Here is a 56,416-nt window from a genome sequence, read left to right on the forward strand (position 1 = left end):
GTTGCATAGCTGCACGACAGCGCCCCCGGACCGCCGGCGCGACAGGCGGCCGGCTCCGCGACGCCCATGCGTCGATGGATCTCGCGCAGCGTTTCCGGGACCGGCCCATCGCCGAGCGCGAGCTCCGGCCCGTCGGGCGTACGAAGCCAGGCGATCTCTTGGAGCACCAGCACCTCACGCCCGGCGACCCAGTCATCGGGTAGCCGACAGTTGGGCGTGCGAACCGGTAGCCAGATCGACAAGCGGTCGGACAGGACCAGCTCGACGGTCCGGGCCGCCGCGCCCCGGGCGTGGAGTCTGAACTCGTCGGCACCTGCAACCAGCTCGCGCAGGAGCCCGAGCTGGTTGGAGGACTCGGGTCGTAGCCGGATCATGAGCTCGCCGCGCCCATCGCCATCGACATCGACGCCCAGCGTCAATACACCATCTTCGACCGCATCGAACACCGCACCCGGGACGACCGAATCCTTCGCCGGACGCAGATCCGGCACGCAGGCCTCGTCGGCCGTGACCGAAAAGTTCTCGGCCGAAATCCCGGCAGTCGCCAGCAGGCAAATCGCCACGCAGAACAATCGCATCTTCGATCGCATCTTCGATGACCCCATCCAACACCAGCATCGAGAGTAGCGAGCGAATCGATCGACTTCAAGCGGGGTTCTCGTCAGGCCTTCGGCCAAAAGCCCCGCCTGCAGGAGCGAGCTTGCGAGCGAACCCCCGACCCGCCTCCTTCGGCCACAAGGCCCCCTCCTGTGGGAGCGAGCTTGCGAGCGAACGCCTGACGAAACGAAAGCCTCACCGCGCGAGGCGAACGGCCTCGCCAGCCAGGCGCTTGATGCGGTCGAAATAGCCGCCACGCGAGGGTGGGTCGGGGTCGGAGGTCATGACGAAGGTCATTCCCACGGAGGGCACGACGATCAAGGCCTGGCCGCCGTAGCCGCGGCCGTAGTAGGCGGCCTCGCCGGCAAGCTCGGTGATGAACCAGCCGTAGCCGTAGTCGTCGTTGCTCCACGGCGAGGTGCCGTAGGCCGTCCAGCTGGCGCGAACCCAGTCCTCGGCAAGGACCTGGCGCCCCGCGTATCGCCCCCCGTTGCGGTACATCTCGCCGAAGCGGGCCAGCGCGCGCGGCGAGAGCTGCATCTGGTTGCCGCCGAAGTGGATGCCCTGGGGATCGGTCATCCAGTCCGGCACCGTGATGCCCAGCGGCGCGCCCAGCCACCGGCGGGCCAGCGCGTGGACGTCCGACTCGCCGCTGGCGGCCAGGGCCGCGGCGACCAGGTGGGTCGATCCGGTGGAATAGATCATCCGTCCGCCGGGCCGATCGGCCATCGGGCGGGTCAGCACGTGATCGACCCAGTTCGCGCTCTGGACCCAGGCCCCGTAGTAGCGGCCCGACGTGCTGCGAAGCCCGGTCCGCAGGGAAAGCGCATGGGCCAGCGTGATGTCCGCCGCGGCGGGGTCCGCTCCGGCCGGCAAGGGACCGAGCAGGTCGACCAGCGGCACGTCGACCGCCTCGATGCGTCCCTGCTCGATGGCGATGCCGGCCAGCGCCGACAGCACGGTCTTGGACAGGGACTTCAGCGCCGCAGGCCGGTCCAGCCCGGGCCCGCGTCGGACGTGCTCGACCACGGGCCGGCCGTCGTCCAGGACCAGCAGGGCGTGCAGGCGCGGCAGCTGGCGATCGGCGCGATCGACCAGCGCATTCCAGTCGGCGCCGACGGGTGCCCCCGCGCACAGGAGGAGAATCGGTAGAACGCATCGAAGTCGCATGGCTCGACGATGCTCGCCGGCCGTCACTGTCACGTCAACGATGCGCCTCGCGCACAATGTCCGCCTATTCCTGACGAGCGGCATGTGCATGCGGATCGCACTGGTCAACGACGAGCGCTGGATCGAACCGATCGATCCGAGTGCCTACGTCCGGAACATTCTCGACGAAGATGCCGAACTGGAACGCGCCTTCGAAGCGGCAGGCGCCGCGACCCGGCGCGTGGCCTGGTCCGATCCCGCCGTCGACTGGACCGCGTTCGACGCGCTGCTGATCCGTCAGACCTGGGACTATTTCGAGCGCTACGGCGAATTCACGGCCTGGCTCGACCGGATCGACGGTGCGGCGCGGGTGATCAACCCGGTCGACGTGATCCGCTGGAACGCCGACAAGCGCTACCTGGTCGAACTGGCCGACGCGGGCGTGGCGACGGTGCCGACCCGGGTGGTCGCGCGCGGCGAAACGGCCGCCTCGCTGGCCGACCGGATGGACGCGAAAGGCTGGGACGAGGTCGTGATCAAGCCGGCGGTGTCCGGGGCCGGGCGCGAAACCTACCGGATCGCCCGGGCGCAGGCCGGCGATCGCGAGGCGCTGTGGCAGCGCCTGGTCGCCGCCGAGGACATGCTTCTCCAGCCGTTCGCGCCGGCGATCCTGGCGTCCGGCGAAGTGTCGCTGGTCGTCATCGACGGCGAGGCCACGCACGCGGTGCGCAAGATCGCGGCACCCGGCGAGTTCCGCGTCCAGGACGACCACGGCGGAACCGTGCATCCGCACGTGCCGACCGATGACGAACGGCTGCTCGCAGAGCGCGCGATCCGGCGCGCCGCCGAGACGACCGGCGCCGATATCGCCTATGCTCGGGTCGATCTCGTCGACGCACCCGGAGGTCCGCAGGTGATGGAACTGGAACTGATCGAACCCGAGCTGTTCTTCCGCCACCATCCGCCGGCGGCCGACGCGCTGGCCTCGGCCGTGCTGCGCCGTGACTGACCGGCGCCCGGTCCCGCCCCGCGAAGAGGGCCTGAACCGGGGCATCGGCACCACCGGTGTCGGAATGATCGCGCTCAACGGCATCATCGGCGCCGGGATCTTCGGCGTGCCGGCCGGCGCCGCGGCGCTGGCCGGCGCCTGGAGTCCGCTCGTGTTCGTCGCCTGCGCGCTGTTGCTGGCCGCGATCATGCTGTGCTTCGCCGAGATCTCGTCGCGCTTCACCCGCACCGGCGGACCGATCGTCTACGTCGGCGAGGCCTTCGGTCACTTCGCCGGCTTCCAGACCGGCTGGGCCTTTTTCATCGCCCGGGTCACGTCGTTCGCCGCGAACATCTCGCTGCTGCTCGCCTCGCTGGCCTGGTTCTGGCCGGCCGCCGACCGCGGGCCGACCCGGGTCGCGCTGCTGGCGATCTTCATCGGCGGCCTGACCTGGATCAACGTGGTCGGGGTCAAGGGTGCGGTCCGCCTGCTCGGCGGTCTGACCGTTCTGAAGCTGCTCCCGCTGCTGGCGCTGATCGTGTTCGGCCTGGGCTGGATCGACGACAGTGTCGCGGCCTGGAGCGACGCGTCGGCGCCGGGCCTGGCCGACTTCGGCACGGCGGCGCTGCTCGTGGTCTATGCATTCGTCGGCTGGGAGTCGGCGCTGATCCCGGCCGGCGAGACCCGTGACCCGGGCCGGGCGATGCCGCGCGCGTTGCTCGGGGCCCTGGCCGTCGCCACGGTGCTGTACGTGACGATCCAGATGATCAGCGTCGCGGCGCTGCCTGGGCTGGCCGAATCGGACAGCGCGCTGGTCGACGTGGCCGACGTGTTGATGGGCCCGACCGGCGCCATCCTGCTGACCGCCGGCGTGGTGATCTCGGTGACCGGCAACCTGGCCGCGTCGATGATCTCTTCGCCGCGCATGACCTTCGCGATGGCCCGCGACGGCGACCTGCCGGCCTGGCTGGGCCGGGTTCATCCAAGGCACCGCACGCCGGCCAACGCGATCCTGGCGACCTCGGCGATCGTGTTCCTGCTGTCGGTGTTCGGGTCGTTTCTCTGGCTGGCGGCGATGAGCGCGCTGGTCCGGGTGCTGATCTACATGGGCTGCATCGCGGCCATGCCGCGCCTGCGGCGCAAGGCGGCCGAGCTCGATGCGCCCGGGTTCCAACTCCGCGGCGGCTGGACGATCCCCGTTCTTGCCCTGCTGGCCAGCGGCCTCCTGCTGATCCAGCTCTCCTGGCAGTCGCTGGCCGCAACCGGCGCCGTGGTGGCGGCCGGCAGCATGATCTACGGGCTGATGCGCCGTCAGGCGCGCGATTCGGCGGGCCGGTAACCGAGCAGGCGGGCCGGAAGGAACAGCACGGCCTTGAGCAGCGCGAACACGGCATCGACGGCGATGCCCAGCGCCCGGAACGGCAGCGACAGCAGCCAGATCAGCGGCCACAGCAGCAGCACCAGCAGGGCCAACGGCCAGGCCAGGACGAACAGCAGGCACCATCCGATGGCAACGAGCAGGGTCTTCATCACCGGTCTCCTCGATCGGGAGACTCCACGCTAGCGCGGACCGGGGCGGACCCGCAAGCGTCGGAAGTCATGGCCGCGGTCGGGCTCTCCGCTGCGGGCCACGCGTCGATCGGCACACGCCGGTCGGCTCCAGCCCATCAGCGAGGCGGGCGACTCAGCTCGATCATTCCGCCCTGTTCGATCCGGATGTCGCGGCCGAAGCCGACCGGGTCCAGGCGGGCCTCGAGCGAATACTCGAAGCGGTCCCGGGGCCGCTGGTTCATCAGGTCGGCGAGCAGGCGGACGCCGCCGAGCACGTCGACTGCGGCGTTCAACACCACCGTGCCCTCGCCGTAGCCCTCGATCTGCGGCAATTCGTTGGCCACGCCCTCGACCAGCCGGCGGCCGTCGAGACGGACCGAGTACACGGCACCGCGCAGGCGAAGCGGTTCCGGGTTGGGGTTGAGCACTCGCAGCACGATCTCGAAGGCCGGCAGGCCCGCGCCGCTGCCGTTCGGCACGGCCTGGAACGATTGCAGGAACACCGACGGCGGCTCGCGGCCGACGCCCAGTCCGGCACAACCGGTGACGAGAAGAAGTGCGGCGAGTACGGCAGGGATTCGAAATCGCATCGTGTCGGGCTCCCGTTCGGTGACTGCATCCAAGCATACGTGGAACGCGGCGAGGTGACATTCGTCATGTCGGAGGCCTGAGGCTTCGCACTACCGGCCGGCGCCTTCCTTCGCGACACTGGCTCCACCCCGAACGAGGAGCCGATCGATGTCCCGCACGCCCACCGCCCCCGTCGCCGAACTAGCCGGCGTGTCGCACGCCTACGGCGCGACCCGCGCCCTCGACGGCGTCGATCTTCGCCTGGAGGCCGGCGAGGTCACCGCCCTGCTCGGCCCGAACGGCGCCGGAAAATCCACCCTGATCCACCTGTTGCTGGGGCTGAAGAGCGTCCAGTCCGGCTCGGTCCGGCTGTTCGGGGCGCATCGCCCGGACGATCGCGCGTGCAGAACCCGGATCGGCACCATGCTGCAGGCCTCGGGCGTGCAGGACAACCTGACCGTGATCGAACTGATCCGACTGTTCGCGAGCTTCTACCCGAAGCACGCGGCCTTCGATGCGCTGGTCGACGAGGCCGGCCTGGCGGGCCTCGAGCATCGGCGCTTCGGCCAGCTGTCAGGCGGCCAGCAGCAACGCGCGCTGTTCGCGCTGGCGGCGGTCGGTGAGCCCGACTGGCTGATCCTCGACGAGCCGACCACGGGGCTCGACCCGGCGGCGCGCCGGCGCCTCTGGCAGGCCATCGAGACGCGGCGCGAGGCCGGTGCATCGATCCTGCTGTGCACCCACTACATGGACGAGGCGCAGCGCCTCGCCGACCGGGTCGTGGTCCTGGACCGCGGCCGGGTGCTGCACCAGGGCACGCCCGACGCGATCCGCCGGCGCGTGCCCCAGGACCGGGTGCGCGTGCGCACCGGGCTGGACCAGGCGACCCTGGCCGCGTTGCCGGCCGTGCAGCAGGCCGAACGGACCGAGGGCGGCGCCGAGCTGCTCTCCTCACGCGGCGTGGAAACGGTCCGCGCGCTGCTGGCCGCCGACCCCGACGCCGAGGACCTGGAGGTCACCGGCGCCGACCTCGAAACCGCGTTCCTGGCGCTGACCGGCGCCGGACCATCGACCGTGTCCACCCCACCGAACCACACCGAAGAGGAGGCCGCATGAACGCCGCCAACCCATCGCTGACCGCATCGCTGCAGCTGGTCCAGGCCCAGTGGCTGAACCTGGTCCGCACCCCGGCCTATACGCTGCCGACGCTGCTGTTCCCGATCATGTTCTACGGCTTCTTCGGCCTGGTGATGATCCGCGCCCAGTCGCTATGGCTCCTGTGCACCTTCGCCACCTTCGGCGTGATGGGTGCGGCGCTGTTCTCGTTCGGCGTCGGCATCGCCACGGAGCGCGCCCAGGGCTGGCTGATGCTGCTGCGCGCCTCGCCGGCGCCGGTCGGCGCCGTGATCGCCGGGAAAGCCTTCGGTGCGGTGCTGTTCGGCCTGGTCATCGTGGTCGCGATGAGCACCATGGCCGCCGTGTTCGGCAACGTGCGCCTGGAGACGGGTCAGTGGCTGGGCCTGGCCGCGGTGCTGGTCGCCGGCAGCCTGCCGTTCTGCCTGATGGGGCTGGCGCTGGGCCTGTGGCTGAAACCGAACGCGGCGCCGGCGGTGCTCAACCTGATCTACCTGCCGCTCGGCTTCCTGTCGGGCCTGTGGATTCCGGCCATGCAGTTCCCGGCCTTCCTGCAGGCAATCGCCGAGTGGCTGCCGCCGTACCACCTGGCCGCGCTGGCGCTGGACGTTACCGGCGCGAAGGCTGCCGCCTGGGGCCCGTCGCTGGTCAACCTGGGTGCTTTCACGCTACTGTTCGCGGTGCTGACCGTGCTGGGCTGGAAGCGGCTCGACGGCACCCGCGGCTGAACGACGACCCGGATCCGCCGACGCGGACCGCATTGCAAGGAGAACCGAAATGAAGAACCTCTGGATCGTACTGGGCGTCGTCGCTGCGCTGCTGGCCGTGCTGCTGTTCCTGCCCGAGCCGCTCGACGACTCGACGGCCGATGACCCAACGACGGCCGTGGCAGCGATGGACGGCGAAGGCGAGGCTGACCGCTCGGATGCCCCCGGAACGAACGCCACGGCCATCGTCGGCGTCCGGCTGTTCGACGGCGAACGGGTCATCGAGGACGCCACGGTCCTGCTGACCGACGGACGGGTCGCCCAGGCCGGACCGAGGGTCTCGGTGATCGTGCCCGACCACGCGACGACCGTGGACGGGGCCGGCCGGACCGCCCTGCCCGGCCTGATCGACGCTCACGTCCACGCCTTCGGACGGGCCCAGGTCGATGCGGCGCGCTTCGGCGTGACCACGCTGCTCGACATGTTCCGCACGCCGGACGACTTCGACCGGCAGCACGCCCAGCGCGAAGGCCGGGAGCCGGTCGGGCAGGCGGACCTGTACTCGGCCGGCTACCTGGCCACGGCCGAAGGCGGCCACGGCACCCAGTACGGCATCGACGTGCCGCTGCCCGAGAGCCCGGAAGGCGCCGCGGCGTGGGTCGACGACCGCCTGGCCGAGGGCTCGGACTGGATCAAGATCGTGGTCGAGGGCGGCGAAGGCTGGGGCGGCGACATCCCCAGCCTCGATGCGGACACGGTGGCGGCCGTGGTCGACGCCGCCCACGCGCGCGGCGTGCTGGCCCTGGCCCACGTCGGCAGCCTGGCGGAGGCCGAGCTGGCGGTCGCCGCCGGCGTCGACGGCCTGGTCCACCTGTTCGGCGACCGTGAAGTCGACGCCGCGACCGCGGCCGCCTGGGCCAAGCGCGGCCTGTTCGTGATCCCGACCACGCCGGTGCTGGCCGGCGCCTACGGCCAGCCCGGCCTGGATCGCCTCGACCGCTTCGAGGCGATCGAGGACCAGCTCTCGGCCGAGCAGCGGCGCAGCCTGGCCGGGTCGTTTCCGAACAGCCAGAACCGGACCGCGATGTGGCCGCGCGTCGAGGCCTCGATCCGGACGCTGCACGCCGCAGGCGTGCCGCTGCTGGCCGGTTCCGACGCGCCGAACCCGGGCACCGCCCACGGCATCAGCCTGCTCGATGCGGTGATCCGGCTCCACCAGGCCGGCCTGTCGCCGATCGAAGCGATGAAGTCGGCGACATCCACGACCGCGTCCGTGTTCACGATGCTGGCCGACGACGACCCGCGCGGCTGCCTCCGGCCCGGCTGCCGTGCGGACCTGCTGCTGGTCTACGGCAATCCGCTCGACGACCCCACCGACCTCCTGCGGATCGCGGAGGTCTGGAAGAACGGTGCGATCGTCGAGCGGGCGCTGCCGGCAGCCGCAGCGCCCGCCGAATCGTCCGGGCCGGCCGCAGCGGCGGACCTGCTGGCCGACCTCACGCACTGGATGCCGGCGGCCGACGACTACATGGGCGGCGCATCGAACGCGTCGATCGAACTGGTCGATGGTGCGTTGCGGGTCGACGGCACCCTGCGCCCGGGCTTCGCCTTCCCGTACGCCGGCGGCATGTGGAGCGCGGCCGACATTCCGATGCAGGCGGTCGATCGTCGCGGCTGGACGTCGTTGACGCTGTCGGTTTCCGGCGAGGTCGACCTGCTGCGCGTGATGTTCTTCTCCGGCAACAGCCCGCAGCCGGTCTGGCGGGACGTCGGGCCGGGCGAAGACATCCGGATCGAGCTCGACGAGCTCGACGGCGTCGACCTGTCCGCCTTCCAGGCCCTGGGCGTGTTCGCCGCCGGCGAGCCCGGTGACTTCGACTTCACGATCGAGCGCGCGCGATTCGAATGAGCGCTCTCGAGCGCTTCCACCGCTGGCTGGTTCCGCCCGCCTCCGAGCAGGGCTGGACCGCCTACCTGTGGCTGGTCTACCTCTCGTTCTTCTTCATCGAGTGGTTCTTCCGGCCCGTCCCGGCCGTGGAGTTCGCGCTCTCGCTGGTCACCGTGGCCGCATTCCTCGCGCTGTACTTCAGCGCCTACCGGCGCCGCGGCCCGGCCGCGCTCGCCCACGTGGCGGCGATCGCCGCCCTGGGCGTGGCCTGGGCCCCGTTCAATTCGGGCAGCAGCGTGCTGTTCATCTACGCGGCCAGCTTCGCCCACCAGGCCGGACGCCCGCGGCAGACCGTCTGGATCGTGATCGGCATCGCCGCCCTGGCCGGGCTGACCGCGCTGTGGGCCCAGCCGGTGCTGTTCTACTGGCTGCCGGGGGTGTTCATCAGCCTGGTCATCGGCTCGGCCAACATCTTCTTCGGCGAGCAGCAGCGGCGGAACGCGGCGCTTCGGCTCAGCCAGGCCGAGGTCCGACGGCTGGCGCGAGTGGCCGAACGCGAGCGGATCGCGCGCGACCTGCACGACGTGCTCGGCCACACGCTCTCGCTGATCGCGGTCAAGAGCGAACTGGCCGGCCGGCTGCTGGATCGGGACCCCGACCGGGCCCGCGAAGAGATCGAATCGCTCGGGGCCACGGCGCGCGAGGCCCTGGCCGAGGTGCGCGAAGCCATCCAGGGGGTCCGCGAACAGGACCTCTGCGAGGCGCTGGAGCAGGCCCGCCTGAGCCTGCGCTCCGCCGACGTCGAACTGGAGCTGGACACGGCCGAGGCGCCCGAACTGCCGGCGCGCACCCAGGCCATGCTGGCGCTGATCGTGCGCGAGGCAGTGACCAACATCCTGCGCCACGCCGACGCACGGCGCTGCACGATCCGCCTCGCACCGAACGGGCGCGGCGGCAGCGTGCTGGAGATCCACGACGACGGCCGCGGCACGATCCGGCCCGACGGCAGCGGGGTCGCCGGGATGCGCGCCCGGGTCGAGTCCCTGGGCGGCGAACTGGAGCTCGGCGCCGGCCGGCTCCGGGCCAGCATCCCGGAGACGGCGCGATGATCCGGCTGCTCCTCGCCGAAGACCAGGCGCTGCTGCTCGGCGCGCTGGGCTCGCTGTTGGACCTCGAAGACGACCTCGAGGTGGTGGCGCGGGCCGCCGACGGCGACCAGGCCCGGGCGGCGGTCGAGACGCATCGACCCGATCTCGTCGTCACCGACATCGAGATGCCCGGCACCACCGGCCTGGAACTGGCCGAATGGCTGCGCGATTCGCATCCGGACTGCGCGGTGGTGATCCTGACCACCTTCGCCCGGCCGGGCTACCTGCGCCGGGCGCTGGATGCCGGCGTCCGCGGCTACCTGCTGAAGGAGACCCCGGTCGAACAGCTGGCCGATGCCCTGCGCCGCATCCACGCCGGGCAGCGGGTCATCGACCCCGAGCTGGCGTTGACGGCCTTCGACGGCAAGGATCCGCTGACCGAGCGCGAGCGCCAGGTCCTCCGGCTGGCCGGCGAAGGTCGGTCGAACGCCGAGATCGGCAGGCGACTGCACCTGGCCGACGGCACGGTGCGCAACTACCTGTCCGAAGCGATCGGAAAACTCGGCGCGGAGAATCGCATCGAGGCCTACCGGATCGCCCGCGACCAGGGCTGGCTATGACGCACCGGGCCCGACTTCCCGTTGCGGCGGCGGCATACTTGCAAGCGAACTTGCCCGCATTCCTGCCAACCGTCTTGCCAACATAATCGCGCCATGCCTCCGTCAACCCTGTTCCGAGTCCTGCTCCTCGCGGCCGCCGTCGGCCTCGCCGGTTGTGCCGGCCTGCCGTCGACGAGCGACCCCAAGTCCGCCGCCGAAGCCTACCTCGACCCGCAACCGCCGCCCGACGCGGTGATCGTCTGGGGGCCGTACCAGCGCCAGTTCGGCGAACTGCGCATGCCCGAGGGCGCGGGTCCGCACCCGGTTGTGGTGATGCTGCACGGCGGCTGCTGGCTGGCCGACTACGACCAGGGCTACATGGCCGGCCTGGCCGACGCCGTGCGCGACGAGGGCTTCGCGGTCTGGACCGTGGGCTTCCGGCGGATCGGCGAACCGGGCGGCGGCTGGCCCAATACCCTGTTCGACGTCGCCGAGGGCACCGACCACGTGCGCGAACTCGCCGCCGAGTACCCGGTCGACCCCGAGCGCGTGGTCGCGGTCGGCCATTCGGCCGGCGGCCAGCTGGCGCTGTGGCTGGCCAGCCGCCGCTCCCAGCCCGACGACAGCCCGTTCCGCGACGAGACCGCGCTCGAGATCGACGGCGTGCTCGCACTGGCCGCGGCCGCCGACCTGGCCGGCCTTTCGGACCGCCGGACCTGCTCCGATGCCGCGACCCGGCTGATCGGCGGCAGCCCGGAGCTGCACCCGGACCGCTACGCGCTGGCCTCGCCGGTCGAACGCGTGCCGCTGGGCGTGAAGCAGATCCTGGTCAACGGCGACCTCGACGCGACCTGGTCGGCGCCGGCCGACGCCTACTACGAGGCCGCGCTCGAGGCCGGCGACCCCGTCGAGCGGCGGGTGGTGACCGGGGCCGGGCACTTCGAACTGGTCGATCCGCGATCGTCGGCCTGGCCGGTGGTGCGCGACGCCCTGCGGGAACTGGTCGACGGCGAGACGCCCTCGCCGGCGGCCGACATCGCACCATGAGCGCCCGGGCCGCGGTCGACGGGGTCAAGCTCGGGCCGGACGGCCATCCTCGTCGCGGCGCACAGATGACCCGGCTGGAAACCTTCACCGACGCCGCCTTCGCGTTCGCCGCGGCGCTTCTGGCCATCTCGATCGACGAGATTCCCGGCAACTACCAGGAACTGATCGAGGCCATGAAGGGGGCGCCCGCCTTCATCGCCAGCTTTGCGATCCTGTTCCTGTTCTGGCGCGCCCACCAGGTCTGGAGCGACAAGTTCGGCCTCGAGGACCTTCGTTCGACGCTGCTGACCGCGGCCCTGGTCGTGGTCATCATGATCTACGTGTACCCGCTGAAGATCCTGTTCAGCGCCGGCCTGAGCACCGCCACGGGCGGCTGGCTGCCGAGCGAATTCCAGCTCGACAGCCTGCACCACTTCCGGGTCATGGTGTCCGTCTACGGCATCGGCTTCGCGGCTGTCGCCGGCATCGTCGCCGGCCTGTACCTGAACGCCGCATCGTTCGCCGACGACCTGGCGATGAGCGCCAAGGAGCTCTACGACACGCGGTCCGAGGCGCTGGCGTGGTTCATCGTCGGCCTGTTCGGCGTCGCCTCGTTCGCTCTGGCCTGGCTGCTCGACGGGCCCTGGGTCTCGGTGTCGGCGTGGATGTACAACCTGCTGATCGTCTACGGCCCGCTGTTCACCTGGCTGCAGAAGAGAACCTGGCAGAAACGGGTGCAGCGGGGCGAGGTGTGAGCTCGCCGTGTCCGACATCGGCCTGACCCCCTTCGCTCGCAAGCTCACTCCCACAGGCGGGATTGCGGGATGACTTCCGGGCTGCTCGGTCCCTTGTAGGAGTGAGCTTGCAAGCGAATCCCTGACCTGACTCGTCCAGGAACAAGGCTTCCTCCCTGCCTCCTGAGGGAGTGAGCTTGCGAGCGAATGCCCTGCTCTGACCCTTCCAAGGACAAGGCCTCCTCCTGGCTCCTGTGGGAGTGAGCTCGCGAGCGAATGCCCTGCTCTGACCCTTCCAAGGACAAGGCTTTTTCTCTGGCTCCTGTGGGAGTGAGCTTGCGAGCGAATGCCCTGCTATCACCCTTCCAAGGACAAGGCTTTCTCCCTGGCTCCTGTGGGAGTGAGCTCGCGAGCGAATCGGCCGAATCAGATGTTCGCTCGCAAGCTCACTCCCACAGATGGAGCATTCAGATGGAGCTTCGGTTGGATTCGAGGGTCGAGCCGCGAGGAAGCGCCGGACGCAACCCCTCAACGAACCCGGAATCCAGAAGGCCGATGGATCGTCGTCGCTGCTGGTGATGACGAGCGGAGAGAACTCCGGAGCGCCCGCTGATCTTTCTAGGAGAGGACCGATGGATTTCGTTCCCTGCGTGCGATGAGGCGCTCGTTTCGACCGCAGCGTACGAGCGATACGTGAGGATCGAAACGAGCAACGAAGCGCGCGCAGGGGGCGAAAGACGCGGTCCTGGCGACGAGACGCGGCCCCGGCAAGCGCCGCACGCAGTCCATCAGCCTCTCACCGAACCCGAAATCCAGAAGGCCGATGGATCGTCGTCGCTGCGGGTGATGACGAGCGGAGAGAACTCTGGAGCGCACTCAAGAGTGCGTGAGGAAGTCGAACCGCGAGGAAGCGCCGGCAGCGACGACGAGACGCGGCCCGGGCTACAAGGCCTGGTCGTTTTCCTCGCCGGTCCGTATCCGCACCACCCGCTCGATCGAGGTCACGAAGATCTTGCCGTCGCCGATCCGTCCGGACGATGCGGTTTCCTGGATGACTTCGACGACGCGTTCGACCTGGTCGTCGCCGACGGCGATCTCGAGCTTGAGTTTCGGCAGGAAGTCGACGACGTATTCGGCGCCCCGGTACAACTCCGTATGGCCCTTCTGGCGGCCGAAGCCCTTGACCTCGCTGACGGTCATGCCGGCCACCCCGGCTTCGCCCAGGGCGTCGCGGACATCGTCGAGCTTGAACGGCTTGATGATCGCGGTGATCAGTTTCACGGTCGGGCCTCCACCGGCGTTGCGTACAATCCGATGAGTGTACTGAACCGAGCAACGAACCACATGCGCCCCGACCTGAAGACCCTCGACGAACTGACCCGCCGCCTGGTCGACGCCATGCCGGGCGAGCTGAAGAACGCCCGCGACGACCTGCGTCAGCGCTTCCGACAGGTGCTGGAATCCCAGCTGGCGCGGATGGACCTGGTCACGCGCGAGGAGTTCGAGATCCAGAAGCGCGTGCTGGAGCGTTCGCGCGAGACCCTGGAACAACTGAAGGAACGGCTGGACAAGTTCGAGAAGTAAGCTCGCCGCGGGCCTTGCGACTCGCCGACCCTTCGCGAGCAAGGCTCGCTCCTACAGGCCTGCGTGCCCGAGCGCATGGATCGTCCTCGTGTTGGAGAGCGCTTGCGCGCGACCGGGCTCATCCAGCCTTCGCTCGCAAGCTCGCTCCCACAGGAGTACCCTCGAGCGGCCCGCGAGCCGAACCGAACTCCCGACCGGGGGAGCGAGCTTGCGAGCAAAGGCCTGAATCTTTTTATCGACTCCGAGAGCGCCTCGGTGCAGATCGAGCCGATTTCCTACACGTCTGTCGGAGTCTGACCGACGCGCGCGATGTCCCGGCCGGGGCACGGTAGGCGCTGTTCCGAACCGTAGCGCTGCGATGTCGCTTGCCGTTGTCCACACGCGCGCCCAGCTGGGCGTGACCGCGCCGCCGGTCCGGGTCGAGGTGCACCTGGCCAACGGGCTGCCGGCGTTCAATATCGTCGGCCTGCCCGAGACCGCCGTGCGCGAGTCCCGCGACCGAGTGCGCGCGGCGATCGCCAACTCGGGCTTCCAGCCGCCGGCGACCCGCGTGACCGTTTCGCTGGCGCCGGCCGACCTGCCGAAGGACGGCGGGCGCTTCGACCTGCCCATCGCGCTCGGCGTGCTGGTGGCCTCTAAACAGCTCCGGACCGACCGACTCGACGCGTTCGAGTTTCTCGGCGAGCTGGCGCTCGGCGGCGAGGTCCGCGGCGTGGTCGGCGCGCTGCCGGCGCTGATCCGGGCCCGCGACGCGGGACGCACGCTGGTGCTGCCGGCCGACAACGCCGCCGAGGCCGGGCTGGTCCGCGCCGAGGCCGGCCCGCCGCCATGCCGGCTCGCCGGGCACCTGACCGAGGTGGCGTCGGCGCTCCGCGGCCAGGCGGAGTTGGCCGTCCCCCGGCCGACCGGTGCCGTCGCCGAACCCGACCCCGCCGACCTGGCCGACGTGCGCGGGCAGAACCGGGCGCGCCGCGCGCTCGAAGTCGCCGCGGCCGGCGGCCACAACCTGCTGTTCATCGGTCCGCCGGGCACGGGCAAGACCCTGCTGGCCTCGCGCCTGCCGGGCATCCTGCCCCCGATGGCCGAGACCGAAGCGCTGGAGGCAGCCGCGATCGCGTCGGTCTGCGGCGAGCCGCTGGACCCGGCCCGCTGGCGCCAGCGGCCCTTCCGTGCGCCGCACCATACGGCCAGCGGCGTCGCGCTGGTCGGCGGAGGCACTCGGCCGCGTCCCGGCGAGGTCTCGCGGGCCCACCACGGCGTGCTGTTCCTCGACGAGCTGCCGGAGTTCGACCGACGGGTGCTCGACGTGCTGCGCGAACCGCTGGAATCGGGCCGCATCGTCATCTCGCGCGCCGCGCTGCAAGCGGAGTTTCCGGCCGAGGTGCAGCTGGTCGCGGCGATGAACCCGTGCCCCTGCGGCTACGCCGGGGACCCGTCCGGCCGCTGCCGCTGCACCCCCGACCAGGTGGCCCGCTATCAGTCGCGGGTCTCCGGACCGCTGCTCGACCGGATCGACCTGCACGTCGAAGTCCCGCGCCAGCGCCTCGGCGAGTACCCGCCCGGCGAGCCCAGCTCCGCGGTGCGCGAACGGGTCGACGCGGCCCGTCGCCGCCAGGCCGAGCGCGGCGTGATCAACGCCCGCCTGTCGCCGGCCCAGACCGCTCGCCATGCCGCGCTCGACCGGGCCGGCGAACAGCTGCTCGAACGCGCCTGCGATCGACTCGGTCTGTCAGCGCGGGCCCACCAACGGATCCTGCGCGTCGCCCGCACCCTCGCCGACCTCGACGACGCCCGATCGATCGGCCGCACCCACCTGGCCGAAGCCATCGGCTTTCGCCAGCTCGACCGCTCGACGCCAATCGGCCCGTGAGCACGACGGTCGGATTATCCGGCTTGTGGGAGCGAGCTTGCGGGCGAACGCCGAGCCATTCACCTTCGCGAGCAAGCTCCCTCCAACAGGCCCCGGCTTCGGTGCAAGCAGAACGCCCCGACCTGTTGGAGGCCGCTCGCGCGCGAACCGCCCGTCGCAAACGCTTCCCGAGCAAGCTCGCTCCAACAGACCCCGCCCCGGTTCCTGGCGCGCGTTGAACGCGTCCCCGGTTCACCCCGCCCTCCTCGGCGTTATCTCATCCCCAGTCCCTCGCCCCTTTTCCCTTCCCCCTACTAGCCCCGAGTCCCTTTCCCCGAGTCCCTCCCCCTAACAAACCCTTTACCAAAGTCAGCCGGCAGGCAAGGTAGAGTCTTGGCAATGCATCCACGTCTTCCAATCCACGCGCGACGGATCGCGGCTCTCCTGCTGCTGATCGGTATCGTGTCCGCGCACGCCGCGACGGTCCGCACCGAGGTCTCCGGCCTGGACGGCGAGACGCTGGCCAACGTGCGCGCTTCGCTGTCGCTGGTGCAGGCCGAATCGCTCGACGACGTTTCGGTCTGGCGCTTGCGCCAGATGGCCGACGATGCTGCCGAGGAAGTCCGCCTGGCGCTGCAGCCCTTCGGCCTCTACAACCCGCGCGTCGCGGTGCGCCTGCTCGAGCCCGACGGACCGGAGGCGCCGTGGACCGCCCGGGTCCAGGTGGTGCCCGGCGACCCGGTGCGCATCGAGCGCGCGCAGATCCGGATCGACGGGCCGGCGGCGGAGCTGGCCGAGTTCGACCGCTGGCGAACGGACTGGCCGCTGCCCGAGGGCAGCGTCCTGCGCCACCTCGCCTGGCGGCAGCACCTGGACCGCCTGGACGGCCTGGCCGACGATCTGGGCTTCTTCGAGGCGCGCTACCTGGACCGCCGGATCGAAGTCGAGCCATTCCGCAACGAGGCGACCATCGATCTCCACTACGACGGCGGACCGCGCTATGCCTTCGGCGAAGTGGACTTCGGCGAGGTCGCCTTCGACGCGGACCTGATGCGGCGCCTGACCGTGATCGACGGCGGACAAGCCTACGTGGCCGGCGAACTGGACCGCCAGCGCGAAGTGCTGGCTCGCAGCGGCTACTTCGAGAGCGTGATCGTCGAGACCCGGCGCGATCCTGAGCGCGACGCCGTCGACCTGCGCTACGAACTCGAGCGGCGGCCGCCGAACACCTATCGCGCCCTGGCCGGCTTCGGCACCGATACGGGCGCCCGGATCCAGCTCGGCTGGCAGCGTCACTACGTCGGCGACGGCGGCGATCGCTTCGACATGCGCTTCGGGGCCCAGCAGGCCGACCAGGAATTCATCTACCGGCTGGACTACCAACGTCCCTTCGGCAGCCTGCCGGCCAATTTCCTGACCGGCGGCCTGCTGCTCAAGCGCGAGCGCGACCGCTTCCGCTTCGAGGACGAGAACGATATCGAGCCGGTCTTCGAATCCTTCGGCGGCAACCGTAACCAGGCCCAGGTCACCTTCGGCCGGCTGCGCGAACGATTGATCCTGGACGACTACAGCCCGCTCGAAGAGCGACTCTTCGTGACCGTGCTGAAGGAACAGTTCGATGCGTTCTCGGCCGAGTCCCTGAGCGAGGAACAGAGCGCGCTGCTGGCGAACTACCCCGATCTGCGGCGCTTCCTCGACACGGACACGCAGACCCTGGCCGCCGGCGCCGAGTGGACCCTGTTCCGGCTTCGCGGCGAAGGCTTCGGCCAGGAAGGCCAGTACGCCCAGGTCCGCTTCCTCGGCTCGAGCGAGGCGGCCGGCTCGGACGTCAGCTTCGCCCAGGCCTACGGCACCGCGCGCTGGCACTGGCAGTTCCTGCCGCGGCACAAGCTCCTGCTGCGCGGCGAGGTCGGCTACACGGAGGCCGACACCACGACCTTCGACCTGCAGCTGCCGGACGACCCGCGCCGGCTGGAGCTCGAAATCACCGAGCTGCCCGAGCTGTTCCGGTTCAAGACCGGCGGCGATCGCACCGTGCGCGGCTACGCCTTCGAGGACCTGAGCACCAACCGCAACGGCGCCAACCACCTGCTGGTCGGCTCGGCCGAATACGAGTTCAACTTCTACGGCGACTTTTCCGTGGCCGCGTTCTACGATGTCGGCAATGCGTTCAACGACTGGAAGGAACCGGAGCTGAAGGCCGGCGCCGGCGTGGGCGTTCGCTGGTACACGCTGATCGGACCGGTGCAGCTGGACTTCGCCCGCGCGTTCGCCGACGACAGCCTGCGCATTCACTTCACCATCGGGACCAAGCTGCTGTGAAGAAGCGAACCCTCGTCCGCCTGGGGCTGGCACTGGCCGTTCTCGTCGGCGTTCTGTTGCTCGCGGCGATGATCGCCTGGTGGTGGCTGACCGCCACCCGGAGCGGCGCGGAGTTCTTACTCGGCCAGGCCCAGTCGAGGACCGAGCGGCTCGAGTGGTCGCGCGCCGAAGGCAGCCTGAGCGACGGCCTGGTGCTCGACGACCTCGAGTTCGCGCAGGCCGGACTCGAGGTCTCGGCCGGCCGCATCGACCTCGCGGTGGGCCTCACGCCGTTCCCCCCGTTCGACGTACAGATCGAACGCCTTGCGCTGACCGACGTGACCGTCACGCTGCCGCCGGCCGACCCCGACGCGCAGGCCGAACCGTTCCGGCCCGGCAACTACGCGCTGCCGATCCCGGTGGGGGTGGACCGGCTCCGGCTCGACGGCCTGACGGTCAACGACGCCGACGGCGCGGAACTGCTGCGAATCGAGCGCGCCGCCCTGTCCGGCTCGGCCTTCGCCGCACTGCATCTCGAGCGCCTCGAGGTCGAGTCGCCGCAGGGCACGCTGCGCCTGCAGGGTCGGGCCGGCCTGGCCGAGCCGTGGACGATGGACCTCGACGCGGAGCTCCGCCCCGTGCTCGACGACCTCGACCTGGCCGCCGACGTCGCGCTGGACGGCCCGCTGGACCGCCTGTCCATCGGCGCGGACCTGCGCGGCGCCGTGCGCGGGCAGCTGGAGGCCGAGCTGCGCGGCCTGCCCGACCCGGGCGCCTTGAGCGGTCGCCTGGACTGGACCGGCGCGATCGTGAACTGGCCCGGCCTGGACGGGCGGATCGACGAGATGGAAATCCATATCGAAGGCCGGGCCGGCGACTGGCAGGCGGACGCCGAGTCGCGGGTCGCCCTCGCCCGGGCGCCGGAGACGGACGTGTCGCTGGAGGCCCGGGGCGGAGCGGACGCGATCGAGCAGGCCACGCTGGTCGCGCGCCTGCTCGACGGCGAGCTTCGGGCCACCGGGCAGGCGAACTGGGCCGAGGCCCCGACCGGGTCGGCCACGATCGAACTGTCCGGCCTGGACTTTACCTCGCTGTACCCGGAATGGCCCAGCCAGGCGCGTCTCGCCGGCACGGTCGAGGCGCGGGTGACCCCCGAAGCGGTGGTGGTCGAAGGCTTCGCCCTGCAGGCGCCGCCGGCCGAACTGCGCGTCGATGGCCAGGGCCGCTACCGGTTCGAGGACCGGCACGCGTCGGTTGCCCTGGACTGGACCGAACTGGTCTGGCCGCCGGTGCTCGACGACAGCGAGCCGCTGTTTTCCAGCGCCGCCGGGCGCTTCGAGGGCCGCGGCACGCTGGAGGAATGGCAGGCCGAGCTCGGCGCGTGGCTGCAGCTGCCCGACCAGCCCCGGACCCGGGTCGAGATCGACGCCGAAGGCGATCGGACGCAGGCCCGGATCGAGCGCGGGATGATCCGGCCCGACGATGCCGGACAGCTTCGCTTTTCCGGCCGCGCCGGCCTCGGCGAGGTGCCGACGGCCGACCTGGACCTCGCGCTGGAACGCTTCGATCCGGGCGTTTTCGTCCCGCAGCTGCCGGGCCGGGTCGACGGACAGGCCCGGCTGGACCTGGCCGGCGAGGACCTGGCACTGGAAATCCGCTCGCTGGGCGGCCAGATCCGCGGCCAGCCGCTGGCCGGCGACGGCGAGCTGCGCATCGCCGGCACCCGCGTGGAACGCGCGTCGGTGGAGCTGGCGCTCGGCGAGAACCGCGCCGTGATCGACCGCCCGGGCCCAACGGCATGGACCGTGTCGATCGACGCGGACCGGCTCGACCAGGTCTGGCCGACGCTTGCCGGAGAGCTGACCGCCGATACCGTGGTCCGGACCGACGAACGCCGGCTCGAGTGGGAGCTCGCCAGTCCCGGGGTGATCGTCGGCGCGCGGCGCGCCGGCGCGCTCCAATCGCGCGGGGTGGTCGAGTGGGGCGAGCAACCCTCGGCCACGGCGCGCATCACGGCCGAGGACATCGACCTGAACCCCTGGGAGCGGCTCGACCGGGTCGAACTGACGCTGGTCGGCGATTGCCGGCAGCACCGGCTCAACGCTTACGCCAGCGGGACCCGCGCCACGCTGGACCTGGCCGCGGGCGGAATGTTGGCGGATTGCGCGAACCCGGCCGAGGCGTGGCAGGGACAGATCGACCGCCTGGTGATCGCCGAAACCCCGCTCGGCCTGTGGCGCCTCGACCGGCCGCTGGAGATCGCCTACGGGGCGGATCGCATCACGGCCGGCCCCGCCTGCCTGTGGACCACGGGCCACGACGGCCGACTGTGCCTGAACGAACTCGATGCGGCCGTCGGCCCGTCGGCGAGCGAAGGCCGGGCCGCGGTGGCATTCAATGCGGTGCCGACCGACCTGGTGCTGTTGCCGCTGGACCCGGCCTTCTCGATCGGCACGGAGTTGCGCGGCCTGGCCCGGGTCGCCTGGGACGGCGCCGGCCTCACCGGCGTCGACGGCCGCCTGCTGATGGATTCGGGACCGGTGCAGCTGCTGGGCACCGATGGCGAACTGCTGACCATCGAGGGCGCCGACCTGGCGCTGGCCTCGCCCGAACCGCGATCGGTGCAGGCCGACCTGGACCTGCGTCTCGAAGGCGCCAGCACTATCGTGGGCCGGGTCGCCATCCCGAACGTCAACGATCCGTCGACCACGAGCATCGACGGTCGCCTGTCCCTGAACCTGCCGCGCTTGTCCGCCTTCAATCGCCTGGTCCCGCAGCTGGATCGGCTGCAGGGCCGCCTCGACGCCGAACTTACGGTCGCAGGCCCGTTGCTCGCCCCCGAGTTCGACGGCGAGGCCCGGCTCCGCGAAGGCCGGATCGTGCACGCCCCCTACGGCATGGACCTGACCGCGATCGATCTCACGCTCGACGCGGACCAGACCGGCGGCCGATTGACGGGCGCCTTCCAAGCCGGGGACGGCCGGGCCCGGATCGACGGCCGCATGGCCAGGGAGACCGGCGCCTGGCGCGGGCGGGTCGCCGTCGACGGAGAGGGCCTGCAGCTGTTCGATGCGGAGTGGCTGCGGATGACGATCAGCCCCGACCTCGCGGCTCGCTTCGAGGCCGACGGCCTCGAGCTCGACGGAACCCTGGTCGTGGACTCGGCCCTGCTCGGCCTGCCCCCGGGCTCCGAATCCCGGATCCAGCCCTCGGACGACGTGGTCATCGTCGGCGCCGAACCCGAGGACGAGGACGCTGCTGCCGAAACCGCGCCGATTCGCCCGATCGTCGGGACCGTCGGGCTGCGCCTGGGCGACGACGTGAGGATGGAAGCCGCCGGCATGACCACCCGGCTGGCCGGCGAACTGGACATCACCTGGAACGGCGACGGAATGATGCCCACGGCCGACGGCCGCATCCAGCTGGTCGACGGGGCCTATCGTTCCTACGGCCAGAACCTGGAAGTGCGCAGCGGCGACGTGATCTTCTCCAACCGGCCGATCGACAATCCGCGCCTGGACATCGAGGCGGTCCGCGAGATCTTCGGCGACCCGTCGGTCGAATACGCGGGGGTCCAGATCCGGGGCCCGGCCCAGGACCCGGAGATCGAGCTGTTCACCACGCCGCCGTCGAGCCGGGCGAAGGCGCTGGCCTACGTGCTCACCGGGGCCGAGTTCGATCACGCGGCCGGCCAGGGCGCGTTCAACGTCGGGTTCTGGGTGCTGCCGCGGCTGTTCGTCAGCTACGGCCTGGGCCTGTTCGACACCGGCAACGTGCTGGCGGCCCGCTTCGAACTGTCGCGCCGGTGGGGCCTGCGGGCCACGTCGGGCGAAAGCGACACCGGCGCCGACGTGAGCTTTATGATAGATCGCTGAACCCACACGGTCCGTACCCGGGAGTTCGCCATGCGTCAGAACCTGTCTGCTGTTCGCCTCACCCTGTTCCTCTCCGCCCTTCTGCTGGCCCTGCCCCTGGCCGCCCAGCAATCCGAGCCGGCGGACGACAACCCGAACATCTACCCCCGGATGGCCGCGCGGTTGGTCGAACTGGGCGTGCCGGTGCTCGATGTCCGCTCCGAGGAGGAAGTCGCCGAGACCGGCATGGTCGAGGGCGCGACCCGGATCTCGCACGACCGGCTCGACGAGATCGAACGCTTCCTCGACGAGGAGTTCGGCGACGACGACAACGCCGCCGTCGTGCTCTACTGCGGCTCGGGCCGGCGGGCCAGTCGGGTGATCGAGGCGATGCGCGAGCGCGGCTATGGCGGCCTGGTCAATGCCGGCGGTTACGAGGACCTGGTCCAGGCGCTGGACAGCGCGGGCGACGAGGGTTGAGCGATCGGACGCCCGCCAACCGCGTGATATCCTGATCGGCTTGGATCGAATCGAACGAGCATCATGACCGAAGTCAACGAACAGCAGAAGCAGCAGCTCGAAGCGCACAACCGAGCGACCACCGCCTTCATCGACCTGGCCAACAAGCTGTCGAAGGAAAGCGGCCAGGACGTCAAGATCGTCTCTGCCGCACTGATGGCCGCGTCGGGCATCTACGCGACCTTCATCGCCGCCGGAAACGAGGGCTACCTCGGGCCGGGTGGCGTCGACAAGGTCGCGCAGCTGTACAAGAACAACCTGGGCTACATCCAGGAGCGCAAGAAGGCCGAGCTGAAGATGCAGGGCAAGGACGCCAAGCCGCTCGGCGGTTCCGACACCATGGTCACGGCGCCGAACGCCGAGGCGCTGGCCAGGGAAAACGAAGGCGGCGCGAAGAGCGACTGATGCCGCTGCGGCAGGACGGGCACCGCGCGTCCCGCCTCCCTTCCATCCACCGGTTCGCGGGCCCTTAGCTCAGCTGGTTAGAGCAGCCGACTCATAATCGGTAGGTCGCAGGTTCAAGTCCTGCAGGGCCCACCACTCCGGCCGACCGTGGGTTGGTCACCTGAATCGGATGGCCACGACGCCGGGGCCGGTTCAATCGTCTGTTTCGTCCCGGTCGACGTCCTTTTCCCGGTCGTAGTCGTGATCGACTTCTTCCTTGAGGTCGAACAGCACGCTGAGCGCCAGCCAGCTGACGACGCTGAGTGCGATCGCGACGCCCCACTGCTCGAAGGCAACCGCCGTGCCCATGGCGCCCAGGCCCCAGATCGTGGCTGCGGTCGCGGTGCCGCGAACTCGATTGTCGCCTTTCAGGATGGCACCGCCGCCAATGAAGCCGATGCCGGTCAGGATGCCCTGCATGATGCGGGCGGTCGCGTCGCTATCGGACGGATCCAGCACGCCCAGGGCGACCACGGCGTAGGCGCAGGCACCCATGGACACGAGCGGAAACGTCCGCAGGCCCATGATCTGGCTGTAGCGCTCGCGGTTGATGGCCGCCGGCATGGCCAGCACGAACGCGAACAGAAGCTTCAGCAGCGGTTCCAGGAATTCCAGCATTTCGTGGTTACCTTTCCGGCAGGGGCCGGCTCTGCCCGGCTGCGTGACGATCAGAGCTGCGCCTCGAAGATCGAGGCCCACCGCTCGCGCAGGCGATGGACGAACCCACGGTGAGGCCATTGCTCCGGATCGATCACGCGACATCGTTCACAGTCTCCGTCGAAGTCCTTCAACAGGAGATCGGCCAGGTCGCGATCGAGGGCCAGGACGGCGATTTCGTCGTCAAGACACATCGAGCGCTGGTTCATGTTCGGCGAGCCGATGCACACGGCCCTCCGGTCGACGACGATCGCCTTGGCGTGCTGCAGCGTACCGTCGTACTCGAGGATTTCGACGCCCGCATCGAGCAGCTGCTGGTAGTAGCGGTGTCCGGCCCAGCGGGGCAGGCGATGATCGGTCTGACGCCCGCTGACCATGACCCGAACCTGCACGCCGCGCCGCGCGGCCGCGCAGAGATCGTCGCAGAGCGCGGGCCCGGGCACGAAGTAGGGGGTGACGATGTCCAGCGTCGACTGCGCGCCCATGACCAGCAGCTGGAACATCAGCGCGATCTCGGAACATTCCTCGGCGCTGGTCGCGGCCAGGACGCCGCACCGCACATCGCTCACGCGCTCGCCGTCGGCGACGCGGTCGCGACCCGACAGGTCACGGTCGCCAGCGGCGGTGTCCAGCGGCACGTCCAGCGGATCGGGCAGCCGGCCACCGGCGGCGGCCCAGTTGGCGTGGAACGCGGCGCGCAATTCTGCGACCGCCGGCCCCGTCAAGGCGAACTGCGTATCCCGGAAACGATCCGGTCGGTCGGCCCGGCCGGTCCACTCCTCGGCGATGCCGACCCCGCCCGTGAAGCCGAGTTCGCCGTCGGTCACGAGGATCTTGCGGTGCGTGCGCGAGGCCGTGCCCCAGAATTTCCAGTGCGGGATCGGGTGGAAGACGCGCAGTTCGACCGGGCTGTCTTCGAGCTTTCGGCGGATCGAACGAGGCATTGGCGCGCTTCCGACCCCGTCGAGGAGCACCCGGACACGGACCCCGGCTTCTGCCCGTGCCACCAGCGCATCGCAGAACTGCCGGGCCACGTCGCCGCCCCAGTACACGAAGAACAGGAACTCGATGCTGCGCTGGGCGCTCTCGATGGCGCGCAGCATCGGCGGGAAGATTTCTGCCCCGTTTCGATAGCATTCGACGGAATGCCCGGGCCGGAGCGTGACCCCGAGCGCATGTTCGAACAACAGGTGCCAGTGAGTGTCGCTCAGGGAATCCGGTTCGCGACCGGTGCGGGAAAGCGAGGGGGCGCCGCCCAGGGCGGCGTACAGCTTCAGGTTGAACTCCCATTCGGCCCGGCGCGGCAAGCGGGGATGACGAACCTCGCCCAGGCCGGCCGCTCCGCTGACGGCCTGAAACCCGAATACGACGAAGTCGGTCATGGAGACGTTCTCCAGTTCGGAATGAGATTGCCCGGTGCTCGAGGCGCCGGATCAGGCGCGAATCATGGACACCTCGCCCGTTCCGTTAGAAAACCGCATCGTTCGCGAAGAGTGTCCAGAGGCCGGACCGTATCGCGCGATCGTCAAGTCGAGGTCGATGTCATCGGCCGGCCGCACACGGCCCGCGCCGGAAACGAATGCCCACCTGTCCGAACTGCGCCTGCCGGCCGGGAAGGCCCGACCGGCATCCGCAGCACGAACGATTCAGCCGTCGATTTCGTCTTCGACGTCGTCGGCAGCGTCTTCGACGCTGTCCTCGACATTTTCAGCGGCCTCGTCGATTTCCTCGCCGGCCTCTTCCATCGGACCATCGTTGTCGCAGCCGGTCAGCGCGAACGATGCGGCCATCAGTGCGGCGATCAGGAGCTTGGTCAGGTCGGTGAACTTCATGAGGTTCTCCTCGGGTACATGGGTGGGTTTTCCGCTACAGCTTCGACGCACGACAGGACCGACGATGACGAATCGGCCAATTGATTCTCGATCGATAGATTTCTGATCAAGAGGGTCGATGCGTCAGGGAACTGCAGTGCGGCTGCGCTTCATATTGTGCAGAAATCGTAATCGGCGTGGGATGCGCGCGCATTGACCGGGGTTAATCGATGCGTTGATCTGGGTTAAGGCGGGGCGCCGAAGCGACGCATACCGTATCGACAGCGTCATCACGACGCACTCTCAACTCACAGCGAGGAAACGACATGTTGTCTTGGGCACTGATCTTTCTGATTGTGGCGCTGATTGCCGGTGTACTCGGCTTCAGCGGAATCGCGGGCGCCGCGGCCAACATCGCGTGGATCCTGTTCGTGGTCGGCCTGGTGGTCGCACTGGTGCTGTTCCTGATGGGCCGACGTCCACGCTGACGTCCTTTCCCGGTGAGGGCGAGCACGCAGGCGCCTGACGCTTCCGTCGATCGCATCGCCCGCACAAGCGCTGGACATGTAACACGCCGGATCGGCCGCCGATCCGGCGTTTTCTGTTTTCGGCGAGCACCGAGGAGCGGTCCGGAGATTTCGCTGCGTGCTCGCAGCCCGGTACGAATCGACCGCGCCCGCGTGCGGAGCGATGAACGTTGGTTGGGTCAGTTGGTTGGGCCAGGGGTCGATCCGGCGCGACAAGGTCGTGCGTCGCCATCCCGCCCTGCTCGGCCAATGCTACGGGTCGAGCCGCATGCGTCGGCGATCGTAGTCGGAAAAGTCTTCGCAGCGCGTTCGATCGAGAATGCGCACCCGATTCCGGTCGACTTCGAGCAGCCCGTCCGAGGCAAGTTGCTTCAGGGTCCGGCTGACGTGGACCGGCGTGATGCCAACGATGTTCCCGAGTTGCTCCTGGTTCAACGGCAGGTCGAAGCCGTCGTCGGTGCCATTTCCGGAAGGTTTCGCCGACGCGCTTCCCCCCGCGGACGCCGAAAGCCGGTCCTCGAGCTCCAGCATGAGGTGCGCCAGGCACTGGGCCGCGTCGCGCTGGCCGAGCATCGTGATCCGCTCCAGCAGCCACGCCTCCTCCCGGGCAATGGCCCGGAACACCTGCTCCCGGATCGGCGCACAGTGCTCGATCAGATCCTGCATTTCGCACTTGCGGATGATCTGGACATCGAGATCGGTCAGCGCGCGGTACGAGGAGATCGCGTCGGGGCTGGTGATCTCGCGCAAGCCGATGATCTGGCCGGCAAGGAACAGGTCGAGGATCTGCATGGACCCATCGGCCAGGTCGCGCACCGCCGCCGCCCAGCCCCGCTCGACGAAGAACAGCAGCGGCGCGTCGTCGTCCTCGAACACCAGGACCTGGCCGGCTTCGAAGCTTCGCCCACGCGTCGAGATCGACTCCAGTCGGCGTCGATCGTCACGCTCGAGCGACAAGCCGCCCGACCATCGGTCGATCCAGGATCCTGACATCCGCGTCCCTCCAGTCCAACGGACGATTATCGGTCGCAATTGCCCGCGCGTCCAGTTGCCGGCCGGTCGCGATCGGAGCGTTTCCCCACGCCGGCGGCGGAATCGGGCACCATCGAGCTTCGACCGTTGCGGGGGATGCACGCTCCCGGCGGCGGGCGGCGAGGAAGAAACGATGGACCCTGCCGGGGTCGCAGGTATGCAATGGAGGTCCATTGCGGCCGAATCGACCGCGGCCGCCGGCCCACCCACCCCGGCCAGGAGCGCCGACGCATCGACATCGAGGAGTACATCGACATCGAGGATGAAAACCCGCCCATGAGCATCGACCTGTTCGCGACCGCGCCGCAAGGCCTCGAGGACCTGCTGGCCCGGGAGCTGGCCGGCCTGGGCTTCGACGACGCCCGGCCCGGGCGCGGCGGGGTCGAGCTGCGGACCGACCTGGCCGGGACCTACCGCGCCTGCCTGTGGTCACGCGTCGCGGGCCGGGTACTGATGCCCATCGCCGCCTTCGAGGCCGACGATGCCGATGCACTCTACCGCCACGCCCTGGAAGTCGACTGGTCTGCGCACATGCGGCCCGAGGGCTCGCTGGCGGTCGATTTCACCGGGGTACGCCCGGCCGTCGGCCACGCCCGCTATGCCCAGCAGCGCACCAAGGATGCCGTCGTCGATCGATTCCGGGACGCGCACGGCATTCGACCCGATGTCGACCCGCAGTCGCCCGACCTGCGCATCCACGTCCACCAGCACCGGGCCGCCACCACCGTCTCCATCGACCTCTCCGGGGACAGCCTGCACAAGCGCGGCTATCGCGAAGCCGCGGTCGAGGCGCCGCTGAAGGAACATCTAGCGGCCGCGATGCTGCTGCGCGGGGACTGGCCGCGGATCGCCGCGGGCGGCAGCGGGCTGGTCGACCCGATGTGCGGCTCCGGCACCCTGCTGATCGAGGCCGCGTGGATCGCAGGCGACGTGGCCCCCGGGCTGCTGCGGACGCGCTTCGGCTTCCAGCGCTGGCTCGGACACGACGACGCACTCTGGAAACGCCTGATCGACGAGGCCCTCGAGCGCCAGGAGGCCGGCGCCGGGCGCATCCCACCGATCGTCGGCTACGACCGCGACGGACGTGCCGTCAGGGCGGCCATCGGCAACATCGAGCGCGCGGGCCTGCGCGGTCGGGTCCACGTCGAGCGTCGCGAACTCGGCCAGGCCGCGCCGCCGAAAGGCACCGGGGGTGGACTGGTCGCGACCAATCCGCCCTACGGCGAACGGATCGGTGACGACCATGAACTGATGCCGCTCTACGTACGACTAGGCGAGCTGCTCAAGCGTCACTTTGCCGAGTGGAATGCGCTGGTCCTCAACGGCGCGGGCTGCGAGATCGGCCTGAAGCCGACCCGCAGCTGGGCCATGCGCAACGGGCCGATCGACTGCCGGTTGGAGCACTTCGAGCTCGGTACCACGCCGGGCAGCGACGGGCCGGCCGCCCGGGACCTGCACAACCGCCTGGTGAAGAACGACAAGGCGCTGCGCAAGTGGGCGCGACGCGAGGACGTGACCTGCTACCGGGTCTACGACGCGGACCTGCCCGAGTACGCGCTGGCGATCGACCGCTACGGCAGCGACCACGGCGACTGGCTGCACGTCCAGGAGTACCAGGCACCGGCGAGCGTCGACCCCGGCAAGGCCAGGGCCCGGCTCCGGGCGGCGCTTGCCACGATCCCCGAGGCGCTGGATGTCGCGCCGGAGCGCATGGTGTTCAAGGTACGCAAGCGCCAGAAGGGCACCGACCAGTACGATCGACAATCGGACCGCGCCCGCGTGCTCACCGTGCGCGAGGGCGCCGTCCGGCTCGAAGTCAACCTGACCGAATACCTCGACACCGGATTGTTTCTCGACCATCGCCCCGTGCGCCAGTGGATCGCGGAGCATGCGGCCGGCAAGCGCTTCCTGAACCTGTTCTGCTACACCGGCGCGGCGACGATCCACGCGGCGGTGGCCGGCGCGCAATCGTCGGTCAGTGTCGATCTGTCCAGGACCTACCTCGCCTGGCTGCGTCGCAACCTCGGTCTGAATCCGGTTTCCAGCGCCGCCCACACGGCGATCCACGCCGACGTCCGGACCTGGCTCGGCGAATGCGACCAGGTCTTCGACCTGATTTTCCTCGACCCGCCCAGCTTCTCCAATTCCAAGCGCATGGACGATACGCTCGACATCCAGCGCGACCACCCCGCGCTGATCCGCGACGCCATGCGCGTCCTGGCGCCCGGCGGAACCCTGATCTTTTCCAACAACCTGCGTTCCTTCAAGCTCGACGAAGCCCTGGCCGAGGCCTTCGACATCGAGGATCGAACGACGTGGTCGATACCGAAGGACTTCGAGCGGAATCAGCGGATTCACGGGTGCTGGTTCATCAGGCATCCTTCCTAGCGCGGGACGCGCACGCTCCGAGCACGCAGGCAATCGCTCGCAAGCTCACTCCCACAGACGCGATCTCGTGCCCGATCGCCCCGGGCCGGACCCGCTTTCCAGCAATGTTCAACGGCCCCAATCGAAGTCACTGGATCCCGCATCGAGTGCGGGACGACAGGGAACCACCGCCCTGCCCACTCCCGTCGCCCCGGGCCTGACCCAGGGCCCGGCGACTTCCCTTGGCCCAGATCGAAGTCACAGGAGCCCGCGTCGAGTGCAGGACGACAGAAGGCGGCTTGGATGGAAACCGCTCGCGGATTGGAAGCTGCCCAAAGCGCCCGATCGAAGGGCCTGTGGGAGCGAGCTTGCGAGCGAATGCGCCGGTGGCAGAGAGGCGCGGGCCCAGCGGGTGCGGGTGCCGCCCCGTCCGCTCCCGATCAGCGCAGCCAGAGCGCGCCGACGACGCCCATCCAGATCGTGAATCCCACCCAGTGGTTCGAGAGAAACGCGCGGAAGCAGGCCTGCGGATCGCGGTCGCGGATCCGCCAGAGCTGGACCTGCAGGAGGCCGAAGACGATCACCACCGCCGCGTACCAGGCCGGGTGCGGCAGGAAGCGCAGGCCGAACAGCCACAGGCCGGCGACGATCAAGCCCATCAGCGCGGCCAGGATCGGCACGTCGAAGCGGCCGAACAGGATCGCCGTGGACTTCACGCCTACCGCCAGGTCGTCGGCCCGATCGGCCATCGCGTACTCCGTGTCGTAGACCAGCACCCAGACCAGGTTGATGCCGTACAGCCACCACGCGGCTTCCGGGATCCGGCCGAGCTCCGCCGCGAAGGCCATCGGGATGGCCCAGCCGAACGCGGCACCGAGCACGACCTGCGGGAGGTGGGTGAAGCGCTTGAAGAACGGGTAGCTGCCGGCCAGCAATGCCCCGACGAAGGACAGCAGCACGGTGAGCGGGTCGGTCAGCAGGACGAGCGCGAAGGCGATCGCGAGCAGGCCGAAGAACAGCGCCAGGGCCTGGCGCGGTGCGATCTCGCCGGCCGCCAGGGGCCGGCGCGAGGTCCGCTCGACGTGCGGGTCGAGCTCGCGATCGGCGTAATCGTTGATCACGCAGCCGGCCGCGCGCATCACGATCACGCCGGCCGTGAAGATCGCCAGGTTCTTCAGCGAAGGTGCACCGGCGCCGGCGAGAAACAGCGCCCACCAGGTCGGCCAGAGCAGCAGTGCGATCCCGATCGGCCGGTCGAAGCGCATCAGGCGCAGCCACGGTCCGGCCGGCCCGTCGAAGATCCGCGCGGTGAGTCGGAATTCCATTCGCGTAGTATGCCGCGACGCGCGCGAGCGCCGTGGCCGATGCTAGGATGCGCGGTTCGATCCCGAACACCGGTACCTTCTCATGCGCGCGATCCGTGCCGTACTGACGCTCCTGATCGGCGTGGCCGTGATCCTCGCCGGCAGCGGTCTGCTGGGCACGCTGCTCGGCGTGCGCGGGCAGCTCGAGGGCATGAGCGCCTCGATGCTCGGCTGGATCATGTCCGGGTATTTCGCGGGTTTCGTGACCGGCACGTTCTGGGTGCCGCGGCTGATCCGGCGAATCGGCCACATCCGCGCCTTCTCCGCGCTGGCCTCGCTGGCCTCGGTCGCGACCCTGCTGCACGGCCTCTACGTCCACCCGATCCCCTGGCTGATCCTTCGATTCGCGGCGGGGCTGTGCATCGTGGGCCTGTACATCGCCATCGAAAGCTGGCTGAACGAACAGACCGCGAACGAAGAGCGCGGCCACGTGTTCTCGGCCTACATGACCACCACCCTGATCGGGCTCGGGCTGGGTCAGATGCTGCTGCTGACCGGCGACGAGTCCCGGCTCGAGCTGTTCGCGCTGGCGTCGGTGCTGCTGTCGCTGGGGCTGGTCCCCGTGGCGATGACGCGGGTCAGCGAGCCGCCGCTGGTCGAAGCCGCCCGACTCGGGCTGCGCAGGCTCTATTCGATCTCTCCGCTGGGCGTCATCGGCTGTGTCTTCTCCGGCCTGGGCGCCGGGTCGTTCTGGGGCCTGGGCCCGGTGTTCGCGGCCGAACTCGGCATGGGGCCCGGCCTCGTTGCACCGTTCATGGCGCTGACCATACTCGGCGGCATGCTGATGATGTGGCCGGTCGGCCGCCTGTCCGACCGCATGGAGCGGCGACGGGTCCTGGCCTGGGTCTGCGTGTTCGCATCGCTGGGTGCGGCGTCGACCGCGCTGCTGATCCCGCTCGGCAAGTGGGGCGTGCTGCTCGGCGGCTTCGCCTATGGATGCTTCGCCTTCAGCATCTATTCCCTGGCGGCCGCGCACACCAACGACCATCTGGAGCGCTCGCAGGTTCTCGAAGTGACCTCGTCGTTGCAGCTGTTGTGGGGGAGCGGTGCGATTCTCGGTCCCATCCTCGCCGGCGCGCTGATGCAGTGGGTCGGCCCGAAGGCACTGATGCTGTGGATCGCGTCCACGGCGCTGGTGCCGGCGGCCTTCGCTCGCTACCGGATGTCGGTCAGCAAGCCGCTACCGATGGCCGACCAGGGCGAGTTCGTGCCGCAGTTCGCGACGTCCCCGGCCGCCCTGGAAATGCATCCCGAAGCGGACGAGGTGGCGGACCCGGAATCGCCGAGCGCTGCGTCGGAACCGGCCGGTGCGGCGGCGGAGACCGGAGAGGCACCCGAGGCGCGTCCCGAGGCCTGATCGACCGGCGCCCCGGCCGCGGCGATCGAACGGCCGACACGGAACTCGATCACGCCTCGGCGGGCCCGGATAGCTCGATCCGGAAGTGCGCCTCGCCGTGCTCGACGCGGCATCGTCCTTCCTCGCCGAAGGCCAGTTCCATGCGCTTGCGGACGTTGTCCAGGGCGATCCGGTGCCCGCCTCGCGCCTCGCCCTCTCCGTTCGGCGGCAGCGGGTTCTCGATCACCACCCGCCAGCGGTTGCGGCCTTCCCGATCGACGGTCATGGCCAGGCGCCCGCCGTCGTCGCGGCGGGCAATGCCGTGAACGATCGCGTTCTCGACCAGGGGCTGGATCAGCAGCGCCGGAATCCGCCCCTCGGTCGGTGCGTCGTCCCCGATCGTCCAGTCGATGGCCAGACGATCACCGAGACGCAAGGCCTCGATCCGGAGGTAGCCGCGCACCAGGTCGAGCTCCTCGGCCAGCGTATGACGGGCGTCTTCGGCCAGCGCGGTCCGCAGCAGGTCAGCCAGATCGAGCACGGCACCCTCGGCCTGCTCGGGCCGGGAGCGCACGAGGCTGGCGATCGTGTTCAGCGCGTTGAACAGGAAATGGGGCCGGATCCGGGCCTGGAGCGCCGCCAGCCGCGCGCTGGCTTCGGCGCGTACCTGCCGCTGCCACTGGCGGTGCAGGCTGAGGAAGCGCAGCAGGACCAGGGCGGACAGCGCCGCGATGAACGCATTGCGCAGCACCGAGAACAACAGATCGTGATCGGCGTCGTAGGTGAGCGTCGGCAACAGCGTTCCGGCAGCAAGGGTCGCGCCCACCACCAACAGCTGGATGACCACGAAGATCGCGAGGTAGGCGAGCGCGGGAGACAGGCGCGAAAGAACGTTCCGTGCCGAGCAAAGGACCAGCGACGACGACAGCACGACGACCTCGACGAACATCGCCGTCAGACCGAGCCGGGTCCAGAACATCGCGAAGCCGTCGGCGGACAGAGTCAGAAGAAGGGCCAGGATCAGACCGAGCAGGACCACCAGCAGCACGGCCTGCGGCTGACAGAAGTCGGGCAGCGGCGGCGCGCCCGGAGCGGGATCGGTCATCGGCGGCGACCTCGAGAAGACGGCTTCAGGATAGGCGGTCCCCGTGCCGCACTCAACCGCCTGCGCTGCACCCCGCCGCGTTCGATTCCCCGAACGGAAACGAGCCCGCGGGGCGGGCTCGTCCGGAACTCGAGGCGCGCGGAGCAGGCCGGGCCTACCAACAGTCCTCGACGTCTCCCGTGGCGTCGTCGCTGATCCGCCGGGCGCCGGTCGAATCGAGGATCAGGGAGGCGCACTCGTCATCGTCCGCCTGACCGCCCTGGGGCGCCGCGGTCAGCTCGAAGCGGGTCGGCTCGGCATCGACGGTGACCTGGTACTTGCCCTTCTCCGACTCGATCGCATCGCCGTCACCGACGTTGCACTGATCGGAATCGTAGGTGCTGTAGCGGGTGAAACAGCGCTCGAGGTTCTGTGCCGTCTCGAACAGTTGTGCCTTGCCATCGGCACGCCCGGACTCGATCACCCACTGCGTGTAGCTGGGTATCGCGATGCCCATCACGATGGCAAGAATCGCGACCGCGATCATCAGTTCGATCAGGGTGAACCCGCCCTGCAGTCGTAGCTTGTTCATGGCCCTTCCCCTATTGATTGAGCCAGAGACCGAGGACGTAGGGCTGGTGGCCTCTGCCTGCCTGCGTTCCGTCGGTTGCGACCAGTACGCTCATGCCGACCGCCAGGTCCTGGAGCTCCAGCGCCGGACCACGACCCGGGGCACGGAGGTCCTTTCGACCCGGATAGACCCGGTAGCGCTCGCCGTCGAGGACGACCACACCGTTCTTGAGGTCGATCGATTCGACGGTCATCGGCTGGGGAATCCCGAGCGCCATGTCGGCATCGTCCCGGACAGCGTCCTGGCCGTCCTGGGCGAAGAGCGGGCCGGTGAACAGGGCCAGCGCAAGCGCGCCGGCCACCGTAACGATCGTTCGATTGAATGCGTTCATTTCGTTTCTCCTGGAATTCTTCATCGCGCCTGTCGCCAGACCTGGCGGCCGTCGCAGATGGTTCCGATCAGCAGCGGCTGGCCGGTGACCGGGTTCAGCGTACCGAACTGGGAACACCAGCCGTCGCTTGCCCCGACGTCACCCGGATCAGGCGGACCGCCGCCGGGATCGAACGGATTGCTCGGATCGTCCGGGTCGGTGTCGCCGTCGCCCAGGGCGGGCGGCTGGATGATGATCGGGGGATCGATCGGTGCACCGACGCCGACCTCGACCACGCCGCAGTTCGGGCAGATGTTGTCCAGCGTACCGCCGCCGGTCAGCGCATCGACCACGTAGAGCCGCTGGACGCCGCCGGGCGCGCAGGGATCGTCTTCCGGTTCGAAGGTCGAGAAGATGACCTGGCCGAAGATGATGCGCGGACGCGACAGGACACGTTCGCCGGTCGGCGATCCGTTCGGCGTCAGATCCAGCACGAACCCGTCATCGCCGGTCTCGCCCTCGATGACGCGCTGGCCTCCGGACGTGGAAATCTGCGGTTCACCGAAGTCGGGATTGTTCGGCAGCGGCGAATCCTGATCGCGCAGCGCGTAGAGCTTCTCGATGCCCTGGCCGCCGACGAGGCGATCCGCGGGCTCGATCAGCTTGCCGGTACCGACGTACACCACCAGCCCACCGGCCGGGCTTGCGGCCAGGCCGGGCGTTGCAGTGATCGGCCGCCCGTCGGGCTCGGTGTACAGGCCCTGGCTGTAGGCGACGCTGGGCACGCCGCTCTCGTTGAAGTCGACGCGCCAGACGTTGCCCTCGATGTCCCCCGCGTAGGCCCGGGACAGGGACTGGCGGGTCAGCGGATTGAGCAGCGGAGCGACGCCGGAGAGTCCGTTCGAATCGCTGCTCGTCTCGAGTTCGATCTCGTGCAGCACGTTGCCGTTGAACAGGTCGACGACGAACATCACGGCGTTGTTGTCGGCGCTGTTGTATCCGTTGCCGAAGATCGCGACCCAGTTTCCGTTGCCCAGGCGGGTAACCACCGGATCGCCGAAGGTGAAGCCGAGGTTCGGCTCGTCGTCGCCGGTGATTTCCCAGAGCACCGACGGCGAATCGGGGTCGGTCACGTCGATGGCGAAGATCCCGCGACCGCCGGCACCCAGGCCGCCGACCAGCACCCGCTTCCAGCCGCCGTTGTAGGCGTCGCGGACGACCATCTGGCCATCGACGAAGAACCGGTGGCCGTAGTTCGGGTTGGTCAGCTCTTCCAGGTTCGGCAGCACCGAACGGGGAACGTAAGCGAACAGTTCCCGACCGGTCTCGGCATCGAAGGCATGCATCATGCCGTCGTTGCCTCCGACGTAGACCGCCTTGGTCTCGTCGACCTTGGCATCGACGAAGTCGCTGTACGACGAACCTGCCGCACCTGGCAGGCGCGTCCAGCCCTCGTTGCCCGCACCGGCGTAGACCGGCCGCGAGTTGACGATGTCGCCGAGCACGGTCGACCGATCGCGCAGCGAGCCGCCGAACTGCTGCTCGTTGGAACGAACGCCGCGGATGTAGTCGATGACCTTGTTGGCCTGGGCGCCGTCGGTGGAGATCTGGTCCTTCAGCGCCGGCTGCATGTCGGCGTCGAAGTCCTGGCCGCCGAAACCGCTGGCCCGGGAGGTGTAGATTCGCCGCCCGCTCGGATCGCGGGCATCGAGTTGGGCGGAGGCCGTCCACTGGGTGCTTCCGGTGAAGACGTCGATGGCCTTGACTTCGCCGCTCCAGTCCTCGCTGTCGAATTCGGCGGCGTAGATGATCGACCCTTCGGTCAGTCGGGTGGTCGACACGGACAGCCCGGTCGTGGCCGAGGTCCGCGCGACGATCTCGAGCAGGAAGTTGCCGAGTTCCTCGGCGAAGGTTTCCGGATCGTCCGCGGTGAAGAACCCACCACGACCGTTCAGGCCGAAGTGCAGCAAGTCGTCGATCTTGGCGTCGTTGGAGTCGTACGGGTCGCCCCAGTCGATCGAGGTCTGGGTGTCGATCGCCGCGAAGGCATCCTCGGGGTCGATGTTGCCCTTGACCCCGAGGCCGATGCCGAAGCTGGCCAGGTGCTGCCAGAACGCCGGGTCCTCGGGCGTCGTCGAGACGCGATTACCGACATCCGGACGCAAGTCGCGCTTCCAGTAGTGCATGGCGACGTCGGCCAGCGTATTGCTTTCCGAGCTGTCGGCGAACGGCGCGACCGGCGAATACTGGTAGCTCTGCGCGCCCTGGCCGAGGTCGGGCCCGGTAATCGTGGGGCCGGACGTCCCGTCGGCGTCGCCGACGCTCGGGTTGCCGCCGTTCCAGAAGCCGTCGGACATCAGGATGTGGAAGCTCTGACGGCAGGCCAGGTCCTCGCCGCCGGCCTGGCCCGGGGTCGTCGACCAGGGGCCGCGAGCGTCGGCGCGCTCGAAGTATCCCCCGACGGCCTCGGCGGCGAGCCGAAGCGGCGTGCCGAAGTTGTTGATCACGCGACCGTAGAGCTCGTCGTAGAACGCCTGACGGCCGGACAGGTTGAACTGGCGGACGGGGCGCAGGACCGCGCGGGTGCTGACACCGTCGACTATGGCGAAGCCATTGTTGATCGCGGCGAAACCGACCCGGGCCTGGTCCGGCATCCGGGTGAAGGCCTTGCCGATCGCGCCGCGCGCGGTCAGGATGCGCGAGCGGTGGTACTGGAACCAGTTGGCGAAGTTCTGGATTTCTTCATCGCGCGTACGCGTGACGCCGCCCGGCGAGGTAAAGGTCGCGCCCGCCGGCGTGTCGGCCAGCGTGATCTCGACCTTCTGGTAGCTCGCCGCCGACCCTCGAGGACCGCCCTGGTAGTTGTAGTAGGTGATCGGCTTGTAGGTGTGGTTCCCGTTACAGGGATCGCAGAAGGCCTGGTCCAGGCTGTTGCCGCGGAACCAGATCGCCGACTGGGTCTGGGAGCGCGTCAGGTCCAGCCCACCGAGACCCGGAAGGTCCGGGTTGTACAGCGCGTTGCGCGGGTTGGCCGGCGCCATTTCGCTGCCGTCGGGCCGCGACCACGGGCTGTAGGTGATATCGGGGTTGTAGAACACGCCGTTGTTGGCGGCGGACCGTCCGTACAGGTTGTGGATGTTGCTGTCCTTGACCGACGGCACCTGGTTGGCGTAGTCCACGCCGCCGTACAGGCCGGAGGGTGCAGGGAACAGCTTCAGCGTGTAGCGGAATTCCGGGCCATCGGGCATGTACTCCCACTGCATCGAGCCGGAATCGTCGAGCGTGAACATCACGTTTGGTTCGACGTTGGTCGCCACGAACAGCGGCGACTGCGAGATGTTCAGATCCGCGGCTCGCGCGGTCTGCGGCGTCCCGGCCACCAGGCCGGCAAGCGCGACCAGCATCGTGAGCTGGAACTTGTTCATGAGTGCTTTCATTGGATTCTCCACCCTGCCAACGGGCTCATTCGGGCCAGAAGAAGATGCTTTGCACGACGGCCTCGCCGGTACCGGCCGGGCCCTCCGCGCGCGCTGCGACCAGGAAGTATTCCTCGATCGCGGTGTCGTTCAGTTCGTTCATCGGCCGGCACGCCGATCCGAAGATCGTGCCGCCGGCGCCGGCGTCGGTCAGCGCGATGACGACGTATTCATTGCCGGTTTCCGGCGCCGGGCGCCAGGGCCAGTCGTCCGGGTCCACACCGGGCGCCTCGAGGGTGCAGGCACTGCGGCCGATGCCGAGGTCGGACTGCGCTTCGGACCAGATCGGAATCGAGCCCAGCGGACAGCCCGCTGCGCCGGAAATGCAGGCGCCCAGCGCCTGCTCGATCTCGCGCAGCGTCGCTTCAGCCTCCTGGAAGGCTTCGTTGGTCTCGCGGACGTTGCCGGCCATGCGCTCCTGCATCACGCTGACGTTGGCGGCCGACAGGCCGACCACGGTCAGGATGATGAGAAACATCAATGCGACAAACAGTGCGGCGCCGCGCTGCTTCGGAAGACCTGCTTTGACGTGGAAGGATTTCATGTCAGATCACGATCAGCCGGTTGCGCAGGGCAACCGTGGTGGAAAAGGGTTGGCGCAGGCGGCCGTCACCGTCGGCGGAGATATTGGCCCCGGACAGGTCCAGGACCACCGTGTTCTGGTCGCCGTCGGCATTCTCGGGCGAGCGGATGCTGAGCGCGACGCGCAGCGCGAGCACCTGGCCCCAGCCGTCGGCCGGCACCTGGTCCGCGCGGAGCCAGTTGTCCACGCTCTGGCCGTCCCCGGCCGGCGCGGCAGCGCTGAAGCCGTAGAGCACCTGCATCGACTCCACGCCCTGGACGAGCTCTTCCGGGCCGGCCGCGGAGCCGTTGGTGCCGGTAGTTAGGTTGTAGCGATACAACGCGGGTTCGCCGGTGTTTGCATTGAGACCGACGTAGTACGCGGTGGCACCCACCGTGAAGGTCTGCATCGAATCATCGTAGGACGTGGACCAATCGATGTTGACGTTGCCCGGACCGGGGTTCGAGCAGGACCCGGAGCCGGCGGAGAACGCCGAGGCATTGGCGTTGGTCCGGTTCTGGAACAGGTCGGCCCCCGTGGCGCAGTTGGTCACCAGCACGATCGCGTCGTCGGGCAGGCCGTGGGCGCTCAGCAGGTTGATCGACGCTTGGTTCGTGTTGTTCGGCACGCCGGGGTCGGCGGTGAGCCCCGGGATGACGTTCATCGACCGCGCCACGAGGACGTCGGAGCCGGGCACGACGAGGCCGTCGAGCACGTCGGGCAGCGTGCCCTGGTCCGAGGTCGAGGTCCAGTCGCCCGCCGACGCGCCCGAGGGGTCGAGGTTGGTCGGCAGCGTGTAATCGTCGCCGATTCCGGTGCCATCGTATTCCCAGCCGACGACGGCCCGATTCGGGTCGAAGAAGTCCGAGACTCCGCCGCCGCAGGACTCGTCGAGATGGTTCGTGATCTCGATCCGCGCGGCGCAGAAGCCGTGCGTGCCCGCGGTGCGAAGGTCGCGCTTGAGCAGCTCCATGGCGAAGCGGCCGTTCTCCTGCACCCGGGCCGCGGCGTCGTTGGTCTGGAACGTGAGCTTGGTCGAGCCGAACAGCTGGATCATGCCGGCGGTCAACAGCAGCCCCAGCGTCAGGGCGACCATCAGCTCGACGAGACTCAGGCCTCGCTGTCGAACGGGTGCTTGAATGGACTGGTCTGAAATCATCGAATGTTCGCTCCTTCGATTCCGGCCCGGCATCAGATCCGGGTCTGGAAGGTGAATTCGGCCGTGCTGTTCTCTTCGCGGTCGTCGAGCCAGGTGACCGTGATTTCGACGATGCCGTCGGTCGCGGCGTTGGTCACGGCGGTGTCGATCTCGCCCTGGGGCAGCAACTGCGCCGCTCGGGTGCTCCAGTAGCCGGCGTTCGGAACGTTGCCGCTGGCTGCGATCATCGACCGGTGGGCGCGAGCGTGGTCGGCCAGCTCGTAGGCCAGGTTGGTCGCCTGCGTTCGCACGTAGGAAATCTGGTTGGCCTGCAGCGAAAAGCCCTGGATGGCGGCCACGCCGAGCAGGCCGATGCCGAGCACGAGCAGCGCGATCAGCACCTCGATCAGGGTCACGCCCTTCTGGCGGTGAGCGGCGCAGGGGGGCGTGCGGCCCGCGAGATAGGATCTGTTCATCGAGTCATGTACCTCGGTTGATTCGTTCGAGCAACGCTCGGGTTCGCGACAGCCATGGGTCGAAGCGATGGGTCGCAGCGCCGCGATCAGCTGCAGTCGAAGCGTTCGGAGCCGACCCGGCCCGTGCGTTCGATGAGGACCCGCCGCGCGTTGTCCGCGGTGCAGTTGTCCAGGTCGAGCTCGATGGTCAGCGCGGCCGAGGCGAAGCCGTTGGCCTCGAAGTCGACCGATCCACCGGCCGGATCGAACTGGAAGTCGGCCCCGGGCGAACCCCAGACCCGCAGCACTTCTTCATCGCCGGCGCCGCGGTTGGCGATCACCATCCAGCCCTCGTTCCAGCTGCCGCCGCAGTCTTCGCCGTCCGAACTGGAACAGACGGTGATCGGGTCGGCCCGCTTCAGGGCCTCCGAGCGGGCGAACTGGAACGCCGTCACCAGCTCGTTGGTCTGGCCGGTGAGCCGGTTGTTCTGGATGAAGGTCGTGAACGCCGGCAGCGCCGCGGTGGTCACGATCGCCAGCAAGGCGATGGCGATCAGCAGTTCCATCAGCGTGAACCCGCGCTGGTTCATCGTGGCCTTCGACATGGCGCAACTACCCGAAAGTGTCCTGCATGCCATCATCCACGAATCGGTGGCAAGCGCCACTCTCCCCTGACGAACGGTCGATCCGGCGCGCTGAACGGTCCGGCCGGTGCCCGCATTCCGGCCGCGCGGGACGAATCTGCGACGCGGATCACACCTTCGCGGATCGCGACGTCGCACCCCGGTACGGGGCCTTACGCGAAGATCACGTGCGCTTCCGCTCCGCGGCACCGTTTATAATGTCGGGCTGGATCGAATGGCCGATCGCCGGAACGGCGGTGGCGCGGCCCATCAACGATCCAGACCGACGAATCCGGACCCGAGTTCGCGTGGGTCAGCGGGAGGTGGATCTCCCGAAGACCCGCTCAGAATCCATGCGAGGTAGTGCGTGAGCGCAAACGACGATCGAATCTTTCTCAAGCGGTTCAGCCTGGTGATCGTGGCCCTGGCGATCTTCGCCATCGTCATGATCCTGGTGGCGTTCCAGTTCCACAAGACGCTGGGCCAGCACGACAACCCCGCCCGCGTCGAGGCCATTTCCGCGCGCATCCAGCCGGTCGCCGGCGTCTATGCCGGTGAAACCGGGCGCGCTGCCGCAATGGCGGCGGCGGAAACCGCCAGCGCCGGTGCGGCCCCGCAGGTGGCCTTCGATGGCAGTCTCGACGGTGCGATGATCTACGACCGCGTCTGCGCGGCCTGCCACGATTCCGGCGCAGCCGGCGCGCCGATGCTGGTCGCGGCCGACTGGACCGATCGTCTGCCCAAGGGCGAAGACACGCTGGTCGATCACGCGATCAACGGCATCGGCGTGATGCCGGCCAAGGGCGGCCGCTCCGACCTCAGCGACGAGCAGGTTCGGGCCTCCGTCGAGTACATGCTCGCGCAGGTCCAGTAAGCCGCCCCCCCGGCGAAGGCGCGGGGTTCGGCGGTCTCCGGCCCGCCGAAGGCTAGCCCGGGCGTCCCCGCTCCGCATCGAGAAATTCTCGCGCCCGCGACTGCAGGCGTGGGAACAGTTCGTCGAAGGCCCGGCCGATGGCCGCCTCGTGCCGATCGAGCAGCTCCAGGCCCCGGGCCAGCGGCTCGGCTCGACCGTGACGGCGCGCGATGAGACCGAAGATGTCATGCAGCAGCGCCCGGTCGTCCAGTCGGGTCCACAGCCCCACGGCCGCCGCCCAATCCGCGAAGCGGGCCAATCGCGGCGGAAGCTCGCCCCGACGCTCGGCAAGGAGCGAATCGACTTCGCGCCCGAATTCCGCCCGCGGCCGGGGACCGAATTCTCCCCACCGCTTCGATAGCTCCCGGTCGAACAGTACGTCGAGAACGATCCCGCCGTAGCGCCGCCATGGCGGACGGAACCGGGCCAGCAGGCCGGTCACTGCCGGGTCGCTGTCCGACCAGGCATCGATCCGCCGATGCAGCCGGATGCCGCGAACCAGGCCGGGGGACAGGTCGACGGCCTCGAGCCGGCCCTTGACGTGGTCGCCGAGCAGCGCGCCGAGTCGATCGTCCGGGTCGCGGCCGGCCAGCACCAGGTGGGCGAGGTGGTTCATGCAGGTGGCACTCGTTCGGGCGTAAACCGGGCGCTCCGGGGCCGCTACGCCCCACCGGCGCAGTGGCCCGGATGCGGGTTATCATGCGTCGGCACGCTGGCGGTGACAAGGCGCACGGCGGTCGACCACCGCTCCCGGACTCCGCCCCGGTGCACCGCTCCCGAACGACCCCTCATCCATGAACGACGCGCAATGACCAGCCAACGGCCCATCGACCCCGAAACGTTTCCGGACGAGCAGACCGAGTTCTTCCTGAGCGGCCCGGCCGGCCGCCTCGAATGCATCACGGACGTTCCGGAGCCCGACCAGACCCGGCCGGCCACCGCGGTCCTGTGCCACCCGCACCCGCAGCACGGCGGCACGCTGCGCAACAAGGTGGTGACGATCATGGAGCGCAGCCTGCGCGAGTCGGGGCTGGCCACCGTGCGGTTCAATTTTCGCGGCGTGGGCGACAGCGAGGGCGAGTTCGACGACGGCGAGGGGGAGCTCGAGGACCTGCTCGCCGTGATCGACTGGGTCCGGCGCACGCGCCCGGACACCGATCTCTGGCTGGCCGGATTCTCCTTCGGCTCCTGGATCGCACTGCGGGCCGCGCAGGACCAGCCGGTGCGGATGCTGATTTCGATTGCCCCGCCCGTCGAGCGCTACGGCTTCGCCGACCTGCTGCCGCCGAACGCGCCGTGGCTGGTGGTCCAGGGCGACGAAGACGAAGTCGTGTCGCCGGACGCGGTGGTGTCCTGGGCCGAGGCGCTGGACGATCCGCCCGAGCTCGTCGTCATGGAAGGCAGCGGGCACTTCTTCCACCGCCGCCTGATGGACCTGCGCGGGCTGATCAAGAACGCGGTCGCCAACCACCTGCCCTGAGCGTATCCCGCTCCGCCGTGCCGGTCTCCTCCTCCTGCCCCGGGCCCGCCGAGCGCCATCGCGCGCTGGTCGAGGCCGGTCGCCTGCAGCCGGACGACGCCCAGGGGGCCGTCGCCGGCAAGCTGCAGCGCTGCTTCGAACGCCTCCAGGCCGCTCGCCCTCGCTGGTTCCGCAAGCCCGAAGCGGTGCCCGGCCTGTACCTCCACGGCCGCGTCGGCCGCGGCAAGACGCTTCTGATGGACCTGTTCGTCGACGCGCTCGAGGACAGCGGCGAAGCGGTCGAGCGGGCGCATTTCCACCGGTTCATGGACGATGTCCATGCGCGGCTGAAAGGCCTGGGCCAGCGTCAGCGTCCGCTGGACGCGATCGCCCGGGACTTACGCAAGCGTACCCGGGTGATCTGCTTTGACGAGTTCCACGTCGAGGACATCGCCGACGCCATGCTGCTGGGCGAACTCACGCGCCAGTGGTTCGAGCTCGGAATCACGCTGGTCGCGACCAGCAACACCGCGCCGGACGACCTGTACGCAGGCGGTCTGCAGCGCCAGCGGTTCCTGCCGGCGATCGAGCAGATCCATGCCCATTGCGAGGTCGTCGAACTCGACGCCGCCGAGGATTTCCGCCTGCGCGAACTGGCCCGACACCCGACCTGGCTGACGCCCAACGACGCGGCCGCCGACCGGCAGCTGATCGACGAGTTTCGCGCCCTGTCGCCCAAGGTGGAGACCGAGCAGCACGTCACGCTGACCGTCCGGGGCCGGCCGATGGAGGCGCGCGCCCGGGCCGGTTCGCTGGCCTGGTTCGAGTTCGACGAACTGTGCCGGGGCGCCCGTTCGTCCGGCGACTACCTGGAACTGACCTACCGCTTCTCGACGCTGCTGGTCGCCAACGTGCCGCAGCTGGACGATGACGACAACAACGCCGCCCGGCGCTTCATCCACCTGGTCGACGCCTGCTACGACCGCAACGTGAAGCTGATCGCCTCGGCCGAGACCGGGATCGACGAGCTCTACACCGGCAAGAAGCTCTCCGCCCCATTCCAGCGGACCCGCTCCCGGCTGGTCGAAATGCAGAGCAAGGACTACCTCGCCCGCCCGCATCGACCTTGAGCGAATTCATCGATTTTTACCGCAGATGGACGCAGATAGAACCTCAGCATCTGCGTGAAGCCCGGGGGATCGGGATGGACGGTTGCCAGCCAGACAGATCAAGGACCGCGCCGTGACAAAAGACGGTCGAGCCCCGGATGCATCGTCCGCCGATCAGCAGGAATGCGCACACCTCAGGACTCGGACATTCGCCGTTCGGCAATCTTTCCGGTCACCCAAGACCTCGCAAAGCAGAGCCAGAGCACAGCGGCTTTCGACCTTCACGATCGCGGACGGCGCATTCGCACTTCGTTCGATTTGAGTAAACCGAAACGTTCAGCTCCGCTTGCCGGGCCGTTCCATTGCCGGCCCGCCTGTTCTCGGCCCGCTCGATCTCGCTATTCCGGGTAGCCGAGTTCACTTGGAGCCTTTGCCTTCCTGGTTTTCGTCCGCGTTCATCCGCGGTAGCCACAAAAAAGCCGGCCGCGCAGGGCGGCCGGCCGGGCAGCACCGGTCCGGGGACCGGCGTCGGGGCTCGTGGACGATCAGCTGTCGTCGTCGCCGTTGCCGTTGCCGGCGTTCATCAGTTCCTCGAGGTCGAAGTCGGAGAAGTCGATCCCGCCGCCGAGGGTCTTGCCGATGAACACCGGGTCGAGCGCGCCGAAGACGTTGATGAACACCGCATCGCCGCTCGACTCGGTGACCATCAGGACGATGCCATCGACGAACTCACCCGACTCCTTGATGTAGATGTCGACGTGATCGGAATCGTCCCGGACCTCGACCGCCGGGGTCCAGCCCTCGTTGCCGAGCTCGAACGCCGTGTCGGATACGAAGGCCCGGGCCTGCGTGCCGTCGACGTCTTCGAAGACCATCACGCGCAGGCCGGAAACGCCGCTGATCAGGTCCGCGATATCGGCATTCGTGCCGCGGAAGCCTTCGGCCAGGCCCTGGATCATCGTGCTGCCGAAATTCAGGTTGACCGTCGGTCCGGTCCCGAACACCTTCTTGACCGGTTCGAGATCGACCTGGCCCGGTGCCTGGGCCAGGGCAGAGGTCGCGAAGGGGACGGTGAGCAGCAGCAGGGCAATTCGAAGTGGTTTCATTTCAACTCTCCTGGGTGGGTTCCGGTGGGTGGTGCGGGGCAAGACGGAACGAGTCGAGCAGGTGCCCGTAAGGCAGCTCCTGGAGCTCGATCCGAAGAAAATCCTCGGGGCGGTCGAGATGCTCGCGAACCCCTCGGCCGGCCAGGGCCAGGGCTCGGCGCGACGTCCGGTCGAGCGTGACCAGGGCCAGCTGGAGCTGCTCGGCGTTCGTGGTCGAGACCGGCGACGGCTCCGGCCCGCCCGGCCGCAGCGCCGCAACCAGGACCAGTACGCCGGCCAGGCCGGCCGCCAGCGCGACCGGGAGCCCCGGCCAGCGTCGCGTGCTCCGGCGCGGATGAACCGCGGCATGCCGAAGAACGGCGCGGCGGAGCGCCGTCGGCAGCCCATGGTCGGGGCCCAGCTCGGCCAGCTCGCGTCGCAGCGCCCAGTCGGCGGCGAGATCGCGGTCCTGCGGCGGCGTCCCCGCAGCGCGCAGCCGGGTCTCGAGTTCGGCGTCGCTCGGCCGACCGTTACGGTGATCGTTGCGGCGATCGTTGCGGTGATCAGGCGACCTGTTCATGCAGCTCTTCCTCCAGCAACCGCCGCAGGGCGCGACGGGCGCGAAACGTGTAGACCTTGACCTGGTTCTCGCTGAGCTCGAGCGTGCGCGCCGTGGTCGCGACGTCGACGTCCTGCAGGTCGCGCAGGATCAGCAGACTGCGTCCGGGTTCGGGCATCCGGGCGACGGCGTCCCGGAGCGTCCGGCGTCGCCGCTCGCTGTCGGCCAGTTCCGCCGGACCCTCCGGCGCCTCATCGGCCGCATCGCGCTCCCCGACCAGCTTCAGTAGCACGCCGCGGGTGCGGGTGCGGCCGCGCAGGCGGTCGAGGCAGGCATTGCGGGTGCAGGTCAGCAGCCACGGCAGTTCGGACCCTGTCTCGATGCGCGCGAGGTGGTCCCACAGCTTGATCAGCGTGTCCTGGACGACGTCGTCGGCTTCGTCGACGCGCCCCAGCAGCGCCAGCGCCAGGTGGCGCAGGCGGGGGCCGTGGGCGTCCACGAGCTGTTCGAATCGCCGTCTCATGCCCGGTATACGCGTGAGGAGAGGGAGGGGTTACAGGGTGCACCGGATTCCTTCCGTCGCCCAGTGCCGGTCGGCAGGGGGATCCCGCCTCGGTCGGGGTCGGCGGCGTCTTCGCGGATCGCTGAGGGAGCGAGCTCGCCGGCAATCGCCGGTGTTCATGATCTCGATCGATCGGCTCGCTCGCGAGCTCACTCCCACAGGCGGCGGCTCTGATCCGGGTTGGCCGGTTCCCGCCGTCAGCCACGCCTGACGGGGGCTCGCAGGGAGTCACCCGGGAAGTGCCCGGGCACCTTTCGGCACAGGGGATCGGGAACCGCTCCCCGGCTAGTGAGCGCTTTCCCAGTCCTCGCCGACGCCCACTTCGACCAGCAGGTCCACCGCCAGCTCGGCCGCCGACTCCATCCGCTCGGTGATGCCGGCGCGGACTTCATCGATCGCGTCCTCGCGCACTTCGAGGACCAGTTCGTCGTGGACCTGCATGATCAGCCGGGCCGGGGCGTCCTGGCCGCTCAGCCAGCCATCGACGTCGATCATCGCGCGCTTGATGATGTCGGCCGCCGTGCCCTGCAGCGGGGCATTGATCGCCGCGCGTTCAGCGGCCTGCTGTCGCTGACGGTTGCGCGACCGGATCTCGGCCAACCACAGGCGCCGCCCGGCGAGGGTTTCGACGTAGCCGTCCTTCTTCGCCTGCCTGCGGGTCGCGTCCATGAACTCGCGCACGCCCGGATAGCGGGCGAAGTAGGTGTCGATGTACTCCGACGCGGTGTCGCGGTCGGTCTCCAGCTGTTTCGCCAGCCCCCACGCGCTCATGCCGTACATCAGGCCGAAATTGATCGCCTTGGCCGCGCGCCGCTGGTCGCCGTCCACCTCGTCGACGGCGCGCCCGAACACCTCGGCCGCGGTCGCGCGGTGGATGTCCTCGCCGGCGGCGAACGCGCGCTTGAGGCCGTCGTCGCCGGACAGGTGGGCCATGATCCGAAGCTCGATCTGCGAATAGTCGGCGGCCAGCACCTTCCAGCCCTCGGGCGCGACGAAGGCCTTGCGGATGCGTCGACCCTGCTCGGTGCGGATCGGGATGTTCTGCAGGTTCGGGTCGGTCGAGGACAGACGGCCCGTCGCCGTGCTGGCCTGGTGGTAGTGGGTGTGGATCCGGCCCGTGTCGTCGCGCACCTTCTCCGGCAGGCGATCGGTGTAGGTGCTCTTGAGCTTCGACAGGCCGCGATGCTCGAGAATCAGCCGCGGCAGCTCGTGCTCGGCGGCCAGCTCCTGGAGCACGTCCTCGGCGGTCGACGGCTGCCCCTTCGGCGTCTTGCGCACGACGGGAATCTCGAGCTTCTCGAACAGGATTTCCTGCAGCTGCTTCGGCGAGCCCAGGTTGAACTCGCCCCCGGCAGCCTTCCACGCCTGCTCCTGGATCGCGTCCATGCGCTCGGCGAGCTCGGCGCTCTGGGCGGCGAGCCGGTCGGCATCGATCAGCACCCCGGTACGTTCCATCCGCGCGAGGACCCCGATCAGCGGGATCTCCAGGTCGCGGTAGACGTCGCGCACCCGCTCGGTCTTCGACAGGTCCGGCCACAGGCTGCGATGCAGCGCGATACACACCTCCGCGTCCTCGCCGGCGTATTCGGCGGCCTGGGCGACCGGCACCCGGTCGAAGGTGACCTGCTGCTTGCCCTTCCCTGCGACCTGCTCGTAGGGGATGGTGGTCCGTCCGAGGTAGCGTCCGGCCAGCGAGTCCAGGTCGTGACGGGTGGCGGTCGCGTTGTAGCAGTACGACTCGAGCATCGTGTCATGGGCCACGCCGGCCAGCGTCACGCCGGCCCGGTCGAGCACGTTGAGGTCGTACTTGGTGTGGTGGGCGAGCTTCGGCCGGTCGGCATCTTCCAGCACCGGCTTCAGCGCCTCGATCGCCTCGTCGCGATCGAATTCCGTGTCCTGGTCGACGTGACCGACCGGCACGTACCACGCGCGACCGGGCTCGACGGCAAAGGAGAAACCGACCAGGTCGGCGTCGAGCGGCTCGAGGCTTGTCGTCTCCGTGTCGAAGGCGATCAGCTCGGCCGCGCCCAGGACCTCGACCAGTGCATCGAGCTGCGCCCGGGTGGTCACGGTCTCGACCTCGACCGCCGCGTCGCCCGATGCGGGACCCGCGCCGTCGGAACCTTCGCTCTCCTCACCGCCTTCGTCCAACTGGCGCAGCCAGGTCGTGAAGCCGAAGCGCTTGAGCAGGTCGGCCAGCCGGTCGTGCTCGGGCTCCGCGGGGGCCAGCGCATCGAGGTCGAAGTCCAGTTCGACATCGTCCTTCAGGGCAACGAGCCGGCGCGACAGCGGCAGCTGGTCCAGGGCCGCGCGCAGGTTCTCGCCGATCTTGCCGCCGATGTCGTCGGCGTTCTCGATCACTCCTTCGAGATCGCCGTACTTGTCCAGCCACTTCGCCGCGGTCTTGGGGCCGCATTTCTCGACCCCGGGAATGTTGTCCGAGGCATCGCCGGTCAGGGCCAGGAAATCGCCGACCCGCTCGGGTCCGACGCCGAATTTCTCCCGCACGGCCTCGGGGTCGTAGCGCTTGTCCTGCATCGTGTCCTCGAGAACCACGCCGTCGCCGACCAGCTGGGCCAGGTCCTTGTCGCCCGACGAGATCAGCACCGGCCGGCCCGCGGCCCGTGCCCGGCGGACCAGCGTGGCGATCACGTCGTCGGCCTCGACGCCCTCGATCGCCACGCGCGGCACGCCGAGCGCATCGATGAGTTCGTGCAACGGTTCGATCTGGCGCCGGAGGTCGTCGGGCATCGACGGTCGATTGGCCTTGTAATCGGCATAGGCCTCGTGACGGAAGGTCCTGCCCGGCGCATCGAAGATCACCACCAGGCCGGCCGGCGACCGCTCCTTGACCAGCCGCCGGATCATGTTCGCCACACCGAAGATGGCGCCGGTCGGTTGGCCGTCGGCTGCGGTCAGGCTGGGCAGGGCGTGGAAGGCGCGGTAGAGATAGGACGAGCCGTCCACGAGGCAGAGGATTCCGGCGTCGCGTTCGTCGGATGCGGACATTGCGGTTTCGCGGCGTGATCGAACCGCCATGATACGCGCGCCGACTCGATGCCAGGTCGGGGTCTGCTATCCTTTCCCCGACAGCGAAGGGCAATGATCAAGGGGCCTCAACGGGAGCACGCCATGAACCGGTTCTTCATCCACTGCGTCGTCTCGACCGGCCTCCTGGTCGCGGGTACGGCGGCTCTCGCCCAGCAGTCGCCGCCCCCGTCGGACGCCCCGCCGCCTCCGCCGATCCGTGAACCGCTGCCGCCGAAGGTCAGCGAGCCCGAAGACGAATTCCAGCCCGGCGTGGTGATTCGCCAGGAAGACGGTCGAACGGTCGAGGAGTACAGCACCGGCGGCCGGGTGTACATGGTCCGCATCACGCCGGCCGTGGGCCCGCCCTACTACCTGGTCGATACCACCGGCGACGGCCTGCTGGACCTTCGCCACGAGACCTTCGAGCCGGTCAAGCCGGTGTACTGGAAGCTGTTCGAGTGGTGATCGCGCGCGGCGCGAAGGCACCCCGCCCGCGGCGCCCGGCGCGCGTTCACTCCGGCGTGTCGTAGAACGATTCCGTCGCCGGCCGCTGGCCGGTGAATCGCTCGAAGGCCAGCGCGGCCTGTTCGACCAGCATTCCCCACCCGCCGAAGCAGCGCACCCGGTTCAGCGCGCACCAGTGCGCGAACGGCGCATGTGCGGGACCGTAGTTGAGGTCGTAGGCCGCCGCATCGGCGACCAGCCACTCGCGATCCAGCCTCGGCGCCTCGCCCTGGTGGCCAAGGCTGGTGCACTGGACGACGCACTCGAAGGCACCGGCGGTCAGCCCGCCTTCGAAATCGAACACTTCGACGGGAATGCCCGCGTCGCGCACGCGACTCGCCAGCGCCTCGGCGGGCTGCGGGCTGCGGTTGACGATGCCGATCCGTGCGGGACCGCGTTCGATCAACGCGCCGAGCACGCCGGCCGCCGCGCCGCCGGCGCCGACGATGAGCAAGCGCGAACCGGCGACGTCGAGGCCGAGCCGATCGAGGTCGGCGACCAGGCCGGCGCCGTCCGTGTTGTCGGCCCGCCAGCCTTCGTCGTGCAGGGTCAGGGTGTTGCAGGCGCCGGCCTGGCGGGCCGCCGGCGACGCGGCCCGGGCCAGGGCCAGGCCCTCGGCCTTCAGCGGCACGGTGAGGTTGCAGCCCGTTCCCCCGGCGTCGCGGAACCGCTCGAGCGCATCGGACAACCCCCCGGACGGGCAATCGACGGCTCGGTAGTCGACTTCCAGCCCCAGCGCCGCGGCGAAGCGGGCGTGGATGCCGGGCGAGCGCGAATGCTCGACCGGGTGCCCGAACACGGCCAGGCGGATCGGGTCGGACGTCGACGCGGCGCTCATCCGGCCAGCCAGGCGGCCGCGTCCAGCGCGTGGTAGGTCAGGATGCCGTCGGCGCCGGCCCGGCGGATCGCGGTCAGGCTCTCGAGCACCACCTTCCGCTCGTCCAGCCAGCCGTTGGCCGCGGCGGCCTTGAGCATGGCGTACTCGCCGGAGACGTTGTAGGCGAAGGTCGGCACGCCGAACTCGGCGCGCACGTCGGCGATCACGTCGAGATACGGCAGGGCCGGCTTGACCATCACCCAGTCGGCGCCCTCGTCGAGGTCCAGCGCGACCTCGCGCAGCGCCTCGTCGCGGTTGCCCGGGTCCATCTGGTAGGTCTCCTTGCCGCCGGCGCCGAGATGGGCCGCCGAGCCGACCGCGTCGCGGAAGGGACCGTAGAACGCCGAGGCGTACTTCGCCGCGTAGCTCAGGATGATCGTGTCGCGATGCCCGTCCCGTTCCAGCCGGTCGCGGATCGCGCCGATCCGCCCGTCCATCATGTCCGAGGGCGCGACGATGTCGGCGCCGGCCGCGGCGTGGCTGGCGGCCTGGCGGACCAGGGCCTCCACGGTCTCGTCGTTGAGTATGCGGCCCGTGTCGTCGAGCAGGCCGTCCTGGCCGTGCGAGGTGTAGGGATCCAGCGCCACGTCGGTCATCACGCCGAGTTCCGGAAAGCGCTCCTTGATCGCGGCCACCGTGCGCGGCACGAGGCCGTCGTCGGCCCAGGCCGCCTCGGCGGAGTCGGACTTGAGCTCGGCCCCGATGACGGGAAACAGCGCGATGGCCGGAATGCCGGCGTCGACCACGCGTTCGCAGGTCGCCAGCAGGGGTTCGAGGCCCTGGCGCTCGACGCCCGGCATCGACGGCACCGCCTCGGTGCCCCGCTGCCGGTCGAGCACGAACACCGGGTAGATGAAGTCGGAAGCGTCCAGGCGGGTCTCCCGGACCAGGCGGCGTGCGAAGTCGTTGGCGCGCGAGCGGCGCATGCGGGTCAGCGGATACGGCATCGTCGGGACTCTTCGGAATCGCGGCACGTTAGTGTAGCGCGGGGGTCGGACCCGGACGGTCGCTGGACCGCCAGTGAACGAACGGTCTTCGGTCCGATCAGAACACCAGGTTGATCATCAACAGCATGGCGGTCACGTAGACCACGCTCATCAGGCCGCCGACACGCATGTAGTCGCGCACCTTGTACCCGCCGGGTCCCATGATCAGGGCATTGACCGGATGGGTGGGCAGGATGAACGCGTTGGACGTGCCCAGCGCGATGATCAGCGCATACACCGCCGGGTTGGCGCCGGTGGCCAGCGCGATGTTGATCGAGATCGGCACCAGCAGCACCGTGGCCCCGACGTTCGACATCACCAGCGTGAACAGCGTGGCCAGGACCGCCAGCGCGATCTGCATGGTCAGGTCGCCGACGTCGCCGACCAGGCCCAGAGTCTGCTGGACCAGCCACGCGGCCGTACCGGTCGTCTCCATCGCGAAGCCCAGCGGAATCAGGCTGGCCATCAGGAACACGGTCTTCCAGCTGACCGCCTGGTAGGCCTCGTCCATGCTCAGCACGCCGGTCAGCACCATGCCGATCGCGCCGGCCATCAGCGCGATCGACAGGTTGAAGTCCAGGCCGAGGACCAGGAACATCGCCAGCGCGAAGAAGCTGACCGCGAACCCCACCTTCTGCGGCCGCTGCTCCTCCTTTGGAATGTCGGTGGCGACGATGAAGTCCTTGTCCCGGGCGACCGCGGACAGGTCGCGCCAGGTCGAGTGCGACACCAGGCAGTCGCCGACCTGGAGGATCTCCGAGCGAAGCCCGGTGCGAACGATGGCGTCGCCGCGATTGATGGCCAGCACCGAGATGCCGAACTTCGACCGCAGCCGCGCGTCCGCGATGGTCTGTCCGACCAGGCGCGATCCCGGCGGGATGACGACCTCGGAGATCCCGGCCCGGCTCGGGTTGAACAGGCTGCCGAAGGTCCGAAGGCGAGGCTGGAGACGGAGCTTGTTGTCGACCGCGAAGCGGCCGACCTGGTCCCGCGTGCCCATCACCCCGAGCACCGTGCCGACCCAGATCATTTCCTCGGCCGGCGGCGCCAGGCGCGGCTCGTCAGTGGACTGGATCGCCAGCAGCAGCGGCGCGCCGTCGAGCTGCTCGGCCTCGTTGACGCGCATGCCGACCAGCGGAGAGTCCACGGTCACCAGCAGTTCGTGGACGTCGCCGGTAATGCCGTAGACATCGGCGAAATAACTCTTCGTGCGACCGGGCGAAGCGGCCTTCTTGCCGCCGGTCTTGGGCAGCAGGCGGCGGCCGACCAACAGCGAATACAGCAGCGCGGCGATCAGCAGGGCGATGCCGATCGGGGTGACCGAGAACATCTCGAAGGGCTGGAGCGCCTCGGCGCCCGGGGGCAACGACCGGTTGGAGGTCTGGATCAGGTCGTTGAGCAGGATCAGCGGCGAGGAGCCGATCATGGTCAGCGTGCCGCCGACGATGGCGCAGAAGCCGATCGGGATCAGCATGCTGGAAAGGGGAATGTCGAGGCGGCTCGAGATCCGGCTGGTCACCGGCAGGAACAGCGCGGTCGCACCGGTGTTCTGCATGAAGCCCGAAACCACGCCGACGGTGCCGCAGAGCATCGCGATCACGCGGGATTCCGAGCGCCCGCCGTAGCGGACGATCGAAGCGGCGACCGTGTTCATCACGCCCGTGCGGTCGAGCCCGGCGCCGAGCACCATCACCGCGATCACCGCGATGACGGCGTTGGACGCGAAGCCGTCGAACAGCTGGTCGCCCGGGACCAGTCCGAACAAGCCGACCAGGACCATGATCGAGATCGCGGCAATGTCGATGCGGACGATCTCGGTGGCGAAGGCGAAGATGGTCAAGCCCAGCAGGGCGAGCACCAGCAGCATGTCGCCGGTCAGCGTCAGTTCGCCCTGCATCGCCCGTCGCTCATCGCTTGCCGTCGGTCATTCGGTGGTCGCTGGGTCATCGATCGCGGGTCACGCGTCCGTGGTCCTCCTCCCGATGGCCGTCGTCGGCCATCGATTGCACGATACCCGATCGACGGGCTGCCGTCGCGCCGCGCGCGGCACTCAGTCGTCGTCCTGCTGCAGCGCGTTCCAGCGCGCGCGGATGCGATCCAGGCCGAGGTTGCCGCAGCCGCCCAGGGAGACGCGCGCGGCCAGGCTGTCGCCGGGCGATCGTTGTTCGAGCGCGGCAAGTTCGTCGCCGACCCGCCGGTAGGCGTCGCGGAACGACAGGCCCTCGGCAACCAGTTCGTTGGCGCGGTCGGTCGCGAACTGGGCCGGCGTCACCGCCGCGGCCATTCGCTCGCGGTTCCAGTCCAGGCCCGCAAGCAGCCCGGGGACCAGGGCCAGGCCCTCGAGCCCGCGCGCGAAGGCCCGCAGGACCGGCGGCTTGGTGTCCTGCAGGTCGCGCTGGTAGCCCGAGGGCAGCGACAGCACCGATTCCAGCTCGGCCCGCGCGCCGATCACGGTGGCATGCAGCGCGCGCAGCAGTTCGACGGCGTCCGGATTGTGCTTGTTCGGCATGATCGACGAGCCGGTACAGAACGCGTCCGGGACCCGGGCGAAGTCGAACTCCTGGCTGGCGAACAGGCTCAGGTCCCAGGAAAGGCGCCGCAGGTCGCCGGTGGCCGCGGAGAGCGCGTCGAGCGCCCGCAGTTCGGCCTTGCCGCGCTGGGCCTGGGCGTTCTGCGGATTGACCACGAGGCGGGCGAAACCCAGTTCGCGCGCCACGCCGTCGCGGTCCAGCGCCAGGTTGACGCCGAACCCAGAGGCGGTCCCCAGCGGGCTGGCGTTCAGGTGCTCGCCGATCGCCTTCGCCAGTTCCGCGTCGTCGACGAAGGCCTCGGCGTGGCCGGCCCACCAGAGGCCCAGGGAGCTCGGCATGGCCTGCTGCAGGTGCGTGTGGCCGGGCAACGGCACGTCGGCTTCCCGTTCCGCGCGGTCCAGCGCCACATCCGCGATCGCCAGCGCGATTTCGCGCAAGCGATCGAGCCGGTCGAGCAGGTACAGCCTGAGCGCCACCGCGACCTGGTCGTTGCGCGAGCGCCCGGCGTGAATCCGCTTTCCGGTTTCGCCCAGGCGCTCGGTCAACCAGGTCTCGATCGCCGAGTGGCCGTCCTCGAACCGCTCGTCGAGCACGAAATCGCCGGCGGCGAAGGCCTCGGCCAGGGCGTCGAGCTCGCGACCGATCGCGCCGGCCTGCTCGTCGGACAGCAGACCGATGCGCGCCAGCCCGCGGGCATGGGCGCGACTGGCCCGGATATCGAACGGCAGCAGCTCGCGATCGAGGACCACGTCCTGTCCGGCCAGGAACCGCATCACGGCCTCCGGCACCGCCGCACTCGCACTCTTCTTCCAGATCGGCTCGCTCATGCAAGGTCCTCCAGTCCGTTCCGTTCAGGCAGGCCGAGCGCGCAGTTGAGGTTCTGCAATGCCTGGCCGGCCGCACCCTTGAGCAGGTTGTCGAGGACCACCACCCAGGTCGCCCGGTGACCGTCGCGCTCGTCGACGGTGAAGCCGCCGATCGCCAGGCCGCAGGGGGGCACGGTACCGCAACGGAGGTCGCGCAATTCGGGCACCTCCGCGGCGGTCCGGACCAGCGGCTCGTCCTTGTAGACCGATGCGAAGCGCTCGCGCAGGCCGTCGGCCGTGACCGGCTCGGTCAGCACCGCCGAGATCGTCAGCGAAATGCCGCGGAAGAACGGCGCGACATGCGGGTGGAAGCGGACCGGCCGGCCGAGATGGGCACCGATCTCGCGCTCGTGCACATGCCCCGCCAGCGCGTACGGAATCAGGTTGTCCTTCAGCCGATCCGGGTCGTTGCGCGGCGACGGCGTTCGTCCGGCGCCGCTGTAGCCCGACACGCCGAACACCACCGGCGGCGCGGCCAGCGCATCGCGGACCGGCAGCAGGCCGAACTGCGCGCCGGTGGCGTAGCAACCGGGGTTGCTGATGCGCCGGGCGCCGGCCAAAGCGGCGCGATTGAACTCGGTCAGGCCGTAGACCCAGTCGGTGTCGAAGCGGTGATCGGCGCCGAAGTCGAGGATGACCGCGTCGGGATGCGCGGCTTCGATCGCACCCACCCACGGCGCGCTGGCCCCGTTCGGCACGGCCAGCGCCCAGACATCGGCGTCGACCTCGGCCACGTCGGCGGGCTCCAGCGCGACGAAGGCCTGCGCGGGATCGGGCCAGCCCTCGACCTCCCCGGCGATCGGCTGTCCGGCCTGCGCACCGCTGGACGCGACGGCGAGTTCGATCGCCGGATGATCCAGCAGCAAGCGAAGCAGCTCGCGCCCGGTGTAGCCCCGCCCCCCGATCAGCGCCAGACGATGTTGCTTTCGTTCGATCATCGTGCCCGCATCCTCGAGGACCTCTTTACCGCAGATGAACGCAGATGAACACAGATTGGAAGGCAACTGCCGAAGAGCTGCATTGAAGAGCCGACCTCGGGGGGCTGGGCCGGCCGACCGGCGAACAGTTCGAACGGCGGTCCGATTTTCGATCTGCGTCCAACTGCGTTCATCTGCGGTTCCTTTCGCCTTTCAGCACACACTGGCGTTCTCGACCCAGCCCGAGTCGCGGCCGGCGGCGTCGTCGACGAGGGCCGCTCGCTGCTCCGGCGATTCGATGCCGATCGTGTAGACGACCCAGCCGCCGCGGCGATCGCAGGTGTCGGCCTGTTGAAAGTACCAGCCGGCGATCGGATTGTTGGCCCGGGCGCGCCAGTACATGGCCGGGCAGCGCGCGCGAAGCGCCTGCCAGAGCGCGGCACCCAGGCCTTCGCCGCGCGCTTCCGGGGTGACCACGATCTTGTCGAGGTAGGGCACGCCGTCGTGCCCTTCGAGAACCAGCGCCGCGGCACGGCCACTCTCGGCCAGGAACACCCCGAGCTGCTTGCGGCCTTCGAGCCAGTCCGGCCGCAGTTCGCGGTCGAAGCTGCCTACCAGCAACCGCTCGAAGCCCTCGCGACGGGCGCCCGGGATCGCGTCGAACCATTCGATCGCTTCGCCCTTGCGGACCAGCGTGCCGGCACCGGTGTGGGTGAACAGCTCGCGGGTCAGCTTGCCGGCCGAGGTGATCGACACGGAGGCCGACGGCGACAGCGGCTCGAGCATGTCGCGGATCTGCTGCAGCTTCAACTGCATGCCCGAGTGGACCCAATCCTGGCGAATCAGCGATTCGAAATCGTTCGTCAGGCTGATCGCGGAAATGACCCGCTGGTCCTCGTCGAGCAGGCCGCCGGTGGGGGTCAGGAAGATGATCTTGTACGGCTTGAGCGCCCAGACCAGTTCCCGCGTGGCGATGTCGGCGTTGATGTTCATGACCTGGCCGGCGCGGGTCTCGCCAAGGCAGGCCACAACGGGCAGCGCGCCGGCCGACACCGAGCCGCGG

51 protein-coding genes and 1 tRNA gene (2 of these 52 running past the window's edge) are annotated in these 56,416 nt (G+C 69.3%); 23 read left to right on the forward strand and 29 right to left on the reverse strand.

The window, feature by feature from the left end; all coding sequences use genetic code 11:
* Positions 1-590 carry the 5' portion of a hypothetical protein gene (locus KUV67_05415; GenBank protein MBY6204308.1) on the reverse strand. Its footprint begins 154 nt before the window's first position, so only the first 590 of its 744 coding nucleotides appear in the window; the start codon lies at positions 588-590; its stop codon lies off the left edge, out of view.
* A 202-nt stretch (positions 591-792) separates the two neighbouring features.
* Complete coding sequence (locus KUV67_05420; GenBank protein ID MBY6204309.1) at positions 793-1,767, reverse strand: beta-lactamase family protein; 975 nt, start codon at positions 1,765-1,767, stop codon at positions 793-795.
* A gap of 88 nt (positions 1,768-1,855) precedes the next feature.
* On the opposite strand from KUV67_05420, the gene KUV67_05425 reads away from it, so the two are divergent.
* Both KUV67_05425 and KUV67_05430 read left to right on the forward strand, forming a co-directional pair.
* On the forward strand, positions 1,856-2,755 hold the full coding sequence (locus KUV67_05425) for a hypothetical protein (GenBank protein MBY6204310.1): 900 nt from the start codon (positions 1,856-1,858) through the stop codon (positions 2,753-2,755).
* Positions 2,748-4,073, forward strand: a complete 1,326-nt coding sequence (locus KUV67_05430) for an APC family permease (GenBank protein ID MBY6204311.1) — start codon at positions 2,748-2,750, stop codon at positions 4,071-4,073. The genes KUV67_05425 and KUV67_05430 overlap by 8 nt, the downstream gene beginning before the upstream one ends.
* On the opposite strand, the gene KUV67_05435 is transcribed toward KUV67_05430, so the two are convergent.
* Both KUV67_05435 and KUV67_05440 read right to left on the reverse strand, forming a co-directional pair.
* A complete protein-coding gene (locus KUV67_05435; protein MBY6204312.1) occupies positions 4,046-4,264 on the reverse strand; it encodes a hypothetical protein in 219 nt (72 codons plus the stop codon). The genes KUV67_05430 and KUV67_05435 overlap by 28 nt on opposite strands.
* Before the next feature lie 137 nt (positions 4,265-4,401).
* The gene (locus tag KUV67_05440) at positions 4,402-4,875 is read right to left on the reverse strand and encodes an LEA type 2 family protein (protein ID MBY6204313.1); all 474 of its coding nucleotides are present in this window, start codon (positions 4,873-4,875) and stop codon (positions 4,402-4,404) included.
* A 148-nt stretch (positions 4,876-5,023) separates the two neighbouring features.
* Between KUV67_05440 and KUV67_05445 the strand changes: the two genes are divergently transcribed.
* From KUV67_05445 to KUV67_05475, 7 genes are all read left to right on the forward strand, one after another.
* Complete coding sequence (locus tag KUV67_05445) at positions 5,024-5,971, forward strand: ABC transporter ATP-binding protein (protein ID MBY6204314.1); 948 nt, start codon at positions 5,024-5,026, stop codon at positions 5,969-5,971.
* Positions 5,968-6,717 (forward strand): ABC transporter permease, encoded by a 750-nt coding sequence (locus KUV67_05450; protein ID MBY6204315.1) that lies wholly within the window; start codon positions 5,968-5,970, stop codon positions 6,715-6,717. Before KUV67_05445 ends, KUV67_05450 begins: the two co-directional genes overlap by 4 nt.
* 49 nt (positions 6,718-6,766) lie before the next feature.
* On the forward strand, positions 6,767-8,605 hold the full coding sequence (locus tag KUV67_05455; protein ID MBY6204316.1) for an amidohydrolase family protein: 1,839 nt from the start codon (positions 6,767-6,769) through the stop codon (positions 8,603-8,605).
* A complete protein-coding gene (locus KUV67_05460) occupies positions 8,602-9,693 on the forward strand; it encodes a sensor histidine kinase (protein ID MBY6204317.1) in 1,092 nt (363 codons plus the stop codon). Before KUV67_05455 ends, KUV67_05460 begins: the two co-directional genes overlap by 4 nt.
* Positions 9,690-10,292, forward strand: a complete 603-nt coding sequence (locus KUV67_05465; GenBank protein ID MBY6204318.1) for a response regulator transcription factor — start codon at positions 9,690-9,692, stop codon at positions 10,290-10,292. Before KUV67_05460 ends, KUV67_05465 begins: the two co-directional genes overlap by 4 nt.
* Before the next feature lie 93 nt (positions 10,293-10,385).
* Positions 10,386-11,318 carry an alpha/beta hydrolase gene (locus tag KUV67_05470; GenBank protein ID MBY6204319.1) on the forward strand — a complete coding sequence of 311 codons (933 nt, stop codon included), beginning with the start codon at positions 10,386-10,388 and terminating at the stop codon, positions 11,316-11,318.
* On the forward strand, positions 11,315-12,052 hold the full coding sequence (locus KUV67_05475; GenBank protein ID MBY6204320.1) for a DUF1211 domain-containing protein: 738 nt from the start codon (positions 11,315-11,317) through the stop codon (positions 12,050-12,052). The genes KUV67_05470 and KUV67_05475 overlap by 4 nt, the downstream gene beginning before the upstream one ends.
* A 921-nt stretch (positions 12,053-12,973) precedes the next feature.
* Here the strand turns inward: KUV67_05475 and KUV67_05480 are convergent.
* Positions 12,974-13,312, reverse strand: coding sequence for a P-II family nitrogen regulator (locus tag KUV67_05480; protein MBY6204321.1), 339 nt, complete (start codon positions 13,310-13,312; stop codon positions 12,974-12,976).
* A 33-nt stretch (positions 13,313-13,345) separates the two neighbouring features.
* Here KUV67_05480 and KUV67_05485 point away from each other — a divergent pair, with 33 nt between their 5' ends.
* From KUV67_05485 to KUV67_05515, 7 genes are all read left to right on the forward strand, one after another.
* Positions 13,346-13,615, forward strand: a complete 270-nt coding sequence (locus KUV67_05485) for an accessory factor UbiK family protein (protein MBY6204322.1) — start codon at positions 13,346-13,348, stop codon at positions 13,613-13,615.
* A 358-nt stretch (positions 13,616-13,973) separates the two neighbouring features.
* Positions 13,974-15,485 carry a YifB family Mg chelatase-like AAA ATPase gene (locus KUV67_05490; GenBank protein MBY6204323.1) on the forward strand — a complete coding sequence of 504 codons (1,512 nt, stop codon included), beginning with the start codon at positions 13,974-13,976 and terminating at the stop codon, positions 15,483-15,485.
* A 378-nt stretch (positions 15,486-15,863) separates the two neighbouring features.
* Complete coding sequence (locus KUV67_05495; protein ID MBY6204324.1) at positions 15,864-17,786, forward strand: BamA/TamA family outer membrane protein; 1,923 nt, start codon at positions 15,864-15,866, stop codon at positions 17,784-17,786.
* On the forward strand, positions 17,783-21,640 hold the full coding sequence (locus tag KUV67_05500) for a translocation/assembly module TamB domain-containing protein (GenBank protein ID MBY6204325.1): 3,858 nt from the start codon (positions 17,783-17,785) through the stop codon (positions 21,638-21,640). Before KUV67_05495 ends, KUV67_05500 begins: the two co-directional genes overlap by 4 nt.
* A 30-nt stretch (positions 21,641-21,670) precedes the next feature.
* The gene (locus tag KUV67_05505; protein ID MBY6204326.1) at positions 21,671-22,099 is read left to right on the forward strand and encodes a rhodanese-like domain-containing protein; all 429 of its coding nucleotides are present in this window, start codon (positions 21,671-21,673) and stop codon (positions 22,097-22,099) included.
* A 63-nt stretch (positions 22,100-22,162) separates the two neighbouring features.
* Positions 22,163-22,543, forward strand: coding sequence for a DUF3144 domain-containing protein (locus tag KUV67_05510; protein MBY6204327.1), 381 nt, complete (start codon positions 22,163-22,165; stop codon positions 22,541-22,543).
* A 58-nt stretch (positions 22,544-22,601) separates the two neighbouring features.
* A tRNA-Ile gene (locus tag KUV67_05515) sits at positions 22,602-22,678 on the forward strand.
* Positions 22,679-22,735: 57 nt separating this feature from the next.
* On the opposite strand, the gene KUV67_05520 is transcribed toward KUV67_05515, so the two are convergent.
* From KUV67_05520 to KUV67_05530, 3 genes are all read right to left on the reverse strand, one after another.
* Complete coding sequence (locus KUV67_05520; protein MBY6204328.1) at positions 22,736-23,200, reverse strand: MgtC/SapB family protein; 465 nt, start codon at positions 23,198-23,200, stop codon at positions 22,736-22,738.
* A gap of 50 nt (positions 23,201-23,250) precedes the next feature.
* Positions 23,251-24,621: a hypothetical protein gene (locus tag KUV67_05525; GenBank protein ID MBY6204329.1), complete on the reverse strand. Its 1,371-nt coding sequence runs from the start codon at positions 24,619-24,621 to the stop codon at positions 23,251-23,253.
* A gap of 264 nt (positions 24,622-24,885) precedes the next feature.
* Entirely contained in the window at positions 24,886-25,071 is a 186-nt protein-coding gene (locus KUV67_05530) for a hypothetical protein (protein ID MBY6204330.1), read from the reverse strand.
* A 305-nt stretch (positions 25,072-25,376) separates the two neighbouring features.
* Between KUV67_05530 and KUV67_05535 the strand changes: the two genes are divergently transcribed.
* Positions 25,377-25,538: a DUF1328 domain-containing protein gene (locus KUV67_05535; GenBank protein MBY6204331.1), complete on the forward strand. Its 162-nt coding sequence runs from the start codon at positions 25,377-25,379 to the stop codon at positions 25,536-25,538.
* 291 nt (positions 25,539-25,829) lie between these two features.
* Here the strand turns inward: KUV67_05535 and KUV67_05540 are convergent, their stop codons facing one another.
* Complete coding sequence (locus KUV67_05540; protein ID MBY6204332.1) at positions 25,830-26,570, reverse strand: Crp/Fnr family transcriptional regulator; 741 nt, start codon at positions 26,568-26,570, stop codon at positions 25,830-25,832.
* A 321-nt stretch (positions 26,571-26,891) separates the two neighbouring features.
* Here KUV67_05540 and rlmKL point away from each other — a divergent pair, with 321 nt between their 5' ends.
* Positions 26,892-28,997 (forward strand): bifunctional 23S rRNA (guanine(2069)-N(7))-methyltransferase RlmK/23S rRNA (guanine(2445)-N(2))-methyltransferase RlmL, encoded by a 2,106-nt coding sequence (gene rlmKL, locus KUV67_05545; GenBank protein MBY6204333.1) that lies wholly within the window; start codon positions 26,892-26,894, stop codon positions 28,995-28,997.
* Between the two features lie 419 nt (positions 28,998-29,416).
* Here the strand turns inward: rlmKL and ubiA are convergent, their stop codons facing one another.
* Positions 29,417-30,241, reverse strand: coding sequence for a 4-hydroxybenzoate octaprenyltransferase (gene ubiA / locus KUV67_05550; protein ID MBY6204334.1), 825 nt, complete (start codon positions 30,239-30,241; stop codon positions 29,417-29,419).
* A 142-nt stretch (positions 30,242-30,383) separates the two neighbouring features.
* Between ubiA and KUV67_05555 the strand changes: the two genes are divergently transcribed.
* Positions 30,384-31,697 carry an MFS transporter gene (locus KUV67_05555; GenBank protein ID MBY6204335.1) on the forward strand — a complete coding sequence of 438 codons (1,314 nt, stop codon included), beginning with the start codon at positions 30,384-30,386 and terminating at the stop codon, positions 31,695-31,697.
* 49 nt (positions 31,698-31,746) lie between these two features.
* Here the strand turns inward: KUV67_05555 and KUV67_05560 are convergent, their stop codons facing one another.
* The 8 genes from KUV67_05560 to KUV67_05595 all read right to left on the reverse strand — a co-directional run bounded on the left by KUV67_05560 (position 31,747) and on the right by KUV67_05595 (position 39,937).
* The gene (locus KUV67_05560; protein ID MBY6204336.1) at positions 31,747-32,781 is read right to left on the reverse strand and encodes a histidine kinase; all 1,035 of its coding nucleotides are present in this window, start codon (positions 32,779-32,781) and stop codon (positions 31,747-31,749) included.
* A 154-nt stretch (positions 32,782-32,935) separates the two neighbouring features.
* Complete coding sequence (locus KUV67_05565) at positions 32,936-33,352, reverse strand: type IV pilin protein (protein MBY6204337.1); 417 nt, start codon at positions 33,350-33,352, stop codon at positions 32,936-32,938.
* A gap of 10 nt (positions 33,353-33,362) precedes the next feature.
* Complete coding sequence (locus KUV67_05570) at positions 33,363-33,722, reverse strand: hypothetical protein (GenBank protein MBY6204338.1); 360 nt, start codon at positions 33,720-33,722, stop codon at positions 33,363-33,365.
* Positions 33,723-33,742: 20 nt separating this feature from the next.
* The gene (locus KUV67_05575) at positions 33,743-37,138 is read right to left on the reverse strand and encodes a hypothetical protein (protein MBY6204339.1); all 3,396 of its coding nucleotides are present in this window, start codon (positions 37,136-37,138) and stop codon (positions 33,743-33,745) included.
* 25 nt (positions 37,139-37,163) lie between these two features.
* A complete protein-coding gene (locus tag KUV67_05580; GenBank protein ID MBY6204340.1) occupies positions 37,164-37,721 on the reverse strand; it encodes a hypothetical protein in 558 nt (185 codons plus the stop codon).
* Position 37,722: 1 nt separating this feature from the next.
* Positions 37,723-38,898: a PilW family protein gene (locus KUV67_05585; GenBank protein ID MBY6204341.1), complete on the reverse strand. Its 1,176-nt coding sequence runs from the start codon at positions 38,896-38,898 to the stop codon at positions 37,723-37,725.
* A gap of 32 nt (positions 38,899-38,930) precedes the next feature.
* Positions 38,931-39,353, reverse strand: coding sequence for a type IV pilus modification protein PilV (gene pilV, locus KUV67_05590; protein MBY6204342.1), 423 nt, complete (start codon positions 39,351-39,353; stop codon positions 38,931-38,933).
* 86 nt (positions 39,354-39,439) lie between these two features.
* On the reverse strand, positions 39,440-39,937 hold the full coding sequence (locus KUV67_05595) for a GspH/FimT family pseudopilin (GenBank protein ID MBY6204343.1): 498 nt from the start codon (positions 39,935-39,937) through the stop codon (positions 39,440-39,442).
* 595 nt (positions 39,938-40,532) lie between these two features.
* On the opposite strand from KUV67_05595, the gene KUV67_05600 reads away from it, so the two are divergent.
* Complete coding sequence (locus KUV67_05600) at positions 40,533-40,829, forward strand: c-type cytochrome (GenBank protein ID MBY6204344.1); 297 nt, start codon at positions 40,533-40,535, stop codon at positions 40,827-40,829.
* Between the two features lie 52 nt (positions 40,830-40,881).
* On the opposite strand, the gene KUV67_05605 is transcribed toward KUV67_05600, so the two are convergent.
* Positions 40,882-41,484 carry a DUF479 domain-containing protein gene (locus tag KUV67_05605; protein ID MBY6204345.1) on the reverse strand — a complete coding sequence of 201 codons (603 nt, stop codon included), beginning with the start codon at positions 41,482-41,484 and terminating at the stop codon, positions 40,882-40,884.
* 192 nt (positions 41,485-41,676) lie between these two features.
* On the opposite strand from KUV67_05605, the gene KUV67_05610 reads away from it, so the two are divergent.
* Both KUV67_05610 and KUV67_05615 read left to right on the forward strand, forming a co-directional pair.
* Positions 41,677-42,348, forward strand: coding sequence for an alpha/beta fold hydrolase (locus KUV67_05610; protein MBY6204346.1), 672 nt, complete (start codon positions 41,677-41,679; stop codon positions 42,346-42,348).
* A 17-nt stretch (positions 42,349-42,365) separates the two neighbouring features.
* Positions 42,366-43,457, forward strand: coding sequence for an AFG1 family ATPase (locus tag KUV67_05615; protein MBY6204347.1), 1,092 nt, complete (start codon positions 42,366-42,368; stop codon positions 43,455-43,457).
* Between the two features lie 524 nt (positions 43,458-43,981).
* On the opposite strand, the gene KUV67_05620 is transcribed toward KUV67_05615, so the two are convergent.
* From KUV67_05620 to polA, 4 genes are all read right to left on the reverse strand, one after another.
* Complete coding sequence (locus tag KUV67_05620; protein MBY6204348.1) at positions 43,982-44,542, reverse strand: DUF4252 domain-containing protein; 561 nt, start codon at positions 44,540-44,542, stop codon at positions 43,982-43,984.
* A gap of 1 nt (position 44,543) precedes the next feature.
* Positions 44,544-45,101: a hypothetical protein gene (locus KUV67_05625; GenBank protein ID MBY6204349.1), complete on the reverse strand. Its 558-nt coding sequence runs from the start codon at positions 45,099-45,101 to the stop codon at positions 44,544-44,546.
* Positions 45,085-45,603 (reverse strand): RNA polymerase sigma factor, encoded by a 519-nt coding sequence (locus tag KUV67_05630; protein MBY6204350.1) that lies wholly within the window; start codon positions 45,601-45,603, stop codon positions 45,085-45,087. The genes KUV67_05625 and KUV67_05630 overlap by 17 nt, the downstream gene beginning before the upstream one ends.
* Before the next feature lie 324 nt (positions 45,604-45,927).
* Positions 45,928-48,651: a DNA polymerase I gene (gene polA / locus KUV67_05635; GenBank protein ID MBY6204351.1), complete on the reverse strand. Its 2,724-nt coding sequence runs from the start codon at positions 48,649-48,651 to the stop codon at positions 45,928-45,930.
* Between the two features lie 123 nt (positions 48,652-48,774).
* Here polA and KUV67_05640 point away from each other — a divergent pair, with 123 nt between their 5' ends.
* A complete protein-coding gene (locus tag KUV67_05640; protein MBY6204352.1) occupies positions 48,775-49,137 on the forward strand; it encodes a DUF2782 domain-containing protein in 363 nt (120 codons plus the stop codon).
* A gap of 46 nt (positions 49,138-49,183) precedes the next feature.
* Here the strand turns inward: KUV67_05640 and aroE are convergent, their stop codons facing one another.
* The 6 genes from aroE to KUV67_05670 all read right to left on the reverse strand — a co-directional run.
* Positions 49,184-50,014 carry a shikimate dehydrogenase gene (gene aroE, locus KUV67_05645; GenBank protein MBY6204353.1) on the reverse strand — a complete coding sequence of 277 codons (831 nt, stop codon included), beginning with the start codon at positions 50,012-50,014 and terminating at the stop codon, positions 49,184-49,186.
* A complete protein-coding gene (hemB, locus tag KUV67_05650) occupies positions 50,011-51,000 on the reverse strand; it encodes a porphobilinogen synthase (protein ID MBY6204354.1) in 990 nt (329 codons plus the stop codon). The genes aroE and hemB overlap by 4 nt, the downstream gene beginning before the upstream one ends.
* Positions 51,001-51,097: 97 nt before the next feature.
* Positions 51,098-52,936 carry an SLC13 family permease gene (locus KUV67_05655; protein ID MBY6204355.1) on the reverse strand — a complete coding sequence of 613 codons (1,839 nt, stop codon included), beginning with the start codon at positions 52,934-52,936 and terminating at the stop codon, positions 51,098-51,100.
* Positions 52,937-53,089: 153 nt separating this feature from the next.
* Complete coding sequence (gene argH, locus KUV67_05660; protein MBY6204356.1) at positions 53,090-54,397, reverse strand: argininosuccinate lyase; 1,308 nt, start codon at positions 54,395-54,397, stop codon at positions 53,090-53,092.
* On the reverse strand, positions 54,394-55,374 hold the full coding sequence (argC, locus tag KUV67_05665; protein MBY6204357.1) for an N-acetyl-gamma-glutamyl-phosphate reductase: 981 nt from the start codon (positions 55,372-55,374) through the stop codon (positions 54,394-54,396). Before argC ends, argH begins: the two co-directional genes overlap by 4 nt.
* Positions 55,375-55,566: 192 nt before the next feature.
* On the reverse strand, positions 55,567-56,416 hold the 3' portion of the coding sequence (locus tag KUV67_05670; GenBank protein ID MBY6204358.1) for an acetylglutamate kinase. 488 nt of this gene lie beyond the right edge of the window; the window shows 850 of its 1,338 coding nt (coding positions 489-1,338); its start codon lies beyond the right edge, outside the window; it ends in the stop codon at positions 55,567-55,569.

This window comes from Halomonas denitrificans (genome assembly GCA_019800895.1).
Classification (GTDB): Bacteria; Pseudomonadota; Gammaproteobacteria; order Xanthomonadales; family Wenzhouxiangellaceae.

Excerpts from the sequence above, each read along its gene's own strand:
- KUV67_05605 (MBY6204345.1), bottom strand. The coding sequence starts at position 41,484 with ATGAACCACCTCGCCCACCTGGTGCTGGCCGGCCGCGACCCGGACGAT.
- KUV67_05495 (MBY6204324.1), top strand. The coding sequence starts at position 15,864 with ATGCATCCACGTCTTCCAATCCACGCGCGACGGATCGCGGCTCTCCTG.
- KUV67_05445 (MBY6204314.1), top strand. The coding sequence starts at position 5,024 with ATGTCCCGCACGCCCACCGCCCCCGTCGCCGAACTAGCCGGCGTGTCG.
- KUV67_05530 (MBY6204330.1), bottom strand. The coding sequence starts at position 25,071 with ATGAAGTTCACCGACCTGACCAAGCTCCTGATCGCCGCACTGATGGCC.
- KUV67_05655 (MBY6204355.1), bottom strand. The coding sequence starts at position 52,936 with ATGCAGGGCGAACTGACGCTGACCGGCGACATGCTGCTGGTGCTCGCC.
- KUV67_05450 (MBY6204315.1), top strand. The coding sequence starts at position 5,968 with ATGAACGCCGCCAACCCATCGCTGACCGCATCGCTGCAGCTGGTCCAG.
- KUV67_05535 (MBY6204331.1), top strand. The coding sequence starts at position 25,377 with ATGTTGTCTTGGGCACTGATCTTTCTGATTGTGGCGCTGATTGCCGGT.
- KUV67_05505 (MBY6204326.1), top strand. The coding sequence starts at position 21,671 with ATGCGTCAGAACCTGTCTGCTGTTCGCCTCACCCTGTTCCTCTCCGCC.
- KUV67_05595 (MBY6204343.1), bottom strand. The coding sequence starts at position 39,937 with ATGTCGAAGGCCACGATGAACCAGCGCGGGTTCACGCTGATGGAACTG.
- hemB (MBY6204354.1), bottom strand. The coding sequence starts at position 51,000 with ATGCCGTATCCGCTGACCCGCATGCGCCGCTCGCGCGCCAACGACTTC.
- KUV67_05425 (MBY6204310.1), top strand. The coding sequence starts at position 1,856 with ATGCGGATCGCACTGGTCAACGACGAGCGCTGGATCGAACCGATCGAT.
- KUV67_05570 (MBY6204338.1), bottom strand. The coding sequence starts at position 33,722 with ATGAACGCATTCAATCGAACGATCGTTACGGTGGCCGGCGCGCTTGCG.
- KUV67_05435 (MBY6204312.1), bottom strand. The coding sequence starts at position 4,264 with ATGAAGACCCTGCTCGTTGCCATCGGATGGTGCCTGCTGTTCGTCCTG.
- KUV67_05580 (MBY6204340.1), bottom strand. The coding sequence starts at position 37,721 with ATGAAATCCTTCCACGTCAAAGCAGGTCTTCCGAAGCAGCGCGGCGCC.
- KUV67_05440 (MBY6204313.1), bottom strand. The coding sequence starts at position 4,875 with ATGCGATTTCGAATCCCTGCCGTACTCGCCGCACTTCTTCTCGTCACC.
- KUV67_05510 (MBY6204327.1), top strand. The coding sequence starts at position 22,163 with ATGACCGAAGTCAACGAACAGCAGAAGCAGCAGCTCGAAGCGCACAAC.
- KUV67_05475 (MBY6204320.1), top strand. The coding sequence starts at position 11,315 with ATGAGCGCCCGGGCCGCGGTCGACGGGGTCAAGCTCGGGCCGGACGGC.
- KUV67_05525 (MBY6204329.1), bottom strand. The coding sequence starts at position 24,621 with ATGACCGACTTCGTCGTATTCGGGTTTCAGGCCGTCAGCGGAGCGGCC.
- KUV67_05485 (MBY6204322.1), top strand. The coding sequence starts at position 13,346 with ATGAGTGTACTGAACCGAGCAACGAACCACATGCGCCCCGACCTGAAG.
- KUV67_05625 (MBY6204349.1), bottom strand. The coding sequence starts at position 45,101 with ATGAACAGGTCGCCTGATCACCGCAACGATCGCCGCAACGATCACCGT.
- KUV67_05620 (MBY6204348.1), bottom strand. The coding sequence starts at position 44,542 with ATGAAACCACTTCGAATTGCCCTGCTGCTGCTCACCGTCCCCTTCGCG.
- KUV67_05610 (MBY6204346.1), top strand. The coding sequence starts at position 41,677 with ATGACCAGCCAACGGCCCATCGACCCCGAAACGTTTCCGGACGAGCAG.
- KUV67_05520 (MBY6204328.1), bottom strand. The coding sequence starts at position 23,200 with ATGCTGGAATTCCTGGAACCGCTGCTGAAGCTTCTGTTCGCGTTCGTG.
- argH (MBY6204356.1), bottom strand. The coding sequence starts at position 54,397 with ATGAGCGAGCCGATCTGGAAGAAGAGTGCGAGTGCGGCGGTGCCGGAG.
- KUV67_05420 (MBY6204309.1), bottom strand. The coding sequence starts at position 1,767 with ATGCGACTTCGATGCGTTCTACCGATTCTCCTCCTGTGCGCGGGGGCA.
- KUV67_05565 (MBY6204337.1), bottom strand. The coding sequence starts at position 33,352 with ATGAACAAGCTACGACTGCAGGGCGGGTTCACCCTGATCGAACTGATG.
- KUV67_05630 (MBY6204350.1), bottom strand. The coding sequence starts at position 45,603 with ATGAGACGGCGATTCGAACAGCTCGTGGACGCCCACGGCCCCCGCCTG.
- KUV67_05555 (MBY6204335.1), top strand. The coding sequence starts at position 30,384 with ATGCGCGCGATCCGTGCCGTACTGACGCTCCTGATCGGCGTGGCCGTG.
- KUV67_05640 (MBY6204352.1), top strand. The coding sequence starts at position 48,775 with ATGAACCGGTTCTTCATCCACTGCGTCGTCTCGACCGGCCTCCTGGTC.
- KUV67_05585 (MBY6204341.1), bottom strand. The coding sequence starts at position 38,898 with ATGATTTCAGACCAGTCCATTCAAGCACCCGTTCGACAGCGAGGCCTG.
- KUV67_05465 (MBY6204318.1), top strand. The coding sequence starts at position 9,690 with ATGATCCGGCTGCTCCTCGCCGAAGACCAGGCGCTGCTGCTCGGCGCG.
- KUV67_05470 (MBY6204319.1), top strand. The coding sequence starts at position 10,386 with ATGCCTCCGTCAACCCTGTTCCGAGTCCTGCTCCTCGCGGCCGCCGTC.
- KUV67_05490 (MBY6204323.1), top strand. The coding sequence starts at position 13,974 with ATGTCGCTTGCCGTTGTCCACACGCGCGCCCAGCTGGGCGTGACCGCG.
- pilV (MBY6204342.1), bottom strand. The coding sequence starts at position 39,353 with ATGAACAGATCCTATCTCGCGGGCCGCACGCCCCCCTGCGCCGCTCAC.
- KUV67_05600 (MBY6204344.1), top strand. The coding sequence starts at position 40,533 with ATGGCGGCGGCGGAAACCGCCAGCGCCGGTGCGGCCCCGCAGGTGGCC.
- KUV67_05460 (MBY6204317.1), top strand. The coding sequence starts at position 8,602 with ATGAGCGCTCTCGAGCGCTTCCACCGCTGGCTGGTTCCGCCCGCCTCC.
- KUV67_05560 (MBY6204336.1), bottom strand. The coding sequence starts at position 32,781 with ATGACCGATCCCGCTCCGGGCGCGCCGCCGCTGCCCGACTTCTGTCAG.
- argC (MBY6204357.1), bottom strand. The coding sequence starts at position 55,374 with ATGATCGAACGAAAGCAACATCGTCTGGCGCTGATCGGGGGGCGGGGC.
- KUV67_05575 (MBY6204339.1), bottom strand. The coding sequence starts at position 37,138 with ATGAAAGCACTCATGAACAAGTTCCAGCTCACGATGCTGGTCGCGCTT.
- KUV67_05455 (MBY6204316.1), top strand. The coding sequence starts at position 6,767 with ATGAAGAACCTCTGGATCGTACTGGGCGTCGTCGCTGCGCTGCTGGCC.
- ubiA (MBY6204334.1), bottom strand. The coding sequence starts at position 30,241 with ATGCGCTTCGACCGGCCGATCGGGATCGCACTGCTGCTCTGGCCGACC.
- aroE (MBY6204353.1), bottom strand. The coding sequence starts at position 50,014 with ATGAGCGCCGCGTCGACGTCCGACCCGATCCGCCTGGCCGTGTTCGGG.
- KUV67_05540 (MBY6204332.1), bottom strand. The coding sequence starts at position 26,570 with ATGTCAGGATCCTGGATCGACCGATGGTCGGGCGGCTTGTCGCTCGAG.
- polA (MBY6204351.1), bottom strand. The coding sequence starts at position 48,651 with ATGTCCGCATCCGACGAACGCGACGCCGGAATCCTCTGCCTCGTGGAC.